The organism is Lentzea roselyniae (genome assembly GCF_039537795.1).
Taxonomy (GTDB): Bacteria; Actinomycetota; Actinomycetes; order Mycobacteriales; family Pseudonocardiaceae; genus Lentzea; species Lentzea atacamensis.
This window is the reverse complement of record NZ_BAABBE010000043.1, coordinates 1-54,070: the sequence shown is the minus strand read 5'-3', so window position 1 is coordinate 54,070 and position 54,070 is coordinate 1. Positions and strand designations below refer to the sequence as shown.

Below are 54,070 nucleotides of genomic sequence, written 5' to 3'. Positions count from 1 at the left end.
TTGATCGCTCCAGACGGAATATGTCTGGCAATCTGGTAAAACTACTCAAAGGAATACTCCTGACGAGGAGTATTCATATTACTGACTGTGTTATCGGCACGCTGTTGAGTTCTCAAAGAACACGCGCACACCGCAGCTCATCTCCGAGGAGAGTCACTTCCGGGGCTGTGTCAGGCTTAGAAGTCTTTCGCCGCGCTCCGTTCCGGTGTTTCCCGGCCCGTTCCGCGCTGGCAGAGAGAAATTTACACGGGCGCCCACCGAGATCCAAATCGGGGGTCACTTACGGCGTAACCGCAGGTCAAGCGCCACGCGGACGGCCCAAACCCGGCAAGATCGACGCACAGTGTGACCGGCGCCACTTCGACAAGTTGTATCTCTTGATCAACGAGGTGCGGCCGGCAGGTGCACGGTGACCGACAGGCCACCCGTCGGCACGGCCACTGCCTGCGCAAACCCGCCGTGCGCTGCCACTGCGGCACGCACGATCGAAAGCCCGAGACCCGTGCCGGACTGACTGGTGCGGTCCTTGACCCCGCGGCGGAACGGCTCGAACAGCTCCTCCACGCGGTCCGGCGCGATCAGCTGACCCGACGACGACACCCGCAGCACCGACCACTGCGGCCCGGTCTCCACCACCGTTTCGATCCACCCGCCGACGTGGTTGTGGCGAACGGCGTTCTCCAGCAGGTTGCCGGCGATGCGCTCCAGCAGCGCCGGGTCCCCGACCGCGAGCGCCGGCGCGCACCGGAACACCGTGCGCAGGTCGCGTGCCTCCGCCTCCGCGCGCACGGCCTTCCACGCGGACTCGACGACAGCGGAGAGATCGACCGGCTCACGCACCGCGAGCCCAATGCCGTCCGTGCGTGCGAGCAGCAGCAGAGCGGACACCAACTGCTCCGCACGCTCCCCCGCCGCGCGCACGACTCCGGCCATGCGCCGCAGTTCTTCCACATCGGCGTCGGGGTCGGAGAGAGTCACGTCCAGCTCAGTGCGCACCACCGAGAGAGGGGTACGCAGTTCGTGCGACGCGTTCGCCACGAACCGACGCTGCGAGTCGAAGGCCGCTTCGAGCCGGTCGAGCATCGCGTCGAACGTGTCCGCGAGCTCGGCGACCTCGTCCCGCGGGCCCTCCAGGCGCAACCGCGACCCGAGCGACTCCGCCGACAACCGGCGCGCGGCACCGGTGACGTCGTGCAGAGGCTTCAGGACACGACCGGTGAACGTCCACGCCAGCACCGCGGCGGCGACCACCATGCACGCGAACGCGATCAGCCCGGCCTGCAGCAGGTCGTGGCGCGCGGCGTCGGTCAGCGCGTCCGTCAGCACCGTCACGTCGACGTTGACGCCGTCGACCGTGACCTGGCTGCCGGCGGGAAACGACGGCGAGGAGTCGAAGACGCGCCCGACCAGCGTCCACCCGAGGAAGAGCAGCACAGCGCTCACCACCGCGACGAGCGCGGTGGTGAGGAGGGTGATCCGGAGACGCAGTCCGGGCCCGCGCCGTCGCATGGCAGTCCCCGAGATCAGGCTTCAGCGGGTCCGATCGAGGCGCTCGGCACCCGGTAACCGGAGCCCACGACGGTGTCGATGATGCCCGGCTCCCCGAGCTTCTTGCGCAACGTCATGACGGTGACGCGCACGGTCGTGGTGAACGGGTCGGCGTTCTCGTCCCACACCCGCTCCAGCAGCTCCTCGCTGCTCACCACCGATCCCTTGGCCGCGAGCAGCACCTCGAGCACACCGAACTCCTTGCGGGTCAGCTCGATCGGCTGCCCGCCGCGCGACACGGTGCGCCGCGCCGGGTCGAGCTCGACGTCCTGCGCCGACAGCACGGGCGGCGTCGCCGGCGTCGCGCGCCGAGCCAACGCCCGTACGCGCGCGACCAGCTCGGGGAACGCGAACGGCTTCGCGAGGTAGTCGTCCGCCCCCAGCGACAGTCCCGCGACACGGTCTTCGATCGTGCCGCTGGCCGTCAGCATCATGACCCTGGTGAGCGCGCCGGAGCTGAGGATCTCCTTGCACAGCTCGTCGCCGGACATCCCAGGCAGGTCCCGGTCGAGCACCACGACGTCGTACCGCGTGACGGTCGACTTCTCGTGCCCGGTCTCGCCGTCGTAGGCGACGTCCACGGCCATGCCTTCACGCCTCAGGCCGCGAGCGATCGCGTCGGCCAGAGGCGCCTCGTCCTCGACTACCAGAATCCGCACGCGTCAAAGGTGCCATACCGACCTGAGAAGGCGCTTAACGACACCTTCACAGGCCGGTTCCGGCTACGACCTGCGGGCCGGCCGGTCCACCACGACCGTCGAGGCGGCCTGCAGCGCGCGGAGCTCCAGCAACGCCGGGTGCTCCTCCGCCAGCCGGGCCGCGTTCAGCAACGACCGCAAAGCAGCCGTCTCGCCGCGCGCCCGCTCCAGCGCCGCGCGTCCCTCGGACGCCGCCACCAGCTCGGCCAGCGCGGCCCTCCGCAGCTCACCGGGCATGACGACATCGCGTACGGCCACGTCGGACACCGTGACACCGAGCTCCCCGGCGCGAGCAGCGACCGCGGCCAGCACCTCGGACGCAATGGCGTCACGCTCAGCGTGAACGGCGGAGTGCGCGCGCGTGAGCACCGCACCGCGCAGTGCCAGCTGCACGGCCGTGTAGAGCTCGTCCTCCGGTGCCGCGGACTCCACCACGAACTTCGTCGCCGACGACACCGCCCACCGCACCACGACGGTCACGCGGACCAGCACACCGTCGGAGGTCGGCACGTCCTGCGCCGCCGGGGTCATCGTGCGAGGACGGATGTCGACGCGATGCAGCCGCGAACGCCGCCAGGACAGCCGGTGCTGTCCCGGCCCGAGCTCACCCACCAGCACGCCACGATCGAATCGGACGCCCCGCTCCCACGGGAACAACGTGTGCTTCATCGTCTCCACCTCCGTCCAGGCAGACCGTCCAGGCAGACCACGACCCCGGCCGGCGAACCGTCGCGGCGGGAGTCCACAAGAGACTCGCAAAGCCGGACAGCCCCGTGTGCGACCGGGGTCGTGGTTTTCAGGGGTCGAACCTGATGCTCCATAGGCAACCAACACCCGCCTCGATCGTGGAACCCGGCGAGGGAGACCTGCCGGGCCACAAAAAAGCGGGCGTGGGGGTGGAGAGTAGCGGCCTACTTGTCCGCGGGCTCGTCAATTTCGACGGGCAGGCACTCCAGCCGGGCGGCCCACTCGGTGACGCGACGAGCGACGTCCTGTGCGGTGATGCCGCACAGCGCCAGCACCTCGGCACGCTCACCGTGGTCGTGGAACCGTTGCGGCAGAGCGATGTCGCGCAACGGCACCTCGACGTCGGCATCGCGCAGGGCAGCCGCGAGAGCCGAGCCGAAGCCACCGTGGCGGCCACCGTCCTCGACAGTCACGACGAGCTTGTGCGACGCGGCCATCTCCACGAGGTCCACCGACAGCGGGTAGATCCAGCGCGGGTCGACGACCGTCACGCCGATGCCCTGGTCCTCGAGCCGTTGCGCGGCCTCGAGACCGAGCTCGCCCAGCGCGCCGACGGTCACCAGCAGCACGTCGTTGCCCGACCGCCGCAGCACGTCGACGGAACCGACACGCTCCAACGCGGGCAGGTCCGCGCCCACGGAAGCCTTCGGGTAGCGGATCACCGACGGCGCGTCCGAGATCGCCACGGCCTCGCGCAGCTCCTCGGCCAGCGTGGCGGCGTCACGCGGCGCGGCGACGTGGATGCCGGGGATGACACCGAGGATGGACATGTCCCACATGCCGTGGTGCGATGCGCCGTCCGGGCCGGTGACGCCCGCGCGGTCCAGCACCACCGTGACGCCCTGCTTGTGCATGGCGACGTCCATCAGCAGCTGGTCGAACGCCCGGTTGAGGAACGTCGCGTAGACGGCCACGACCGGGTGCAGGCCACCGATCGCCAGACCGGCGGCGGAGGTCAGCGCGTGCTGCTCGGCGATGCCGACGTCGAAACAGCGCTCGGGGAACGCCTTGGCGAAGGCGTCCAGGCCGGTCGGGCCCTGCATGGCGGCGGTGATCGCCACGACGTCGGAGCGCTCGCGGCCGATCTCCACCAGCGAGTCGGAGAACACGTGCGTCCAGGTGCGCTTGGACGGCTTCACGTTCTCGCCGGTGATCGGGTCGATGACGCCCGTGGCGTGCATCTGGTCGGCCTCGTGGTTCTCGGCCGGCGCGAACCCGTTGCCCTTGCGGGTGACCGCGTGCACGATCACCGGTCCGCCGAACGACTTGGCGCGCTGCAGAGCGGACTCGAGCGTCACCATGTCGTGGCCGTCGACCGGGCCGATGTACTTCAGGCCGAGGTCCTCGAACATCGCCTGCGGGGCCAGCGCGTCCTTGATGCCGCGCTTGGCGGCGTGCAGCGCGGCGTACAGGGGCTTGCCGAAGAACGGCGTCTGCTGCAGCGCGCTCTTGCCCTTCTCCAGCACACGCTCGTAGCCGGGACGCAGCCGCAGCGTGGACAGGTGGTCGGCCAGACCGCCGATCGTCGGCGAGTACGAGCGGCCGTTGTCGTTGACCACGATCACGACCGGACGCGTCTTGTCCGCCGCGATGTTGTTCAACGCCTCCCAGCACATGCCGCCGGTCAGCGCGCCGTCGCCGACGACCGAGATGACGTGGCCGTTGTCGCCGGTGAGCTGCTTCGCCTTCGCCAGGCCATCCGCGTAGGACAGTGCCGTCGACGCGTGCGAGTTCTCCTGCACGTCGTGCTCGGACTCCGAACGCGACGGGTAACCGGACAGGCCACCCTGCTGACGCAGCTGGTCGAAGCCGTCGCGGCGACCCGTGACGATCTTGTGCACGTACGACTGGTGCCCGGTGTCGAAGACGATCGGGTCCTGCGGCGAGTCGAACACGCGGTGCAGCGCCACGGTCAGCTCGACGACGCCCAGGTTGGGCCCCAGGTGCCCGCCCGTCTTGGACACCTTGTCGACCAGGAAACGCCGGATCTCGTCGCACAGCTGCCTCAGCTGCGCCTCGTCCATCCGTTTCAGATCAGCCGGTCCATGCACGGACTCCAGCAGGGTCACCACGCCCACCTCACTCCTGAAGACTTCGGCTCAGTCTACGGAGACTCGACTGAGACGCTTTGTCACCTCGTCTCAGGTACGAGCAGGGCGATGCACTCCACGTGGTGCGTCATGGGGAACGCGTCGAAGGCCCGCAGGTCTTCGAGCCGGTACCCCTGAACTGTGAATTCAGCCAGGTCGCGGGCGAGTGCGGCGGGGTCGCAGGCCACGTAGACGACCCGCTCCGGGCGGCGTCGTGCGACTTCAGCCACAACGACCTTGCCGGCGCCCTTGCGAGGCGGGTCGAGCACCACGACGTGTGGGTCCTCAACGGGCAGTGCGCGCGTCACGAGACGCTCCACCTTGCCCACCACCCACTCGATCTGCGGCATGCGGCGGAGGTTGCGCCGGCCGTCCTCCACGGCACCCGCGAAAGACTCCACGACCAGCACGGACCCGGTCTCGCCGACCTGCCGCGCCAGCACCGACGCGAAGAGGCCCGCGCCGCCGTAGAGGTCCCACGCGCGCTGGCCGGGCTCGGCCGCGATCCACTCCCCCACGACGGACGCGAACGTGTCCGCGGCCGCCGGGTGGACCTGCCAGAACCCGTCCGCCGAAACTCGCCACTTTCGTTGGGCGGCGGTCTCGACGGCCGTACCGGTTCCGGCGCGGCGCACGGTGTGTCGGCCGCGCACCTCACCCACATGCCGGTTGCCGTCACCGTCCTGGGTGATCGTGATCTCCTGCGCGCGCCACTTCCGGTCAGCGACCGACTCGACCATGCCCGGCCGCGAGATCACACAGTGGTCCACCGGGATCACATCGTGGGAACGGGTGCCTCGGAAACCCGGCCTGCCGTCGCGGTCGACGGCCATCCGGATCCGGGTCCGCCACTCCAGCGGACCGCCGGGCAACGCCTCCACGACGACGTCCCGTTCGATCTTGCCGAGGCGCGCCAGCTGCTCGCGGACGACCTGCGCCTTCAGCTCCCGCTGGGCGTCCCACGACACGTGCTGGAAGTCGCAGCCACCGCACATCCCCGGCCCGCTGAACGGGCACGGCGGCTCGACGCGGTCCGGTGACGGCTCCAGGATCTCCACGGCGTCCGCACGGCAGAACGACCCGCCGTTGTCCTCGTACACCGACACCACGACACGTTCACCGGGCAGTGCGTGCCGCACGAACAGAACGCGTCCCTCGTGCCGTGCAACGAAATGCCCGCCGTGTGCGACGGGTCCTACCTCTACCTCGAACTTCGAGCCAACCCAGCTCATCGGTCGTCCAGTCCCCTTCGGACAGCGCCGGGCGCGATGACGTCCTTGTCCTTGACCTTCACGGACGACGCGAGCTGCCACGGCACGCTCGTCACCATCACACCCGGCTGGAACAGCAGCCTTCCCTTGAGCCGCAACGCGCTCTGGTTGTGCAGCAGCTGCTCCCACCAGTGACCGACCACGTACTCGGGGATGAACACCGTGACGACGTCGCGCGGGTTGTCGGTCTTCACGCGCTTCACGTAGTCGAGCACGGGCTTGGTGATCTCGCGGTACGGCGACTCGATCACCTTCAGCGGGATCTTGAAGTTCTCCTTCTCCCACTCCGCGACGAGCCGGCGGGTGTCGCCGTCGTCGACGTTGACCGTGACGGCCTCCAGCACGTCCGGCCGCGTGGCCTTGGCGTAGGACAACGCCCGCAGCGTCGGCATGTGCAGCTTGGACACCAGCACCATCGCGTGGTTGCGGGCCGGCATCGTGCGCACCCGCTCCTGCTGGCGGAGCTCCTCGGCGACGGTGTCGTAGTGCTTGCGGATCGCCGTCATCAACGCGTAGATGGCGGCCATCGCGGCGATGGCGATCCAGGCGCCCTTGGTGAACTTGGTGATGAGCACGATGATCAGCACGGTCGCGGTCATGGCGAGGCCGAACGTGTTGATCGCCTGCGAGCGGCGCATCCGCTTGCGGGACTCCACGTCCTTCTCGGTCTTCAGCAGCCGCTGCCAGTGCTTGATCATGCCGAGCTGGCTCATCGTGAACGACACGAAGACGCCGACGATGTAGAGCTGGATCAGCCGCGTGACCTCGGCGTCGAACGCGATCACCAGCACGACCGCGAACCCGGCGAGGAAGAGGATGCCGTTGGAGAACGCCAGCCGGTCGCCGCGGGTGTGCAGCTGCCGGGGCAGGTAGCGGTCCTGCGCGAGGATCGAGCCGAGCACCGGGAAGCCGTTGAACGCGGTGTTCGCCGCGAGCACCAGGATCAGCGCGGTGACACCGGCGATGAAGTAGAAGCCGGGCGGGAAGTTGTCGAACACCGCGTGCGCGATCTGCGCGACCATCGTCTTCTGCTCGTAGTCCGCCGGAGCGTTCGCGATCTGCTGCTTCGGGAACTCGGCCATCCGCACGTCGGTCAGCTGGGCGAGGATGATCAGGCCCATCAGCATGATCACCGAGATGCCGCCCATCAGCAGCAACGTGGTCGCGGCGTTGCGGGACTTCGGCTTGCGGAACGCGGGCACGCCGTTGCTGATCGCCTCGACACCGGTGAGCGCCGCACAGCCCGACGAGAACGCACGCATCACCAGGAACACGAACGCGAGGCCCATCAGGTGGTCCTGGTCGGCGTGGATCTCGAGCCCCGAGCTCTCCGCGCGCATCTCCTCGCCCATCACGAGGCCGCGGACGAGCCCGTAGCCGATCAGGCAGAAAATACCGATCATGAACGCGTACACCGGCACGGCGAACGCGGCGCCGGACTCCCGGATGCCGCGGAGGTTGACCGCGGTCAGCAGCACGATCGCGGCGACCGCGAACTCCGCCTTGTGGGTCGCGACGAACGGGATCGCCGACCCGATGTTCGCCGCCGCCGCCGAGATGGACACCGCGACCGTGAGGATGTAGTCCACGAGCAGGGCGCTCGCCACTGTGAGCCCTGCTCTGCGTCCCAGGTTGACCGTCGCGACCTCGTAGTCGCCGCCGCCCGACGGGTAGGCGTGCACGTTCTGGCGGTAGCTGGCGACAACGGTGAGCATGACCACGACGACCGCCACGCCCACCCACGGCGCCAGCGCGTAGGCGCTCAGGCCCGCCACCGACAGCATCAGGAAGATCTCCTCGGGCGCGTAGGCGACCGAGGACATGGCGTCCGAGGCGAAGACGGGGAGGGCTATCCGTTTGGGGAGGAGGGTGTGCGAGAGACGGTCGCTGCGGAACGGCCTGCCTACCAGGAGGCGTTTGGCAGCGGTGGCGAGCTTGGACACGGCCAGAGCGTAAGGGGTCCGCTCACCGGGACGGGCTAATGCTCGGTAGGTTCTGCCCAGAGTTCGCCTGAGGAGGCATGTCGTGCACGTGGTGATCATGGGATGTGGCCGGGTGGGAGCCTCCCTGGCCAGGGCCCTCGAGCGACTCGACCACCAGGTCGCCGTGATCGACAAGGACCCGCAGTCGTTCCGCAGGCTCGGCAGCGACTTCCACGGCCAGCAGGTCGTCGGCAACGGTTTCGACCGGAACGTCCTGATCGAGGCCGGCGTGGAGCGCGCGGGCGCGTTCGCGGCGGTCTCGAGCGGCGACAACTCGAACATCATCTCGGCGCGGGTCGCGCGGGAGACTTTCGGCGTCGAGCACGTAGTCGCCCGCATCTACGACCACAAGCGCGCCGCCGTGTACGAGCGGCTGGGCATCCCGACCGTGGCGACCGTGCCGTGGAGCACAGACCGGTTCCTGCGCATGCTGCTGCCCGAGGGTGCGGCGACCGCTTGGCGCGACCCGTCCGGCACCGTCGCGGTGCTGCCGATCGAGGTCGACGAGATGTGGGTCGGGCGGCCCGTGTTCGAGCTGGAAGGCGCGATCGGCGCGCGGGTGGCGTTCCTGATGCGGTTCGGCACGGGTGTGCTGCCCGACGCCAAGACCGTCGTGCAGGCCGACGACACCATCTACGTGGCGGCGCTGTCCGGCACGATCACCGACGTCGCGGCGGCGGCGCTGCAGGCACCGGAGGAGAGCTGATGCGGGTCGCGATCGCGGGTGCGGGCGCGGTGGGCCGGTCCATCGCGCAGGAGCTCGTCTCGGACGGGCACCAGGTGATGCTGATCGAGCGGGACCGGGCGCACTTCGACCCGAACTCCGTCGAGCAGGCCGAGTGGGTGCAGGCCGACGCGTGCGAGCTGTCCTCTTTGGAGGACGCGGGCATGCACCTGTGCGACGTGGTGATCGCCGCGACCGGTGACGACAAGGTCAACCTCGTGGTGTCGCTGCTGGCGAAGACCGAGTTCGCGGTCCGTCGTGTCGTCGCGCGCGTGAACGACCCGACGAACGAGTGGCTCTTCACCGAGTCGTGGGGTGTCGACGTCGCCGTGTCGACGCCGCGGTTGCTGGCCGCGATGGTCGAGGAGTCCGTGACGATCGGTGACGTCGTGCGGCTGCTCACGCTGCGGCAAGGGCAGGCGAACCTCGTGGAGATCACCCTCGACGAGTCGACGCCTTTCGCCGGCCGCGCCGTCTCGGAGCTGACGCTGCCCCGCGACGCCGCGCTGGTGACGATCCTGCGCGGCGGACGGGTCATCGTGCCGCAGCCGGACGACACGCTCGAGGGCGGCGATGAGCTGTTGTTCGTCACCACCGCCGCCGTCGAGCAGGACATCAAAACCGCACTCGGGTATTAGTGCCTTGACCTCCGGTCGGTGCCCCGTATTTCGACGGTCAGACGGGTGCATCGCGGTGCCGGCCCCCGCCCCTCATATCGGGCATATGGGGGGCGGGGGCCGGTGCCGCGAGGTGCTCTGCTGAGCGCCGGAAGACGCGGCACCGACCGGCGGTCACGGCACTACACCCACCAGTACTGGTTGCCGCCTCCGTGGCAGTCCCAGAGCTGGACTGACGCGCCCTGCCACCAGTTCGCGCCCGCGATCTCGACGCACCGGTAGCCCTGCATCCACACCCGGATCCTGCCGATCTCGGAGGAGTTCGAGGCCGGCCGGTAGAAGGTCTGGTGGCCGGGCCTGTTCGGGTCGCAGTCGTACATCTGCAGGTGGGCCCCGTTGTCACCGTTGCCCCAGGCGGCGGTGAGGCATCTGCCGCCGTCGGCGTTGCGCAGCCGCAGCCCGTCCCAGTACCAGCGCTGGGTCGGGGCGTTCACGCAGTCGACCATGATGACGCCGGCGCCGTTCTGCCCGGTGGAGGCGGTCATGCACCGGCCGTTGAACTTCGACTGGACGTAGGCCCCCGTCTGCGCGCCCGCCGAGGCGGACGTGCCGACGAGCAGGCCGCCCGAGACGAGCGCGAGCGAGGCCAGGAGCGCAATCCTGCGAATCAGAGGTTTCATGCGGACCTGACGCTCGCCGCGCCCGCCCTGATACAGCTCGCGTGAGGGTGCGTTCCAACGCTGGTGGTTACCGCCCGCGCAGTCCCACAGCTGCACGCTCGCGCCCTGCCACCAGTTCGCGCCGGAGATCTCCACGCACCGGTTGGGGCTCATCATCGTCCGCAGCCTGCCGACCTCCTCCGGAGTGGACGCCGGGCGGTAGAACATCTGGCTGCCCCAGTCCCTGTTGCAGTCCCACATGTGCAGAGCGGCACCGTTCTCGCCGTTGCCCCACGCGGCGGTCAGGCACTTGTTGCTGTGCACGTTGCGCAGGTGCAGCGGCTGCTGCGGGTCCCAGTTCCACAGCTGGCTGGTCGCGCCCTGACAGTCGACCATCAGCACCCCCGCGCCGTTGGCCGCGTTGTAGTCCGAGACCGTGAGGCACCTGTTGTTGTGGCGCGACGAGATCTGGAAACCGGACTCGGCGGCGCCCGCCGACGGGACGTGACGCTCGCGGAGCGCCTGTGCCGTGCCGCTGTCGAGGCGAGCGGTCTGGGCCGGATCTGGTCTTCGACACGATCGCGCTCGCGAGCCTCGCGTGCGCCGCGGCGCTCTGTGGCGATGACGACCTCGCCTGGAAAGCCCTTGCCCGTGCCGAGAAGACACATCGCCCGGCCTGGCGGGTGATCGGGACGACGGTGCCGGGGCCCGTCCGTGGGTGCTCGCCGCCGCGGGCGACGTCCGTGGCCCGGCCGACGCGGCGATGGCGGCCGCCGACGAGTGCGCCGAGCTGGGCGTGCACTGCGGCGAAGCCATGGCTCTGCACGACGCCGCCCGTTTCGGCGTCGACACGTCGCTGCGTCTGGCGGCCTCACGACCACCATGGACGACGCGATGACCGCGGCCTACGCGGCACATGCGACCGCACTCGCGCACGCCTCACCGACCGTTCTGGAGGCGGTGGCGACGGATTTCCTGCGGCTGGGCGCTACCCTCTACGCCGAGGAAGCCCTCGCCTCCGCCGCACGGCTGCACCGGACCCGGGGCAACGTCAGGGCCGCCTCCCAGGCCTCGGCCCGCCAGGCGTTGCTGATGCGCGACTTCGACGGCGTCAGCACTCCGGCGCTGCGCGTGGAGGACCTCACCCATCTGACTCGCCGCCAGGTGGAGGTCGCCCGCCTGGCCACGTCCGGCCTGACCAACCAGCAGATCGCCGAGAGGCTCCACACCTCGAAGCGCACGGTCGACAACCACCTGCACGCGATCTACGGCGTGCTCGGAGTGACGGGGCGCGACGAACTGCGCACCGTGCTCGGCCCGGCGTGACCCGCGTCAGCCGGAAAAGGCGCGGCCGACGCCTCCACGAGGAAGCGCCGGCCGCGGAGAACGCACGGGTCAGTCTCTGGACTTGTCGCGGGCCTCGGAGTCGACGCGCTTGAGCTCGTCCATGTCCGGAGTGAGCAGGTCGTCGGCCGTGCGGTCGAGGACCTCCTTCTCGGCGGCCGTCACCGCGGCAGCTTCCTCGGCCGCCTTCAGGCGCTTGTCGGCCCGGCGGACCGCCCACACCGTCGCCAGCAGGGCGATGGCCATCAGCGGGTAGCCCATGGCGAGGCGCGCGACCGCCAGCCAGCCGACCTGGTCCTCGTCGTAGAGCCAGCGCTGCACCACGAAGCGGGCGAAGAAAACGAGGGCCCAGACGAAGGTGGCGATGTCGTAGTCGCGCACCGAGGCCTTGTCGGAGCGCCAGGAGCGGTCGCGGCCGTTGAGGAACGTCCACATCACACCGGCCAGGGGCCAGCGCACGATGATGGACAGCAGGAAGGCGCTGCCGTAGACGATGCTCTGCCAGATGCCGAAGAGGAAGAATCCCTTGGCCTCGCCTGTCTTGTAGGCGATGAACGCGGCGATGCCGACGCCGAAGACGGCGGAGATCGCCGGCTGGACCGTGCCCTTGCGGACGGCCAGGATCACGCCGATCACGACGGCGGCGGCGAGGGCGCTGATGATCGCGGCCATGAGGTTCTTGGCGGCGAAGTTGACGATCACGAAGACGACGACGGGCAGCGACGAGTAGAGCATTCCGCTCACGCCGCCCATCTGCTCGAGGACGGTGGGCTGCTGTTCTTCGGTCTTGGCTGAAGTCATGAAGCGTTCTGCAACTCGTAATAGGGGTTGTAGAGCACCTTGCGCCCGTCGCGCACGGCGATGCGGCCACGAGCCTTGATCGTCCGACCAGGCTCGATTCCCGCGATGCGACGGCGGCCGAGCCAGACGAGGGTCACGCCCTCGGTGCCGTCGTAGAGCTCGGCTTCCAGCGTGGCGGCCGCGTCCCTGGGGCAGAGCTCCACGCTGCGGAGCCTGCCGAGGACGGTGACCTCCTCACCGGACTTGCAGTCGCAGGCCTTCACCGCGCCGACGGCCTCCGCTTTTCGCGAGAGGTCGTCCGCGTCGAGCTCGGTGACGTCGCTGGTCAAGCGACGCACCAAGCGGCGCCAATAGCCGCTCATCCCCGACTCCTGCATTGCTCATGTGGCCCCGTGGTGTGGACCGTCTGTGAGTGAGGGTACGCACGAGGACCGACAATCTCGGGCGTGCCTGTCCACACCGTCGTGCTTCTGCCCGGAACCGCCTCGGACGAGGTGTTTGTCCGTTCTGTCTTCACCGAGCCGTTGTCCCAGGTCGGTGCCGTTCTCAACGCTCCGCGCGTCCGCACACTCAGTGAACGGTTGACGGCCCTCGAAAATGCCGCGGCAAGCCGCCCGATCGTCGTGGGCGGCGTCTCACTTGGCGCGCACGTGGCCGCGAAGTGGGCCGTGGCCAACCCGGACAGGTGCGCGGGCCTGATCCTCGCGCTGCCGGCCTGGACCGGAGCTCCCGATCGGGCACCCGCCGCGCTCGCGGCCAAGGCCAGCGCGGCGATCGTCGCGAGCCGGGGCCTCGAAACGGCGCTCGCCGGCACCACCGGCTGGCTGCACGACGAGCTGAGCAGGGCCTGGCGCGGCTACGGCGACCTGCTGGTCCCGCACCTCGAAGAAGCCGCCGAGTCGCCGGCGCCCACGCTCGACGAGCTGAAGACCCTCGACGTGCCGACGGGAATCGCCGGGTGCACCGACGACCCGGTGCACCCGATCGAGATCGCCGAGGAGTGGGCGAACGCCATCCCGCGCGCCGTGCTCACCACGACGACGCTCGACGCCTACCCGCACGCACTGGGGCGCGCGGTGCAGGCGTGGCGACAGGCGGGCTAGCCCTGCTGCTGGATGTGCCGGGCGATCGCTTCCGGCAGCTCGACCGGCAGCGGGGTGCGGGGCGGCATCGGCTGCTCACCGCGCACGACCACGGTGCCGCGCAGCATCTCCCGCAGCGCCGCGGAGTTCTGCTCGAAGTGCTCCTCCGGGCCGGCCGCGACACCGCGCAGCATCCAGCGCGGGCCGTCGACGCCGACGAAGAGGATCTGCACGCCCTGGTTGCGCGCGGTGATCTCCTCGCCCCACTCGCCGTTCTCGCGGTTGATGCGGGCGCCGTCCTCCTTCAGGCCGGCGATCAGTTCGGCGCCGACCTCCTTCCAGAGGCCACCCGACTTCGGCGCGGCGAACGCGCTGACCGTCAGCTGCCCAACGGGTGTGAGGACGTGCACCGCGCGCACGGCACCGGTCTGCTGGTCCATCTCGACCTGCAGCTGGGCCTCGTCCGGCATCGGCAGGAGCACCGATCCCAGGTCGAGCCGCTGCACATCGTCACGGGGAGCCATCGTCGAGTCCCACGGGCCCTCGACGTCGTCGAAGACCTCGTCGTGTTCCTGACCGGTGTCGACCGCCCCCGCGGAGTGACGACCGCGCTTGCGGCGCCTTCCGAACATCCCTTACCCCTCGGTCTCTGTTAGCGCTGTACGGGCGAGCACCACGTGCCCGCCGGTCGAGCCGTAGCCTCCCGCACCGCGTTCCGTCTCCGGCAACGCGTCGACCTCGCGGAACACCGCGTGCTCGACGCGTTGCACGACGAGCTGGGCGATCCGGTCGCCGCGCGACAGCTCGATCGGCTCACGGAGATCATGGTTCACGAGGCAAACGCGGATCTCACCGCGGTAGCCGGAATCGATCGTGCCGGGCGTGTTGACCACGCTCAACCCGACCCTCGCGGCCAGACCGGAACGGGGGTGCACGAACCCTGCGTACCCCACCGGGAGCGCGATGGCGACACCGGTGCCGACGACCGCGCGCTCGCCTGGTGGAATGACCACGTCCGACGTGGTGACCAGATCGGCGCCCGCGTCGCCGGGACGGGCGTAGGCGGGCACGGGAACCCCCGGATCGAGCCGGGTCAGCAACACCTCGACGCTGGACACGGCGGGCGAGATTACCCTGACGACGTGAGTGAGACTGCCGTGACCGCCACTACGACCTTCCGCGAGCGCCTGTACGTGACGTGGTGGATCTGGCCGCTGCCGCTGCTGGCGGCCGCGCTGCTGGCCGCCGAGGTGCACATGGGCTTCCCCGGTGTCCGCTCCTGGCTGCCGTACGTGATCCTGCTGCCGCTCACGGTCGTGCTGATCGTGCGCATGGGGTCGACGAAGGTCGAGGTGTCCGACGGCGAGCTGCGGGCCGGTGACGCGCACATCCCGCTGGACCTGCTCGGCGACGTCGAGATCATCGCCCCCGAGGACCGGCGCAAGGCCATGGGCCCGCACCTCGACCCGGCGGCGTACGTCGTGCACCGCGGCTGGGTGAAGCCGCTCGTGCGGGTGCGCGTGAACGACCCGGACGACTCGACGCCGTACTGGGTGATCAGCACGCGGCGCCCGGAGGAGCTCGCCGCCGCGATCAAGTCCTGAGAACACAACTGGGCGCCACCCGTGCGGGTGAGCGCCCAGTTTTCTCGGCTTTGGAGATCAAGCACAGTCGCGGCAGATGTACACGCCGTTGTTGTCCTCGGCGAGCCTGCTGCGGTGGTGCACCAGGAAGCACTTCGAGCACGTGAACTCGTCGGCCTGCTTGGGCAGGACCTTGAACGTGAGCTCCTCACCGGACAGATCCGCGCCGGGCAGCTCGAAGTTCTCCGCGCTCGCGTCCTCGTCGACGTCGACGACGCCGGACTGCGTCTCGTTCCGCCGGGCCTTCAACTCCTCGAGGGAGTCCTCAGCGAGTTCGTCCGCCTCGCTGCGACGCGGCGCGTCGTAGTCGGTCGCCATCTTCTTCACCCCTGCGGTCTACGGAGACTGTTCGTGTCGCTGGTTAACGCTCCAGCGCCCTCTTTTGTGCCCCACGTCAAGGTGACGTAGGTCTCTCCCTCCCGGTGGCAAGCCAACCCCCTAGACGTGACCGTCGGCTTGATCCACATGTGGGCGGAGCGCGCAGAGGGTAGCTCATTGTCCGAGTGACTCGACATCGGGTTACCCCTTACCGACCGGATGGGTAACACAACCTTTCTACGCTGGACCGATACCCTGTGCGGGAGCACGTGAACCCCGGCGTGCAACCTGACGCCGGGCCGGTACCGTCCTGACTGTGAGCAATCAGGGAGGTGCGGTCGGTCACGCCCGCCAGGGCGCGCGACAGCCGGGCAGGGCCTAGGCTGATCACAGGGGACGGAACACGGGGAGGGCTTCGGACGTGGGACCCGCATCGGGAAGCTTGACGCCATACAAACGGCGTCGGCCCCTGCCCGCGCTCGTCCTGTTCGCGGTGCTGTTGGTCAGTTCCGTGTTCGTGTGGGTGAAGGTGCTCGGCAACGCCAGCGACGTCGACGCGGCCATCAAGTGCAACCCACCCGGCCACGCGACCACCTCAGCCGACCCGGCCAACCCGTCGACCCCGCCTCCCCCCGCGCTCGGCACGGTGCTGGAGCACGACGCGCTGGACCGCACCGACCCGGTGCCGGTCGGCGACGTCAACTTCAAGGTCATCAACGCCTCGACGCAGCGCAACCACGCCAAGGCCGTCGCGACGATGTTCACCGAGCTCGGCCTGAAGCAGGCGGCCGACCCGGGCAACGACCCGATCTACCCGGCCGGCGACATGAACTGCCGCGGCCAGATCCGCTTCGGAGCCCCCGGCGCCCAGGCGGCCAGGACGTTGTCACTGCTGGAACCGTGCCTCGAGCTCGTGCGCGACGACCGCCAGGACGCCACCGTCGACGTGGCGATCGGCAAGAAGTTCGACGAGGTCAAGCCGAACGCCGACGCCCGCAAGGTGCTCGACCAGCTCAAGGAGTGGGCCGAGCAGCAGCCGGAGCAGCAGGGCGGCCAGGTGGCGGCGGCCACCCCGCCGACGCTGAACGCGGACAACCTCGCCGGCGCCCGCGACGTGACCTGCTGACTTTCCCCTTCACCGTGGACGTCTGATCCCCTGCCAGCGAACACGTCTCGTGGCGAGGCTCGCCCGTGCATCCTTCGGCGTTCTGTGCTGGGACCTGAGATGGGTGTGGTTCAGCCTGAAGTTCGACGCCGTCCTGCCGGTGTGATCACGTGGTCATCTCGACGCCCTAGTGAGCACAGTGCTGGGACCTGCACAACGTCTGGTCGATCATGCTGGCGAGGTTCCTCGCACCTGGTCGTGTTCCCGTCACCCGAACCGTTCATCCGGGGCTGTCGCACGCTGCACCGCACGACACCACCAAATCAACGCACCACGTCACCAACCAACGCGTGACGCCGTACCGAGCGCGCACCTGTAAAGGTGCCGTGCGTGTCACCGGTCCGCGACGCTCCACAAAGTCACAGTTCAGAGCACTAATATATTGGTTATGCAAAAGACGTTTGCGGACGTCCGCAAACGTGTTTTGCATAAGCCCCTCGATGCAGGGCCAATCAGACCTTGCCGAAGCCCGACTCGACGAGCGCGTTGTACATGGCGTCGGCGATACCCGGCGCGGCCGCGAACGTCGCGTCCTCCCCCAGCTCCGGCGACGACCCCGGCAGCCGCACGACGGCACCGGCCTCGGCAGCGATCAGCCCACCGGCGGCCCAGTCCCACCGCCCCAGCGCGTGCTCCGCGTAGGCGTCGAGCCGACCGGCGGCCACCGAGCAGAGATCCAGTGACGCGGCACCGGCCCGCCGCAGGTCACGCACCCGTGTCGCCATGGCCGCCCACGTGTCGGCTTGCCGCTGACGCCGCTCCGGCCGGTACGCGAACCCGTAACCGAGCAACGACAGCGACAGATCGGTAGCCGTGGACACGCGCAACGGAGAGCCGTCCAGGAAAGCGCCGTACCCGCGGGCCGCCGTCCACACCCGGCCGGTCGCCGGCTCCACGACGGCGCCCGCGACCGACTCACCGTCGAGCTGCGCGGCGATCGACACCGAGTACCAGGGGATGCCGTAGAGGTAGTTGACGGTGCCGTCGATGGGGTCGACGACCCACGTGAGCCCCTCCACGACCGTGCCGCCCTCTTCTTCGCCGAGCACAGGCTCGCCGGGACGCAACTCGGACAGACGCGTCCGGACGAGTTGTTCTGAGGCGCGGTCCGCGGCGGTCACGACGTCCGTCGAGGTGCTTTTCGTGTCGAACGACACCACCGCGGAAGCGCGCATCCGCTGAACAAGAGCACCCGCTTCCCGTCCGATGTCCGTCGCGATGTCTACGAGTGGCCGGGGGTCGAACACGACCGGTTCCCTCCTACGTCACTAGCACGGGACTATCGGACAACGTCAGGCTAATGTCTGCGCACCACGGTTACTGAATCGAAGCCAGCAGGATCGAGTAGGAAGGACCACGGGGATGGGCATCACCCGCGGGTTCGGTGTGGACATCGGCGGCTCCGGAGTCAAGGGCGGCCTGGTCGACCTCGAAGCAGGAACACTGGACGGCGAACGCATGCGGATCCCCACGCCTCAGCCCTCGACGCCGGACGCGGTGGCCGACGTCGTCGCCGAGATCGTCGAGAAGTTCCAGTGGGACGGCCCCGTCGGCGTCACGCTCCCCTGCGTGGTCAAGCACGGTGTGGCTCTGAGCGCGGCGAACGTCGACAAGGGCTGGATCAACTGTGACGCCCAGCAGCTCTTCGCCGAGCGCCTCAAGCGCAAGCCCGAGGACATCGTCGTGATGAACGACGCGGACGCGGCCGGCATCGCCGAGATGTCGTTCGGCGCGGGCGTCGGCAAGAACGGCACCGTGGTGCTGCTGACCTTCGGCACGGGCATCGGCAGCGCGGTGTTCCTCGACGGCAAGCTCGTCCCGAACACCGAGTTCGGCCACCTCCAGGTCGACGGGCACGACGCGGAGAAGCGCGCGGCCGCGTCGGTGAAGGAGGACAAGGGCCTGTCCTGGGAGGAGTGGACGCCGCGGGTCACGCGGTACATCAACGTCCTCGAGGACCTCATCTGGCCCGATCTGATCATCGCCGGCGGTGGCGTCAGCAAGAAGGCGCACAAGTGGTTGCCGCTGCTCGAGGTGCGCACCGAGGTTGTCGCGGCCGCGCTGAAGAACGACGCCGGCATCGTCGGTGCCGCATGGGCCGCCGCACACGGCGTCAGGCCGTAGCCGCCGACACCGAAACGTGTCCGACCCGATCTAGCTGCGAGAACGCAGGTGAGCGCGCCCCGAACGACCTCGGGGCGCAACACCGCGTCACCGACGTCGTTACAATGGAACGCACACCCGCCAAGCAAGATCGGCGGGGAGATCCCCTGAACTCTGGCGACCGAGGTTTCGCGCCCTCTGGTTTGCCTTGAACGACCGTCGCGAAAGGGCGTACGTGGCAGCCGCAGAAACCGCAACCCGACGCTCCAGCTCCGCCGCGAGCGCCGCCAAGACGACCAAGGCGACCGCGGCCGGCGAGGCCGAGGAGAAGCCGAAGCGCAAGACGACCGCTGCGGCAGCGAAGAAGCCCGCCGCCAAGGCCGCCGGCGCGAAGACCCCGCGCAAGACGGCCGGCAAGGCCGATCCTGCCGCGAAGGGCGCGACCAAGAAGGCCGACGGCGACGAGCCGGAGGACATGGAAGGCGCTCCCGGCGCCGAAGACCTGGCCGAGGACGTCGAACTGGTCGACGAGCCCCTGGTGGACGAGCCGGAGGAGGCGGAGGACCCCAAGAACGAGGGTGACTTCGTCTGGGACGAGGAGGAGTCCGAGGCCCTGCGCCAGGCGCGCAAGGACGCGGAGCTCACCGCCTCGGCCGACTCCGTCCGCGCCTACCTCAAGCAGATCGGCAAGGTCGCCCTCCTCAACGCCGAGGAGGAGGTCGAGCTCGCCAAGCGCATCGAGGCGGGTCTCTACGCCGCCGAGCGCGTGCGCCGCGCTGAGGAGGAGGCGGAGAAGCTCACCCCGCAGCTGCGCCGCGACCTGCGCTGGATCGTCCGTGACGGCGAGCGCGCCAAGAACCATCTGCTCGAGGCGAACCTGCGTCTCGTCGTGTCGCTGGCCAAGCGCTACACCGGCCGCGGCATGGCGTTCCTGGACCTGATCCAGGAGGGCAACCTGGGCCTGATCCGCGCCGTCGAGAAGTTCGACTACACCAAGGGCTACAAGTTCTCCACGTACGCCACCTGGTGGATCCGGCAGGCGATCACCCGCGCGATGGCCGACCAGGCCCGCACCATCCGCATCCCGGTGCACATGGTCGAGGTCATCAACAAGCTGGGTCGCATCCAGCGCGAGCTGCTGCAGGACCTGGGCCGCGAGCCCACGCCGGAAGAGCTCGCCAAGGAAATGGACATCACGCCCGAGAAGGTGCTGGAGATCCAGCAGTACGCGCGTGAGCCCATTTCGCTGGACCAGACGATCGGCGACGAGGGCGACAGCCAGCTCGGCGACTTCATCGAGGACTCCGAGGCCGTCGTCGCGGTCGACGCCGTCTCGTTCACGCTGCTGCAGGACCAGCTGCAGTCCGTGCTCGCGACGCTGTCCGAGCGCGAGGCGGGCGTCGTCCGCCTGCGGTTCGGCCTCACCGACGGCCAGCCGCGCACGCTGGACGAGATCGGCCAGGTCTACGGCGTCACGCGTGAGCGCATCCGCCAGATCGAGTCCAAGACGATGTCGAAGCTGCGTCACCCGTCGCGCTCGCAGGTCCTGCGCGACTACCTCGACTAGGTCTCACTGAGGCATACGCAGAGATCCCCGCACCGGTTCGGTGCGGGGATCTTCTTTTTCCGGGAGTTCCCCCGGAACCGGATCGCGCGCTGTGACCAGGCGTGATCGGACGTATGCAGAAAGATGAGTACCCATGTACAGGAAACATGGGCAGGTCAGTGCTCGAAGGGGCTTTCTCACTGCTGGACAAGCTGATGGACGAGGGTGAGCTGGGGCTCACGCAACTCGCCGACCGCTGCGAGATGCCGAAGAAGACGGTGCACCGTCTTCCGGACCAGATGGAGGTCCTCGGCGCGGTCGAGAACGTGCGCGGCCGCTACCGCATCGGTGCGCGGATGTTCCGGCTCGGGCAGTCGTGGGAACCGGTTCCGGGGATCATGCGGGTGGCACGCCAGCCGCTGCGCGCGTTGTCCGCGACCATCAGGACGTCGACGATCCTCGCGGTGCCCCGGCGTGACCGGGTGCTCGTCGCCGCGGCGAGCATCGTGCGCGCGGAGGACGTGGCACGGCTGCGTCCCGGCGCCACGGTTCCGGCGGGCATGGAGTTCGTCAGCGCTCCGGTGCGCACGGCGACCAGCAGCGTCGTCGGCACCGTCTCCGCGGTGCTCGACAGCGGCCGCAGCGCCACCGCTCTGAAGGAGGCGGTGGGGCACGCCGCACGGGCGATCAGCGCGGCCCTCGCGAGCTGATCGGACGGTGCGATCCGGGAGTTTGATCACGGTCCCGCGTCCGAATCGTGGGACGTTCGTGACCTGTTCGCTGCGGGCGGACAAGGGCAACCGATATCACACTCACGGTCGCACGCAACCGACCGAACAGCCCGAATCCACTGCTCCACCAGCGGGTTTTCGGTTGCTCTCCGTGCGTGTCAAGACGGTGAACCGGTGGCAAATGCGAGTGTGAACCTGCTGCAGACGGGTAAATCGCATAGTGACGCGAGTCGCCACGCACACGGGAACACTGACTATCGCCAGAACGTCTGTCAGAGTGGAGCCAGCGAGCACCGCGCACCAGCCAGGGGCGCCGTGGTCGCAGCTTGGTAAGAGGGCACCGAAACACTTCGTATCGGTGCTGGGACGGAGGGAGATCCATCATGACTGCAGCACTCACCCGCCCCGAGTTGACCGCTGCCGACCGCTGCGACCGCTGCGGGGCTGCTGCCCAGGTTCGCGCAATTCTCCCGTCCGGGGGCGAGCTGCTGTTCTGCGGGCACCACTCCCGCGCACACAGCGAAAAGTTGCGCGAACTCGCTGCTGAGATTCAGCAGGGCTGACTTCCACCCCACCTAGCCGCTCGGGGCGGAGATCCTCACTGGATCTCCGCCCCCTTCGCTTTTACAGCGCGTCCAGCACGGGTTCGAAGGCCAGTTCGGCCGCACCGATCAGCTTGGCGTCGCGGCCCAGCGGCGACGTCACGATCTGCGTGCCGCCGACCGCTCGGGACACCAGACTCCGTTGCTGCACAACGGTGCCCACCGAGTCCACGAGCGACGCAGGCAGCGCGGTGTAGAGATCGCCCAGCACGACGAGCTCCGGCCCCAGCACGTTGACGATGTTCGCGAGTCCCAGCGCCAGCCAGTCCGCGAACTCACTGAGCACCGACGGGTCGTCCAACGCCCGCAACGCCGCGACGACGGCACCGCGCGGCGCGTCGTCCGGCAGCCCCAGGGCCCGGCACAGCGCCGGTTCGCCGACCTCGGTCTCCCAGCACCCCTCGCAGCCGCAGTAGCAACGACGACCGCCGGGACGCACGACCATGTGCCCCAGCTCACCGACGTAACCGCCGGCGCCGCGCAACGGCTGCCCCGACAGGATCACTCCGCCGCCGACGCCGACGTCCGCGGAGATGTAGACCATGTCCGAGGACGACTGAGCCGCGCCGCGCACGTGCTCCGCCAGCGCTCCGAGCTCCGCGTCGTTGCCGACCTGGACCGGCAGCTTCAGCACCGCCTCGAGGCGTTTGCCGAGCGCGACCCCGGACCAGTGCAGGTTCGGCGCCTCGTGCACCTGGCCGTCCGAGCGCCGGACGACACCAGGCACCGACACGCCGACCCCGACCGCGGTGACGTCGAGGTCGTCGGCCATGAGGCGCGCCGACTCGACGATGTGCGTGATGACCTCTCCCGGATCACGCGTCCGGTGATGCAGGTTCCAGCTGTCCCGTCCGAGGATCTCCCCGCCGAGGCCGACGAACCCCATCGCCACCTGCTCCACCCGCACGTCGATCGCGATCACGACCGCGGCGTGCGGCTGGGGCAGGACGAGCAACGAGGGGCGGCCGGCACCGCTGCGCTGAGCGGGCACGCGTTCGGCCACCACACCGGCTTCGGCGAGGCCGTCCACCAGGGCCTTGATCGTGCTGCGGTTGAGCCCGAGCTCAGCCGCGAGCGACGCCCTGGTGGACGGTCCGTCGACGTGCAGGCGACGCAGCAGCGCCGTCCTGTTGTGCCTGCGGATCTCGTCTGGACGGGTGCCGGACGTAGGTCCTGTCACCGCGTCATCGAGCCGCGTTGGCCGCCCGGCGGCGGGACAACGCGTCGACGCTCGCGGCGAGCAGGAGGACCAGACCGGTCACGATGAACACGACCGCGGCTGGCTGCCTGAGCAGGCCCATGCCGTTCTGGATGATCGCGAGGACCGCGCCACCGATGACCGCGTCACGCAGCCGGCCCTTGCCGCCGAACAGCGACGTGCCACCGATGACGGCCGCACCGACCGACAGCAGCAGCGTGTTGCCGCCACCGGCGTTCGGGTCGACCGAGCCGACCTTGGACGAGTACACGATCGCGCCGATCGCTGCCGCCGAGGAGGCGATCACGAAGACGCTCATCCGGATCCGCTCGACGTTGATACCGGCGCGCCGCGCGGCTTCCTTGTTGCCACCGACGGCGTAGATGTGCCGGCCGTAGCTCGTGCGGTCGAGCACGAACGTGCCGATCACGAGCAGCACCAGCACCAGCGGCACCACGTACGGGACGCCCTGGATCACCACGAGGTTGCTCTGCGCCCGGTTCAGCGAGAGCGCGTAGGTGATGACCGCCGCCAGCACCGCAAGTGCACCGATCTTGGCCAGCACCAGCGTGGTGGGCTGGGCCACGAGTCCCTTGCGCAGCCGGGAGAAGTGCCGGGTGAGCACGACCGCCGCGTAGCCACCGATGGCGATGACGAACAACGCCCAGGAACCCAGGAAGTCCAGGTTGCCGTTGGCGACGTTGAAGATCGTGTCGTCACGCAGGCCGAGCGTGCCGCCCTGGCCGATGAGCTGCAGCACGACACCGCCCCAGACCAGGAACAGCGCCAGGGTCACGACGAACGACGGGATGCCGACCTTCGCGACCAGGAAGCCGGTGACGCAGCCGATGGCCGCGCCGACGCAGACCGCGAGCAGCATCTCCAGCCAGGCGTTCGCGGGAATGCCGATCGCGGCGATGACCAGCGCGACGGCCGACAGCGCGGCGCCCGCCCAGATCTTCATCAGCACCGCGAGCACGATCGCGAGCACCAGCAGGCCGCAGAACACGTAGAACACCGTGTCGCCCATGCCGCCGAGCAGGTTGCCGTTGTGGATCAGGTGCAGTGCCATGACCGACGCGGTCACACCGGACGCGGTACCGGCCGACAGGTCGATCTCGCCGAGCAGCAGCACGAACACCAGGCCCATCGCGATGATCGTGATGCTGGCGCCCTGCTGGAGCAGGTTGGCGAGGTTGCCGAGGGTGAAGAACGTGTCGGACAACGAACTGAACACGATGAGCAGCACGACGAGCCCGAGCAGCGCGGGCAGCGACCCGAGCTCGCCGCCGCGGACCCTGGCCCAGTAGTCGCGCACCGCTTCGCCGGTGGACTGCGACGTCGTGTCGATGCCGAAGTCGGAGATGGCGCCCTGCGGGGTGTCCTGCGCGGGCGTCTCGGTGGTGTTGGTCATGCTCGCCTCTTCGGAACTCATCAGATCGTCGCCGCCTCGGGGCGGGCGATGCCCAGGTCACCGGAACGGCCCGCGGTGATCAGCTCGACCACCTGGCCGTGCGTGACGTCCTTCGACCCGACCACTGCCGCCATCCGGCCCAGGTACAGGCACGCGATGCGGTCGGCGACCTCGAACACGTCGTTCATGTTGTGGCTGATCAGGACGACCCCGAGGCCCTGCTCCGCAAGCCGGCGGACCAGGTCGAGCACCTGGCGCGTCTGTGCGACGCCGAGTGCCGCGGTGGGCTCGTCGAGCAGCACGACCTTGCTGTTCCACAGCACGGCCTTGGCGATCGCGACGGTCTGGCGCTGACCGCCGGACAGCGACGAGACCTGCGTGCGCACCGACTTGACCGTGCGGACCGACAGCGAGGCCAGCGTCTTGCGCGCCGCCTGCTCCATGTCCGTCTCGTCGAGCAGGCCGGCCTTGGTGCGTTCGCGGCCGAGGAACATGTTCTGGACGATGTCGAGGTTGTCGGCCAGCGCGAGGTCCTGGTAGACGACCTCGATCCCGAGCGCCGCGGCGTCGCGCGGGCCCTTGATGTGCACCGGCTGTCCCTCGAACAGGACCTCACCCGAGTCGGTCGGGTGGATGCCCGCGATGCACTTGACCAGCGTCGACTTGCCCGCGCCGTTGTCGCCGACGAGTGCGGTGACCTCGCCGGGGTTGACGGTGAGGTCGATGTCGTGCAGGACGTGCACGGGACCGAAGCTCTTGTTGATGCCGCGCAGCTCGAGAATCGGCTCGCTCACTGGGGATTCCTCCGTGGTTACCACGCGCCGAGGCGGGGTGCGCAGGTGCCGCACCCCGCCTTGACGCAAGCGGTCCTACTTGATGCCGAGCTCGGTGCAGGCGGCCTGGGTGTCGGCCACGCAGATGTCCGAGGCCTTGACGAAGCCCGCGTCCACGACGGACTTGACCTTGTCCTTGGTGATCAGCTGAGCCGTCAGCAGGACGGACTTGACGTCGCGGTTGCCCTTGTCGTCCTTCACCTTGCCGGTCGCGAGAGCGTCAGCGGCGGCGGTGTCGCCCTTGGCGAGCGCGGCGGCCAGCTTGGCGGCGGCCTCGGCCTCGTCCTTGATCGGCTTGAAGACGGTCATGTACTGGTCACCGCGGAGCACGGCCTGCAGGCCGTCCGGCGTGGCGTCCTGGCCCGTGACCGGAACCTTGCCGTTCAGGCCGACCTTCTTGAGGATCGTGATGACAGCGCCGGCGAGGCCGTCGTTCGCGGCGACAACGCCGTCGACCTTGCCGCCGTTGCTGGTCAGGATCTGCTCGAAGACCTGGCCGCCCTTCTGGTTGTCCCAGTTGTCGATCGGCTGGGACTGGACCAGCTTGAGCTTGCCCGAGTCGTACAGCGGCTTGAGGATGTTCTGCTGGCCCTGGTGGAACAGGGTCGCGTTGTTGTCCGTCGGCGCGCCCTCGATCTCGATGATGTTCGCGCCCTGCGGGGCGTTCTTCATCGCGTCGGCCATGCCCTGGCCCTGCAGCTCGCCGACCTTCACGTTGTCGAACGACACGTAGTAGGACGAGGAGCCGCCGGTGTTCAGGCGGTCGTAGTCGATGACCTGGATGCCCTGCGCCTGCGCCTTCTTGGCGACGGAAGCGCCGACCTCGCTGTTGGGCGTCGCGATGATCAGGACCTTGACACCGGCGTTGATCATGCCGTCGGCCAGGGTGCTGAACTTCTGGACGTCGCCCTGCGCGTTCTGGATGTCCGGGCTGAGGCCTTCCTTCTCCAGCGCTGCCTTGAGCAGCGGCTTGTCGAAGCCCTCCCAACGAGCGGAGGAGGCGGTCTCAGGAAGGATCACGCCGACCTTTGCGCCCCCGCCGCTGCCAGAATTCGTGTTCGTGCTTCCTCCACCGGAGGACGTGTTGGCGCCACACGCCGAGACCGCCAGGGCGAGGCCCGCGGCAACGGCGATGGAAGCGAGGCTCTTGCTGCGCATCCGCCATCCCTTTCACTGCGCTGTGTCACAGAGAATGTTGTGGCGCACAACGTATGCCCGACATATGCGTGACCGGAACCACACTGAACCGATTAAGTCGCAACGATGCGGTAACCGCGGCGAAATTTAGTCACCCAGAGTTGTGAGAGCGTAACCACGGCGCTACTGCATCCAGCAGCGATATATTGGATATCAGTCGTTTTTGTCCAAATCGGGGGCGACGACGGACGCGACCATCCGGCGCACGGCGTCCGCCGACGGCGGCACCTCACGGTCGGCGAAGAGGAGATGCCCGGTGCCGATGAGCATCGGTGCGGCGCCGTCGGGGTCGACGCCACCCACGCGCCCCAGCTCGCGCTCACGCTCCAGGTAGTTCCTGATCATGATCGCGGCGTCGGTCAGCACGGGAACCCCGGCCGGCCAGGTCTCACGCAGGCGCCGGCGCAGGTCGTCCCGGAAGGTCACGAGGGCGACGATCGCGACGGCCACCGAGCCGAAGACGGCGGTGATCGCCTCGGCGAGGTTGTCGACGACGGATCCACTGCCCGCGGCGTTCAGCAGCGCCTCCGCCCGCGCGTCCATCTTGTTCACGCGGTCGAGGACGAACTCCGCGAGGAAGGCGTCGAAGTCGTCGAAGTGCCGGTGCAGCACCCCCTTGGCAACACCCGCCTCGGCCGTCACCGCGCGACTGGTCAACGCACTCGGCCCGCCTTCGGCCAGCAGCCGCTCCGCCGCACCGAACAGCTGTTCTCGCACGTCGCGCAGGTGCACACCGGTGGGCACGCGGAAATCTCCTAGCTGAGTGGGCGCTTGCCCACTATGGTGGGCACATGCCCAACTTAGACGACGAGGCCTACAAGAAGCTCGGTGAACAGCTAGCCGGCTCGTTCGGCGCGGAAGCCGCCCGCTACGACCGCACCCGCCCGCCCTATCCCGCGGAACTGGTCGAACGAATCGTCTCGACGAGCCCAGGACCTCGCGTCGTCGACGTCGGCTGCGGCACCGGCAAGCTGTCCCGCCAGCTGCGCGCGGCGGGCTGCGAGGTGCTCGGCGTGGAACACGACGACCTGATGGCCGGGTTCGCCCGCGAGACGGGCGTGACGGTGGAGGTCTCGAAGTTCGAGACCTGGGACCCCGCGGGCCGCGAGTTCGACGCCGTCGTCGCCGGCCAGTCGTGGCACTGGGTCGACGCCGAGGCGGGAGCACGCCAGGTCGCCAGAGTGCTGCGGCCCGGCGGGATCTTCGTGGCTCTCTGGCACGTGTTCGCCGCCCCGGACCCGATCTCCCAGGCCGTCGCCGACGTCTACGAGAAGGTCGCACCGGAAGCCCCGCTCCGCGTCGCGCACACCCTCGAGAAGGCAGTGGCGTCCTACTCGGCGGGGTGCAAGCGCACCGCCGAGGGATTCATCGCCACCGGCGAGTTCGGCGACCCGACCGAGTGGAGCGTCCAGTGGGACCGCACCTACACGACTGCCGAGTACCTCGACCTGATCCTCACCATGAGCCCGATGGCACTGCTCACCGAGGAGCAGCTCACCAAGCTGCTGGACGGCGTCGGCGCCGCCATCGACGCCTACGGCGGCAACTTCACGTCGACCTACGAAACGCTGGCCGTCGCCGTCACCCGCAACTGATATATCGCATATCACCGCATGCAAAAAACGTTTGCGGACGAAGTCAAAAGACTCATTGCAAAGGAGCCCGCGCGTCCTACCAGGAACGAAGCGTCGCGATCCGTTCCTCGAGCTGCTCGATGCTGGCCATCGCCGTGGGCGGCCCACCGCAGTACTCGCGCAGCTGGTTGTGAATCTTGCCGTGCGGCTTCTTGGTGCGGTGGTGGTGCATCGCGACGAGGGTGTTGAGCTCCTTGCGCAGTGAGGCGAGGCGTTCCTGCACGCTGGCGGGCCTCGCCTCACGCACCACCGCCTCGACCTTGGGACGCTTGGCGGCGGAAGCGAGCTGCTCCTCCTGACGCTGCAGCAGCAGCGTGCGCACCTGGTCGGGCTCCAGGAGTCCCGGCAGACCCAGGTAGTCCTGCTCCTCCTCGGAGCCCGCGAGGGTCGGCGTGCCGAACGAGGCACCGTCGAAGATCACCTGGTCGAGCTCGGCCGTGGTGCCGAGCGCGGTGAAGGCGCGTTCGTCCTCGCCCGGCTCGTCCTTGGTCTGGTTCGCGGCGGCCAGCAGCTCGTCGTCCCAGCCGTCCTTCTCGCGGTGCGGCTTGCCCAGGACGTGGTCGCGCTCGGCCTCCAGCTCGGACGCGAGCTGCAACAGCACCGGCACCGACGGCAGGAACACAGAGGCGGTCTCGCCGGGCTTGCGGGCACGCACGAAGCGGCCGATGGCCTGGGCGAAGAACAGCGGGGTCGACGACGACGTCGCGTACACGCCGACCGCGAGGCGCGGCACGTCGACGCCCTCGGACACCATCCGGACGGCGATCATCCAGCGTTCGTTCGTCGCGGCGAACTCGGCGATCTTGCCCGACGCCTTCGGATCGTCCGAGAGGACGACGGTGGCGGTCTGCCCTGTCACGCGGTACAGAACCTGCGCGTAGGCCTTGGCGGTCTCCTGGTCGGTCGCGATCACCAGGCCACCGGCGTCCGGCAGGCCGTTCTCACGCTTCTGGGTGAGTCGCTGGTCGGCGGCGCGCAGGACGGACGCCATCCAGTCGCCGGCCGGGTCGAGCGCCGTGCGCCACGCCCGTGCGGTCTGCTCCTGCGTCAGCGGCTCGCCGAGCCGTGCGGTGAACTCCTCGCCCGCGCTGGTCCGCCATGACGCCTCGCCCGAGTACGCCAGGAACAGCACGGGCCGGACGACGCCGTCGCGCAACGCGTCGGAGTACCCGTACGTGTGATCGGCCTTGGACGTCTTGAAGCCGCCGGCGCCCTCCTCGTAGGTGACGAACGGGATCGGCGAGTCGTCAGAGCGGAACGGTGTACCGGTGAGGCACAGCCGGCGGACCGCGGGCGTGAACGCCTCGCGGATCGCCTCACCCCACGACTTGGCGTCACCACCGTGGTGGACCTCGTCGAGCAGCACGAGGGTCTTGCGGTTCTCCGTGCGCACCCGGTGCAACGTCGGATGGGCGGCCACCTGCGCGTACGTCACGGCCACGCCGTGGTAGTCGCGGGAGGTCATCGCGTTGGTGTTGCGGAAGTTCGAGTCGATGTGGATGCCCTGCTCGGCAGCGGCCTTCGCCCACTGGTGCTTGAGGTGCTCGGTGGGCGTGACGATCGTGACGGCCTCGATCGTCCGGTCGGCCAGCAGCTCGGCGGCGACGCGCAGTCCGAAGGTCGTCTTACCCGCGCCAGGTGTAGCGACGGCGAGGAAGTCCTGCGGCTTGGCGGCGAGGTACTTGGTCAGCGCGCGGCGCTGCCATGCCCGCAGCGGTCGCATTGCTGCTGTCGCTGTCACAGACGTGTTTCTCCTCATTTGTGCAGGTCAGACATGGCAGTGCCCTCAGGCAGACCGTTGCCGAGGGCACCGTGACTCTACCTGTTCACGGCGTCGATGCCGCGAAACGTGGCGGCATGCACCATGCTTGTCTCTGCGATGGGTTCGCCTACCGACAACGACGCACGCAGGTCCGGCCGCAAGGGGCCGCTGCGTCTACTCGCGCGCACGCTGTCGAAGGCGTGGCAGGGCAACATCTTCTCAGAAGCCGCCGAGGCGGCGTTCTGGCAGACGCTGTCGTTCCCGCCACTGCTGCTCGGTGTGCTGGGCGCGATGGGCTATCTCGGCGACTGGTTCGGCAACGAGGTGGTCTCCGCCGTCCAGGACAAGATCATCGGGTTCACCCGCACGATCTTCAGCGCGGACGTCGTCAACGACGTGATCCAGCCCACGGTCGCGGAGATCCTCAGCACCGGCAAGGGCGAGATCGTCTCCATCGGCTTCCTGATCTCACTGTGGGCGGGCTCGTCGGCCATGTCGTCGTTCGTCGACGCGATCACGGTCGCGCACGGCCAGTACGGCGTCCGCAACGAGCTGTGGCAGCGCATCTTCGCCCTGCTGCTCTACCTGGTGTCCCTGGTGGCGCTGGTGGTCGGCCTGCCGGTACTGGCGCTGGGCCCGGACATCCTGCCGCAGTTCTTCCCCCAGTCCTGGCGGCCCTACATCGAGACGTGGGTGGGCCGCTTCTACTACCCCGGCGTCGCCCTGCTGCTCGTGCTGTCGCTGTCGATGCTCTACAAGCTCGCTCTGCCGCGAAAGCTCCCGTGGCACCGCGTCCTGCCGGGCGCGGTCCTCGCCATGGCCGTGTTCATCCTGTCGTCCATCGGCCTGCGCCTGTACATCCAGTGGATCACCACGACCGGCTACACCTACGGCGCCCTCGCGACCCCGATCGCGTTCCTGCTCTTCGTGTTCTTCATCGGCCTGGCGATCACCATCGGCGCGTACTTCAACAGCGCCATCCAGGACATGTGGCCCGCGCGCATGACCCGGCGCCAGCGCCGCCGCTGGCGCCGCCTGGAGATGGAGCGCGCCGCCTCCCGCATCCGCGAGGAGAACGCGAAGCCCAAGCAGGAGTCCAACAACGACAGCTACTCGGCGCCTTCCCCGGCTGACACGCAGCTGACCGCCCCACTGCAGATCCAGGAGCAGCGCTCGCACTCCGAGGAAGAAAAACAGCGGGGATAGCAGAACAGCCGTGTTCGGTGCCTCGACGACTCGAGGCACCGAACACGGCTGTCAGCAGGTTCTGCGGGCTACTCGCCGCCGGCGGGCAGGTTGTCGTAGATCTTCTTGCACTCCGGGCACACCGGCGAACCGGGCTTCGGCGACCGCGTCACCGGGAAGACCTCGCCGCACAAGGCGACCACATGCGTTCCCATCACGGCGCTTTCGGCGATCTTCGCCTTGCGCACGTAATGGAACATCTTCGGGGTGTCGTCCCCGGTGTGGTCGGTGCCTTCCGGCCGTACGTCGACCTCGGGGAGAGTCTGGGTGCTCACGCGCCCAGGGTACCTGGGATGATGTCCCCTCGTGACCACGCTGCAGATCGCCGAAGAAGTAGCCGCCGCACTGGCCGAGAACCGGCCCGTCGTCGCTCTTGAGAGCACCCTCCTGTCCCACGGCCTGCCCGCGCCGCGCAACCTGGCCGTCGCCGCGCGCCTGGAGAAGGTCGTCCGGGAGGTCGGCGCGGTCCCCGCCACGATCGCCGTGCTCGACGGCGTGCCCCGCATCGGCCTCACCTCCGCCGAGCTGGACCGCGTGTGTTCCGATGACATGCTCAAACTGTCGTTGCGCGACCTCGGCGCCGCCTACGCCCTGGGCCGCAGCGGCGCTACGACCGTCGCCTCCACCACCGCTCTGGCTCACCAGGCCGGCATCCGCGTCTTCGCGACCGGCGGCCTCGGCGGCGTGCACCGGGGCGCGCGCGAGACGTGGGACGTGTCCGCCGACCTCGACGTGGTCGCCACCACGCCGGTGCTGATCGTCTGCTCCGGCGTGAAGTCGATCCTGGACATGGGAGCGACCCTCGAGGTCCTGGAGACCCGCTCGGTGCCGGTCGTCGGCTACCAGACCTCGCGCTTCCCCGCCTTCTACCGCCGCGAGTCGGAGTTCTCCGTGCCGTGGAGCGTCGACAACGCCTCCCAGGCTGCCGCTGTGTTCGCCGCGGGCGAGCGCGGCATGCTCCTGGTGAACCCGATCCCGGCCGCCTTCGAGATGGACTCCGCCCTGCACGACCGCCTGCTGGCCGAGGGCCTGCAGAAGCTCGTCGACCAGGACGTGCGCGGCAAGGACGTCAGCCCCGTCCTCCTGGAGCACTTCCACACCGCGAGCGCCGGCGTGAGCCTCGACGCCAACGAGGAGCTCGTCGTCAACAACGCGTCCGTGGCCGCGGCCGTCGCGGTGGAGCTCTTCCAGTGAGGCCAGTCGTGGTGGTGGGCGATGCCGGCTTGGACGTCGTCGCCCGCCACGCCGGCCCCATCGCCCACGGCGGCGATGTCCGCGCCAAGGTGACCATCGAGCCGGGCGGCGCCGGCGCCAACACCGCCGTCTGGCTCGCCGCGTGCGGCGCCTCTCCGATCCTCGTGGCCCGCGTGGGTCGCGACTCGGCCGGCCGCCAGATCCACGCCGAACTCACCTCCGCGGGCGTCCAATGCGCCTTCGCGGTCGATCAGGACCTCGCGACCTGCTGCGTGGTCGTCCTCGTCGACGAGGACGGCCAGCGCTCGATGCTCCCCGACCGGGGCGCCAACGCCCGCTTCTCCCCCGCCGACCTCGACCCGGGCCTGCTCGCCGCCCCCAACGGCCACCTGCACCTGTCCGGCTACGTGCTGCTAGACGCCAGCTCACGCCCCGCAGGCCTGGCAGCGCTGGAAACCGCGCGCAACGCCGGTTGGACCACGTCGGTCGACCCCCAAGCCGCAGTGCTGATCCACTCGGCCGAGGCGTTCCTGGAAGACGTCCGCGGAGTCGACATCCTCATGCCGAACGCCGACGAACTGATGGCGTTGACCGGATCCACCGACCCCACCACCGCCAAGAACCTGCTGACCCACGTCGGCGCCGTCGTGGTGACCACGGGCCCGGACGGCGCGTCGTGGATCGACGCCGACGAGATCATCTCGGTCCCCGCTGAAACCACCGAGTGCGTCGATTCGACCGGCGCCGGTGACGCCTTCGACGCCGGCTTCCTGGCGGCCTGGCTGGGCGGCTCCTCAAAACGCGAGGCCCTCCTCGGCGGCGTCCGCGCGGGCTCTCGCGCGGTCAGCGTCGTAGGTGCCCAGCCACCCCGCTGAACCGCGGCCGTGCGGTTCCGGTCCACGCCCCGCCCGGCACCGCACCCACCACCGAAGCCGCCCCGCCACCACGGCAGCCAAGGGGTTCGAGCCCCCTCCGGGATGCAAAAAACGTTTGCGGACGACGTCAAAAGACTCGTTGCAAAGGTGGCACGCGTGCTGGCCTTAGCAATGACTCTTTTGACGTCGTCCGCAAAAGAGTCATTGCTAAGGGACGGGCGGCCGACGACCACTGATATATCGCGGGTTCGGCGGCGAACCGGCTGTACTAGCCGTCGATGATCGTGGTGCTCTTGGGCGCGATGGCGCGGCGCTCAGCCTCGTACCGGTTGGCCTTCTCGGCCTTGCGCGGCGGGCGGTCGTTGGCGATCAGCACGGCCATCCACGGCAGCGGCACGGACAGCACGATGAAGAACAGGGCGAGCCACCAGGTCTGCGCGAACAGTGCCGCGAGGATGAGGCACGGGAAGCGCAGGCTCATCATGATCGCGTACTTGCGACGCCGGGCAGCGTGCTGTTCCTCGTAGGACGGGGCCGCCTCGGTGATCAACACCGGGGTGTCGTTCCGGTCGGGACTGCTCACGACACCACCCTCTTAATCCTTCTGGCTACGCCTGCCATCGTCCCACGTCCGAGTGACGGCCGGATACCTGGTCGGCGGTTAACATCCGCGAGTGGTCGCCCTTGATCGCCTCGTGGACGTGCTCGGCAGTCTGGGCACGCATCTGGCGTGCGCGCCGAGGGGCCGAGACGTCGAACTCCGTGGGGTTGCCCTGCATGATCCGGCGGAAAACACGCCGGCCGCCGCGGGTGACGTTCTGCTCGGGCTGGGCACGCCGTCGGTGGCCGCGGCGGCACGGCTCGTGTCCTCGACCGCGGCGTCGGCGGTCGTGTTGCACGGCAAGCCGCCGCTCGACGAGCGTGTTGTCGCCGCCGCCAAGAAGTCCGGCGCGGCCGTGCTGCTCGTGGATCCGTCTGTGCCGTGGAGCCAGCTCGCGAACGTCACGCAGACGCTGGTCAACGGTGGCACGCGCACAGGTGACCTGTTCGGGCTGGCGGACGTCATCGCGGGTGTGGTCGGCGGGCCGGTGACGATCGAGGACCAGCAGTCCCGCGTCCTCGCGTACTCCTACCGTCAGGAGGACGTCGACCCGGTCCGCGTCCAGACGATCCTCGGCCGTCGCGTTCCGGAGGAGGCCCGGCGCGCGCTCGACGAGTTCGGCGTGTTCTCGCACCTCGCTTCGTCCGACGAACCGATCTTCGTGCCCAAGCTGACACCGCAGCTGGGTAACCGGCTCGTCGCCGCTGTGCGCGCCGGCCGTGAGCTGCTCGGCTCGGTCTGGGTCGAGGTGACAGGTCCGGTTGATGCCGCGCGGTCGGCTGCGTTGGTCGACGGCGCGCGCACGGCGGCGTTGCACCTGCTGCGGTCGCGGGCGTCGACGGACCTGGAACGTCAGGCCGAGGCCGACCTGGTGATCCGGCTGCTCGAACACCCGGAGTCCGCCGACGTCGCGCGGCTCGGGTTGCCCTCGGCCGATCTGCGGGTGATCGCGGTGCAGGCCCACGCGGGCGAGGGCGAGCACGGGGCGGCGGTGCTCGCGTTCCAGCGGGCCACCGCGGGGTTCGGCTGGTCGCGGCCTGGGCGCAGCGCGTTGTTCGGAAATGTTCTGTACACGGTCATCCCCGCCGCCGATGACGCCGTCGACTGGGTGCGGTCGCTGGTCCGCGAACTGCCTGCCGAGGCCACGGTGCTGGCGGGGATCGGCGGGCCGGCCGAGGCCACGCAGCTGCCCACGTCGCGGCAGGAAGCCGATGAGTGCCTCGCGCTTTCCACCGGTGCGCCGGTTGTGTACGACGACGCCTGGGCTCAGGTTCTGCTGCACCGGCTCGCCGCCGTCGCCGAGGCGGGACGGCTCCCGACGCGCGGCCCGATATCCAATATATTGCGGTACGACGCTGAATACGGGACGCAGTACGCGGCGACGTTGAAGGCGTGGCTGGCGGCGCAGGGCGATGTGCGGGCGGCGGCGCGGGAGCTCAAGGTGCACCCGAACACGTTGCGGTACCGGATGCAGAAGATGGCCGAAGTGACGCCGCTCCCCCTCGACGATCCCGATCAACGACTCGCGATGGCCATCGCGCTCTCCATCACGCGCACGTGAAAACATGTGCTCTCGTGCACCCCGATCTCTCCGTTGACCTGTGCGCCCGCCTGCGCGAGGCCTTCCAGAACGCCGGCTACACCGCGGACGGCGTCGTCGACGCCCTCGGCCCCCAGGCTCACGCCGCGCTCGGCAGGGGCGAGCCGGAACCCGCCCGCCGCGCCAGCAGGGACGCCGGGACGCTCGGCACGCTGATCCGCCTGTTCCTGCTGGGCGACCAGGAGCCGGAGCAGGAGGTCCGCAGGGCGCTCGGCGGGGTCGACATCGACGACGCCGTCACCAACGAGATCCTCACGAAAGACCTCAGGGCCGGGCTCGACGTGCGCCCGTACGAGGACAACTGGTGGGTCATCGCCGACCTCGACTCCGACCTGCGCGGCGGAGCGGTCCCCGAGGACCACGTCCTCGGCGTCGGCCACGCCTCCATCAGCCTCGCCCGCGCCACCAAGCGCACCCCGGTCGGCACGCTCCTCGACCTCGGCACCGGATGCGGCGTCCAGGCACTGCACGCCAGCACGCACGCCGAACGCATCACCGCCACCGACCTGTCCGAGCGCGCGCTGAGGCTCGCGCAGGGCACGTTCCGCATCAACGGCCTCGACGTCGAGACGCTGCAGGGCGAGTGGTTCGGCCCGGTCCGCAACCGCCGGTTCGACCAGGTCGTGTGCAATCCGCCCTTCGTCGTCGGCCCTCCGCGCGTCGACTACGTCTACCGCGACTCCGGACTCGGCGGCGACGACGCGTCGGCGCTGGTCATCCGCCAGCTGCCCGCCTTCCTCAACGAGGGCGGCGTCGGCCAGCTGCTCGCGTCTTGGCTGCACCGCAAGGGCGAGGACTGGGCCGAGCGCGTCTCCGGCTGGCTGCCGCGCGGTGGCATCGACGCGTGGTTCGTGCAGCGCGACATCGCCGAGCCCGCCCTGTACGTCGGCACGTGGCTCAAGGACGCGGGCGTCGACCCGCGCAGCCCCGAAGGCCGGCAGAAGGCCGCAGCGTGGCTCGACTGGTTCGAGGAGAACCAGGTCGAGGGCGTCGGCTTCGGGTACGTGACGCTGCGGCGCACCGACGAGATGCACTCCCAGGTCGTGTGTGAGGACCTGCGCCACGCCTACGACGACCCGCTGGGTCCGGAGGCGGCGCGGTGGCTCGACAACGTCGCGTGGCTGCGTGCGAACCCCGACCTGCTCGGTCAGCGTTTCCGGGTCGCCGACACCGTGCTGCTCGAAGAGGTGTCCGAGCCGAGCGAGGACGGCTGGCGCAAGGTCGTCGCCCGGCTGCACCGAACCGACGGGCCTGGCTGGCAGCACGAGGTCGACGAGGCGACCGCCAAGCTCGTGGCCGGCTGCACGGGTGCGCTGCCGCTGGAAGACCTGCTCTCGCTGCTCGAGTTCGCTTACGGAGAAATCGATGCAGAAGCGGCCTTGCCGATCGTTCGTGATCTCATCCGGCACGGAATGTTGATTCCCGCGTGAAAGCGGTTGTGGCGCGCGTCACAGAAGCGAGCGTCGAAGTCGAAGGCAAGATCGTCGGCGCGATCGACGAACCCGGATTGCTGGTGCTGCTCGGCGTCCATCACGAGGACACGGCCGAGCACGCCCGCAAAATGGCGCAGAAGCTGCACGGTCTGCGCATCCTCGATGATGAGCAGTCATGCGAGTCGACCGGCGCTCCGTTGCTGGTCGTCAGCCAGTTCACGCTCTACGGGGACACGCGGAAGGGCCGCCGTCCGTCCTGGACGGCGGCCGCGCGGCCCGAGCACGCGGAACCCTTGGTGAACGCCGTCGTACAGGAACTCCGCCAAAAGGGCGCGCGGGTCGAAACAGGACGATTCAGGGCCGAGATGAAGGTGCGGAGCGTGAACGACGGCCCGTTCACCGTGCTCGTCGACGTCTGAGTAAAGGGTTCTCAGCCAATCCTCAGATTAGTCGCGCAACCGCTGTGACAGCGGTGACGTCTTCAGGTCAGGAAGTCGGGAACGAATTCGGAATCGTCTTCGTTACCCAGGTATCAGCCAGCTAGCGATGGGATCCCGAGCGGGCCCGCCGCAACCGGCAACCAGGGCGCAGCGCCGCGCCGCCTTGACCGCCACGCGCGACTGTCCTGACCGGCAGCAGCGTCGCCCGCAGCAGGGGGAGGGAGATCCATGACCGTCACGAGGATCTCCGACCGTGAAGTCGGAGAGAACACGCCCGTCGTCGACCACGACCTCGACGCCCAGGGTCCAGCAGCCGACCTGGTTCGAGTCTACCTGAACGGAATCGGCAAGACCGCGCTCCTCACGGCAGAGGAGGAGGTGGAGCTCGCCAAGCGCATCGAGGCCGGTGTGTTCGCGCAGCACGTCATGGAGACGGCCAAGCGCCTCACGCCCACCCGCCGCGAAGAGCTGGGAGAGCTCGTCCGCGACGGCCGCCGGGCCAAGGACCACCTGCTCAAGGCCAACCTGCGCCTAGTCGTGTCGCTCGCCAAGCGCTACACGGGCCGCGGCATGCCGCTGCTGGACCTGATCCAGGAGGGCAACCTGGGCCTGATCCGCGCGGTCGAGAAGTTCGACTACACCAAGGGCTTCAAGTTCTCGACCTACGCGACGTGGTGGATCCGCCAGGCCATCACCCGCGGTATGGCCGACCAGGGCCGCACCATTCGCCTCCCCGTCCACCTCGTCGAGCAGGTGAACAAGCTCGCGCGGATCAAGCGCGACCTGCACCAGACGCTCGGCCGCGAGGCGACGCACGAGGAGCTCGCGAAGGAGTCGGGCCTGTCCGTCGACAAGGTCGCCGACCTGCTCGACCACGCTCGTGACCCGGTATCGCTGGACATGCCGGTCGGCACGGAGGAGGACGCTCCCCTCGGTGACTTCATCGAGGACTCGGACGCGACCGACGCCGAGAGCGCCGTCATCTCCGGCCTGCTGCAGGACGACCTGCGCCGCGTGCTGGCGACCCTCGAACCGCGCGAGCAGGCCGTGATCCGGCTGCGCTACGGCCTCGAGGACGGTCAGCCCCGCACGCTGGACCAGATCGGCAAGCGGTTCGGGTTGTCGCGGGAGCGGGTGCGGCAGATCGAGCGCGAGGTCATGTCGAAGCTGCGCCAGGGTGAGCGCGCCGCGAAGCTGCGCGCGTACGCCTCGTAGTCACGGTCGGATCTCACCCGTCCGGCAGTATTGACTTGTGACTCAACTCACGGCACGGTCGGGCGTTACCAAGCCAAGCGACGCCCGTCGAAAGTCGGAAGTCGCACACGAAGGAAGGTCGGGGCAGCCGGGGGCTGCCCCGGCCTTCCGTCTTTCGGCAGCCCTGCTCGCAGAACGCGCTCGCCGGAGCGCCGGAAGGTGTGTCTTCCGGGGGACGACCCCCAGACCCCGAGGCTCCGTGCTTTTGACCACGGTGGTCGGGGATCACATCAGCACGTCCCTTTGATGGCGGTACGGTTTTCTGATCCGAACTGCACACCGTTGGAGCTGTGTACCCCGTGCCCACCACTTTCGAGTACACCGACGTCCTGCCGCTCGCGAAGGACACCGAGACCGAGTACCGCCTCGTCACCTCCGACGGGGTGAAGCTCGTCGAGGCCGGTGACCGCAAGTTCCTCGAGATCGCCCCCGAGACGCTGACGCTCCTCGCGAAGGAAGCGATCCGCGACATCCAGCACCTGCTGCGCCCGTCGCACCTCGCCCAGCTGCGCAAGATCATCGACGACCCCGAGGCGTCGGGCAACGACCGCTTCGTCGCGATGGACCTGCTGCGCAACGCGGCCATCTCGTCGGGCGGTGTGCTGCCGATGTGCCAGGACACCGGCACGGCGATCATCATGGGCAAGCGCTCCGAGACCGTCCTGACCGGCGGCGACGACGAGCAGGCGCTGGCCCGCGGCGTCTTCGAGGCCTACCAGGAACTCAACCTGCGCTACTCGCAGATGGCTCCGCTGACGTTCTGGGACGAGAAGAACACCGGCACGAACCTGCCCGCGCAGATCGAGGTCTTCCACAAGCCCGGCCAGGAGCCCGTGTACGAGTTCCTGTTCATGGCCAAGGGCGGCGGCAGCGCGAACAAGACGTTCCTCTACCAGGAGACCAAGGCGGTTCTGAACCCGAAGCGCCTCGCGTCGTTCCTCGACGAGAAGCTGCGTTCGCTCGGAACCGCCGCGTGCCCGCCGTACCACCTCGCAGTCGTCGTCGGTGGCCTCTCCGCCGAGCAGAACCTCAAGGTCGCGAAGCTCGCCTCGGCCCGCTACCTCGACAACCTGCCGACCGAGGGCTCGCCGTCGGGCCACGCGTTCCGCGACCGGGACCTCGAGCAGCAGGTCCTGGAGCTGACCCGCAACTTCGGCATCGGCGCCCAGTTCGGCGGCAAGTACTTCTGCCACGACGTGCGCGTCATCCGACTGCCCCGCCACGGCGCGTCCCTCCCGGTCGGCGTCGCGGTCTCGTGCTCGGCGGACCGCCAGGCCAAGGCCCGCATCACGCCGGAGGGCGTGTTCCTCGAGCAGCTGGAGCGCGACCCGGCCCAGTTCCTTCCCGAGGTGGAGGGCGAGGACCTGTCCGACGAGGTCGTCCGCATCGACCTGACCCGGCCGATGTCGGAGATCCGCGAGGTCCTCACGAAGCTCCCGGTGAAGACTCGCGTCTCACTTACCGGCCCGCTGGTCGTGGCACGCGACATCGCGCACGCCAAGATCAAGGAACGCCTCGACGCCGGCGAGGAGATGCCGCAGTACCTCAAGGACCACCCGGTCTACTACGCCGGCCCGGCCAAGACGCCCGAGGGCTACGCGTCCGGTTCGTTCGGCCCGACCACGGCCGGCCGCATGGACTCCTACGTCGAGCAGTTCCAGGCCGCCGGCGGCTCACTGGTGATGCTCGCGAAGGGCAACCGGTCCAAGCAGGTCACCAGCGCGTGCAACACGCACGGCGGCTTCTACCTGGGCTCGATCGGCGGCCCGGCGGCGCGCCTTGCCCAGGACTGCATCCGCAAGGTCGAGGTCCTCGAGTACCCCGAGCTCGGCATGGAAGCGGTGTGGAAGATCGAGGTCGAGGACTTCCCGGCCTTCGTCGTCGTCGACGACAAGGGCAACGACTTCTTCGCCGAGACGTCCGCGCCAACCCTGCAGATCAGCTTCCGCCGCTAGCTGGAGAGACTTCCCGGCCGGCCCGCGCGGCCGGCCGGGAAACTCTGACGACGGTCCCGCACGCGCGCCGCTACGGTCGGCCGCGTGCAGAAGCTCACCTGGCGGCCGCTGACCAGCGAGGACGCCCAGTCGTCCGCCGACCTCCTCAACGTCATCGAAACCGTTGACAAGATCGGCGAGAACTACACGGCGGAAGACACCCTCACCGAACTGATCGATCCCTACGCGGATCTGGAGCGCGCGAGTCTCGCCGCGTTCGACGGGGACGTGATGGTCGGCTTCATGAAGGTCCGCCACAAGCCGTCCGCGTACGAGGTCCACCGGGTCTTCCTGGACGGCGGGGTTCATCCCGGCTACCGGCGCCGCGGTGTCGGCACGGCGCTCGTGGAGGCCGGGATCAAGGCGGCGAAGGTCGTGCACGAGCTGCATCACCCGGCATCGAAGCTCGTCGTCGACGTCCTCAAGGCCGAGCACATCGCCGGTGTGCCCGAAGTCCTCCGCTCTCAAGGCTTCGCACCGGTCCGCCACTACGAGCGCATGGAGCACCCGCTCAGCGACCTGCAACCCGTCGCGATCCCCGACGGGCTGCTGATCGAGCCGTGGTCACCCGACGACGACGATGACTTCCGGCTGGCCCGCAACGCCTCGTACCAGGACTACTGGGGTGCGGCGCCGATGCCCGCCGACCACTGGCAGAACAAGATCACCAACCAGACGTTCCGGCCAGAGGTCAGCTTCCTGGTCCGCGACGCGGCGAACGGCGCTCCCGCGGGCGTCCTGGTCACCGTGCACTGGGAGGCCGACACCGCGGCCACGGGCATCCGCAACGCCCACTTCATGGTCATCGGAACGGTCCCGGAGTACCGGAAGCGGGGTGTCGCGAGCGCGTTGCTCGGGCACGCGCTGCAGGCCGCCGCCGAGCAGGGCTACGACGACGCCAGCCTGAGCGTGGAGAGCGCCGGCCGGACACCGTCGATCTTCGCGAAGGCCGGCTTCACACCGAAGATGCGGTACGTGCGCTGGGCACTCAACGTCTGACGGCCCAGTCGAGGGCAGCGGCGGCGTGGTTCAGCACTGAGATGTGCCCGTCGTCCGGCGTCAGCCGGAGTTCGGCGCCGGGGATCCGGGACGCGAGCCAGCGGCTGTGCGAGGCGGGAACGATGCCGTCGCGTTCCCCGTGCAGCAGCAGGACCGGCACCCGGATCGACGCCGGGTCGAAGCCCCACGGCGTGACGTAGGCGAGGTCGTCGTCGATCAACGGTCCGGGGCCGTCCTCCAGCGCGGGCCCGACGACCTTGCCGAACCACGACCACGGGCCGTCCAGCGCCGCGAGGTCCGCGGGTGTGAACTCCGGGTCGTAGGGAACGCCCGAAGCCTCGTGCGCTTCCTTCGCCGCACGGCCCGCGGCAGCCGCCCGCAGGGACGCCTCGCCCGAGGCGATCATCCCGGCGAACCAGTCGAGGCCCTCCGCGTCGAACGGCGCCAGGGAGGCACCGGCGACCACGGCGGTCACGCGGTCCGGCAACAAGGCGGCGCACGCGAGGGCGTGTGGTGCGCCGCCTGAGTGGCCGAAGACCGCGAACTTCTCGATACCGAGCGCGTGGGCGATATGCGATATATCAGCCGCCGCCGACGCCACCGTTCTGCCTGGCACCGCTGTCGACCGTCGACCGTAGCCAGGACGGTCGTAGGACACCCAGCGCACGCCTGGACGGTACAACGGCTCCGGAGGCAGTCCCAGATTCGGCGTGCCGTGATGCCAGAACACCGGCACGCCGTCGCCGAAGTCGTACACGTGGAGCCGCCGCTCCCCCAGTTGAAGATCCATATATCAGTGTCTCGTCCTCATCCGGTCTCCTCGCGTGCTTCCAGCACCAGACGCCGGTCACCGAGCGGCGCGTCGAGCCGGACGGTCAGCGGCACCTGGCGGATCTCCTGGGTGCACACCGTCCCCGGAGGCTGCTTGGTGATCGTGACCAGCGTGATCTGCACGAGGTCGGCGGACTGGCCGGACACCTCGGCACGCGCCTCCTTGCAGCCGCCGCCCACACCGAAGACTTCGATGTCACGGCCGTCGCCGAAGACGTAGGCCTCGTCCCGGTAGGTGTCTGACAACGATGTCGTGTCGACCTTCTCCTTGGGCACCGGCGTGACGTTGGGCGGGACGACCGGCTTCTCCTCCGAGATCGAGACCGGAGGCTGGGCCGGGGCCGTCGGGTTCACGCCGGAGGAACCGGGCGTCGACGGCGTGGACGTGCCCGACGTGGGCGCGCCGCTGGACGAGCCGGATCCGGGCGCGCCGGACTGCGTGCCGGACGAGCAGCCGGCCAGCACGGCGGCGAGAGCAACGGCAGCGACGACGTGTCTCATGCGCACCATCCTTGCAAACCGGGCCAAGGGGCCAGGTGAGGAAGAGAGATGCCCGGCCGGCGGGGCAGAAGCCGACCGGGCACTGTGGGGAGGAGGTCTACTTCTGTTCCTGCCGCGACGTCAACGCGACCGTGCGCTCACCGAGTGGCTCCGCGAGCTGCACCGTCAGCGGAGGGAAGCGGATGTCCATGGTGCACGCCTGCTTGGTCAGCGGAAGCGTCTCGACGAGCTCGATCTTCACCACGGAAGCCGACTGCTCCAGCACGGACGCGCTGGCCTTCCCGCAGCCGCCCTCCTGGCCGATGACACCGACGGTCTTCCCATCGCCCTGTGTCCACACAGTGCGCGGATACTCCGAGGGCAAAGCGTTGGTGTCCAGCTTTGTCACCGGTTTGCCGTCCGGCGGAATCTCTCCGGGCGCGATGCCCGGCGGCACCTCGGAGGACGAGGTGGCGGTCGGCAACGTCGGACCGCCACCTGCCCCAGTGCCCGCGTTCTGCGCACTGCCGCAAGCGGAAACCACCAGCAGCAGGACGCCAGTGCCAACTACGGTTCCAATGTGCCTCATGGTCAGAGGACGGAACCGCGCTCACAACGGGTTGCAGTGAGTTCGCTTCACAGTTACCGGGATACGGCGGCAACCGCCTCACGCAGCGCTTCCAGGCGAGCCGCCGAGGCCAGGCCACCGTGGTAGAGGTGGAACTCCTCCACCCCTGCATCCAGGTAAGCGAGCCACTCCTTCGACAACGCGGCACCGTCCGCGGGCTTCGGTGGAAGTCCCAGCACGTACGCGGCGATCCGCGTGTCCGGAGCAACGGCGCGCAGAGCCTCGATGCCCGGCACCGCGGCCTCGGGACCGGGCCAGCACATCGTCGTGAGCACGTCGACGTCCGCACCCACACCACGGGCGACGGTCGCGAACGGCCCGGTACCCCAAGGGTCCGCCGTCACGTGCATACCGACCCGGACCGAAGGCGCGGCAGCACGGATCTCCCCGACCAGCTTCTGCCGCAACGATCGCACCACCCCGGTGCGCACGGCCTGAACGTCCTCCGCGAGCGCACCCAGCGCGTCCTCCACGCTGGGAGCGCCGCGATCAACCCCGGTCCGAACCGCTTCACGCAGGGCATCCGGGTCGGCGTACAGGGCGGTGCACGCAGAGCAGAAGCACAGCGACAACAGCTTCTGCTGCACCGGATTCCAGTCCGTGCCGTCGGTCTTCTCGTGGTGACCGCCGTGGAAGAACCCCAGCGGCCCGCAGGCCTCCAGGATGATCCCGTCCGGAGCACCGAGTTCCAGCACCTCGGAGACCAGCACCGACGTGTACTCGACGACGTCGGGCTGCGCGGTGCACAACGCGTACGGGTAGCGATCGCCGAACGCGTTCACCACCGTCACGTCCGGGTGCAGGTCGCCCAGGCGCGAGTTGTGCGTCAGCACGGTCCACGCGTACACCGGAAGCCCGGCCGCGCGAACCAGGGCGGCCGCCTCGCCGAACGAGTCCGAACCGTCCATCCAGGACGGTTCGGCGGGCACGAGCCGGCCGAAGTTCGCTTCCCGGACCGGCAGGTAGAACGCCGCGTGCCGTGCGTCGACCAAACGGTGCCGAGGGTGCAACGGGGTCGCCGCCCGCACGGTGTGGTACGAGGCGGCGAGAGCGATCGCGTCCACCCCGAGACCTTGATACCGCGCAACGGCGTCAGGGTCTCCGATCAGGTCCCACGGGTAGGCGTGGACAACCGACTTCACCACCGGGGACGCTTCCTCTCGTAACTGGGGTCGAACTTCTGCATGTAGCCCGTGTCGTCACGCGAGGTGATGCCACAGCGAACGTAGTTCTCGGCCAGCCGCGCCAACGCGTCCCGGTCCAGCGACACACCGAGGCCCGGCGTCGTGGGCACGGGCACCGAACCATCCACAAAGGACAGCACACCCGGCTCCACGACCTCGTCCGCCGCGTTCCACGGGTAGTGCGTGTCGCAGGCGTAGCTCAGGTTCGGCGTGGCCGCGGCCAGATGCGTCATCGCTGCGAGCGAGATGCCCAGGTGCGAGTTCGAGTGCATCGACAGGCCGATGCCGAACGTCTGGCAGATCATGCCCAGCTGACGAGACCGCTGCAGACCGCCCCAGTAGTGGTGGTCGGACAGGAGCACCTGCACGGCGTCCTGCTCCACCGACGGCTTGAGGTGCTCGAACGCGACCACGCACATGTTGGTGGCCAACGGCATCGGCGCCTTCGCGGCCACCTCCGCCATCCCGGAGATCTCCGGCGTCGGGTCCTCCAGGTACTCCAGCACGCCGTCCAGCTCGGCCGCGACCTTCAGCGACGTCGCGGGCGACCAGGCCGCGTTCGGGTCCAGCCGCAGCGGGTGGTCCGGAAACGCCTCGCGCAGCGCCCGGATCGCCTCGATCTCCTGCTCCGGCGGGAACACACCGCCCTTGAGCTTGATCGACCCGAAGCCGTACTCGGAGATCATCTTCTGGGCCTGCGCCACGATGCCGGCGGGGTCGATCGCCTCGCCCCACTCGTCCGGCTCGGCGCCGGGATGCCCGTCCCACTTGTAGAACAGGTAGGCGGAGTACGGCACCGCGGAACGAACCGCGCCACCCAGCAGGTCGTGCACCGGACGACCGAGCGCCTTGCCCTGGATGTCCAGGCACGCGACCTCGAACGGCGAGTACACGCGGTCGACAGTGCTCTCCGCCGTGATGTTCCCGGTCAGCCCGTGCTTGTCCAGCCCCGTTTTGCCACCGAGGACAGCGGAAACGCGCGCGTGCATCTCGTTCAACGCGAAGACGTCAAGGCCGATCAGAGAGTCCACAACGGACCGTGAGCGCTCCAGGTGCCCGAGGTCGCCGTAGGTCTCCCCCAGCCCGGAGATGCCCTCGTCGGTGTGCACCTCGACGATCGTGCGCAGCGCCCACGGCTCGTGCACGCCGGCCGCGTTCAGCAGCGGCGGGTCGCGGAACGCGATCGGCGTCAGAACGATCTCGGTGATCTTCATGCCAGCAGAGCCTTACCCGCGGCGATGATCTTGTCCAGGGCGGCGAGGTGCTCGTCGGCCGGGTCGATCAGCGGCGGCCGCACGCCACCGACGTCGAGGCCGTTCGCGCGCACCGCGGCCTTCACCAGGGCGACGGCGTAGCCGGGAACCTTGTCGCGCAGCTCGACCAGCGGCTTGTAGAACTCGAGCAGGAAGCGGTTCACGAGCTCGGTGTCGCCCGCCTGCACGGCGTTGTAGAAGCCGATCGAGATCTCCGGTGCGAAGCAGAACACGGCCGACGAGTACAGCTCGACGCCGATGCCCCGATACGCGAGCTGCGTCATCTCCGCGGTCGGCAGGCCGTTGAAGAACTGGAACGGCTTGTCCACGCCCGCCCGGACCGAGAGGACGATGCGCTGCATCTGGTCGAGGTCGCCGATGCCGTCCTTGAAGCCCACGACGTTCGGGATCCGCGCGACCTCGACGACGGTCTCCGGCGTGAACCGCGCGTTGTTGCGCTGGTAGACGATGATCGGCAGCTCGGTGGCGCCCGCGACCTCGGCCACGTACCGCACGAGGCCGGCCGCCGGGTTGGTCACGAGGTACGGCGGCAGCAGCAGGATGCCGTTGGCACCAGCGCGTTCGGCCGCACGCACGAACTCCTTGGTCGCCACGACCGAGCCGCCCGCGCCGGCGAACACCGGGACCTTTCCCGCGGTCGCCTCGACCGCGACGGCCACCGCACGCTCGAACTCCTCCAGCCCCAACGCGTGGAACTCGCCGGTGCCGCAGGCGACGAACACCGCGCCTGGCCCGGCGGAGACACCGTGCTTGACGTGCTCAGCCAGCACGTCGAACGCGATGTTCCCCTCGGTGTCGAACGGGGTCACCGGAAAGAACAGCACACCATCGAGTTGCATACCAGACACTCATCCCTTGATCGCTCCGGTGGTGATCCCACGCAGGAAGGACTTCTGCAGCGACAGGTACACGATCAGGCTCGGCACCAGCGCAAGCAACGCTCCGGCCAGCACGATGCCCGTCCCGACCATGTCGTCGGACCTGAGGGCGAGAAGTGCGACCGTGAGCGTGTAATCGGAGGGGTCAGCGGCGACGATCAGGGGGAGCAGGTACTGCTCCCAGATCATGTTGAAGCCGAACACGGCGATGACGCCGAGCGCGGGCTTGCACAGGGGGAGGATGATCTGCGCGAAGAGGCGCAGCTCCCCGGCACCGTCCACTTTGGCCGCTTCCTCCAGTTCGGCGGGGATCTCCTTCATGAACTCGGTCATGACGAAGATGGAGAAACCCCACGCTCCCAAGGGGAGGATGACGCCGAGCAGGGTGCCCTTGAGACTCACGTGAACCAGCGGTAGGTCTCCGATCACCAGCGACAGCGGGATCGCGATGACCTCCTCCGGCAACATCATCGTGGCAAGGATGACCAACAGCGCGATGGCCTGACCGCGAAACTTCTTGCGCGCCAACGCGTAGGCGGCGAACACGCTCACCGCCAGCTGCAACAGCAGGGCACCACCGGCGATGATCAGAGAGTTCGCCAGGTAGTCCCAGATCTTGTTCTCGCCCGCCACCTTGAAGTTGATCAGCGACGGGTTGTCGGGGAACACCGACAGCTGGGTCGGGTCCGGGTTGTGGTCGAACGCGCCGGAGAAGATGACCAGCAGCGGACCGCAGAAAAGGATTACAGCGAGGGCGCTCAGAAGCACCCGGATACCCCTGCCGACCCACGCGTCCGGGCGGGTGGACCAGCCGATGGCGCTGTCGAAGCGGCTCGAGTTGACGCTCATCGCGCCTCCTTCCTCCGGCGGTACCACTGCACGCTGACCGTGAGAACCAAGGTAACCAGGAACAACAGGACCGATCCAGCCGATGCGAGGCCGGCTTCGGACTGCTCGAACGCCGTTGTGTAGACGCGCGTCATCCAGACGTCGGTCGATCCGGCGGGACCGCCGCCGGTCAGGACGTAGACCTCGGTGAACACGCGCAGGCCGCGGATCGCCGCCAGCGTCAGGAGAATCGTGATCACTGGACGCAACGCGGGCAGCGTGACGTTCCAGATGCGTTGCAGCGTCGATGCTCCGTCGATCGCGGCGGCCTCGTACTGCTGGCGGTCGATGCCGGCGAGCCCGGCGAGGATCAGCACCATGTCGTACGGCGCGTGCTTCCAGATGCCGACGAACATTACCGACACCAGCGAGGTGTCCGTGTTGTGGATGTACTCCCAGGGACCGAGGCCCACCCACGAGATGACCTCGTTGAGGAAACCTTCCGGTGCCGGGTAGAAGAACAACCGCCAGATCTCACCGATGACCGCGGTCGCGGCGACCACGGGCAGGAACACCGCGGACCGCACGAACCACAGCGACTTGGCGTGGCCTTCCAGCAACAGTGCCAGGAAGAAGCCGATGAGCATCGCTCCGAGCGTCTGCCCACCGGCCAGGACCAGGGTGTGCCAGCTCGCCGTCAGGAACTTCTCGTCCTGCAGGATCGTGGCGTAGTTCTTGAAACCGACGAAGATGTCACCGAGGAAGGGCCGGACCTCGAACAGCGAGAGCCGGATTCCCTCCGCCATCGGGATGAACTTGAAGACGAGGAAGATCAGCGCGGCGGGGAAGAGAAACAGCCACGGGATGAAGGTGGCTCCCGTGAGGCGGCGCCGGCGGCGCCGCCTCACGGGGTGGGTTTCGACGGCACCGCCGCCACTAGCCGTCGAGCCCACGTCTTGGGTGTCCCAGTGACTCTTTTCGGCGGGATGAACTGCCGTCACTGCGACGCCTTCTGGTTCTCAAGCTCCTTCTTCAGCGCATCCGCCAGTGTCTTGAGCTCGGCCGAGGAGTCGGCGGGGCACTTGGCGAAGATCGAGTTCAGGGTCTCCGAGGTCTTCTGCCGGAAGGGCGTGAAGTTCGGGACGCTCGGGAACGGCCGCGCCTCGCTCTTGTACACGCCCGCCACGGTCGCCCAGCGCGGGTCGTTGTACGTCGCGTTGACGTCGACGTTCTTGTTGACGGGCAGGCGGACCACCGGCTGCGGGTCGCCCTTCATGCCGGCCTGCTGCGCCTCGGGCGTGATCAGGTACTCGGCGAGCTTCTTCTGGTCGGCGGTCTTCGCGGAGCCGGCCATCAGGTAGATGTCCTCGCCCTCACCGAGCACGGTGGCACCGGCCGGGCCGCGCGGCGACGCGATGACCTCGTACTTGTCCTTGCCGATCGACTTGTCGAAGCGGCCGATCATGTACGGGCCGGTCAGGTAGATGCCGCTCTTGCCCGACTCGAACAGCGGGTGCGCGTCGTTCGTGCTGAGCGTCAGCGAGCCCGGCTGCATGACCTTCTCTTCGCAGAAGAGCTTGCGGAGCCGTTCGATCGCCTTGGTCGACTCCGGCGAGTCGATCCCGACGGAGAACTTGCCGTTGCCTTCCTCATCGAGGATGTCGCCGCCGCCCTGCCAGATGTAGCTGGCCGCCCACCAGGCGAGGTAGCCGCGGTCGACCGTGCCCGGCACGAGCATGCCGTAGGTGTCGTTCTGCCCGTTGCCGTCGGGATCGTTGCGGGTGAACGCCTTCGCGAGGTCGTCGAGCTCTTCCCACGTCGTCGGGATCGGCTTGCCGAGCTTCTCGCGCCAGTCCTTGCGGACCAGCGTGACCATCGCCTGCGTGGAGTACGGAATGGCGTAGAACTTGCCGTCCGCGCCCTTGCCGTTGTTCCAGGCCCTGTCGACGATGTCGTTGCCGCCCGCGATGTCCTCGCGCTTGATCTCGGTCGTCCAGCCCTGCTTGACGAAGTTGCCCAGCGAGCCGGTGTCGGTGATGACGACGTCCGGGAGGTCCTTCGACGCGGCGCGCTGCTGCACCTGCTTGTCGAAGTCGTTGAAGATCGGCTTGTAGTCGACCTGCACACCGGTCTTCTCGGTGAAGGACTTGAAGATCCTCTCGTAGACCTTCGCGGTCGCCTCCGTCGAGCGGGTCCACACCTCGAGGGGCTTGTTCGGGTCCTTGTTCGACGCGGCCGGAGTGGAACTTCCACAGCCCGCGAGCAGGGCGGCCACGCCGAGCGTGGCGATTGTTGTGGCAGTTCTACGGCGCATCGTCGGAGCCCTTCGTTTTCACGTATGTGAACCGGGGTCGTACTTGTGAACCTGATGCAGGACTGTAAGAATCAGCACAGCAACGTGTCAAGGGCGTGTTGTTCAGAAGGTTTCCCAAAGGAGAGCCGAGGAGGCCAGGTGGCGTCGCCGATCGACAAGGGCACGGCTCGTCCGGGCGCAGTGAAGTCCGCCGATCGGACGGTGGAGCTGCTCGAAGTGCTCTCCGCGTCGGACCGCAGGCTGACGCTGACCGAGCTGCACCGCGAACTCAGCTACCCCAAATCCAGCCTGTACATGCTGCTGCAGACGCTGGTCGCGCGCGGCTGGGTGGAGGTCGACTCGGACCGTGGCACCTACGGCATCGGTGTGCGCGCACTGCTCGTCGGTACGTCTTACCTGGACCACGACCCCGTGGTGCGCGCGGCGATCCGCGTGATGGAGCAGGTGCGGCAGGAGATCAACGAAACCGTGCACCTTGCCCGTTTGGACGGCGCGGACGTCGTCTACCTGGCGAGCCGCGAGTCCGAGCACCACCTGCGCGTCGTGTCGCGCGTCGGCCGCCGGTTGCCCGCGCACTCCACGTCGCTGGGGAAGGCAGTGCTCTCGACGCGCACGCCGGAGGAGGTCGACCTGATCCTCCCCGACGTGCTGGCCCCGCTGACCCCCAACACCGTGACCGATCGGGCCGCGCTGCACGAGCAGCTCGCCGGGTTCCGGAATGTCGGATATGCCCACGAACGCGAGGAGAACACGCCGGGGCTGGGCTGCTTCGCGGTGGCGTTGCCGTATCGGAACCCCGTTCTGGACGCTATGAGTTGCTCGGTCCCCCTGGGCAGACTGGACCCCGAGCACGAGCGGCAGGTCGTCGCCGCTCTGCTGGACGCCGCCCGGACGATCACCGAACTTCTCCGCCAGTTCGGGCGCTGACCCGAGTTTTGCCGAGTACCTGCACATGACGGAGGGGTCCAACCCGTGACCGCACGCATCCTGATCACCGGCGCCGGCGGTGGGGTGGGGACGCTCATGCGTTCCCGCCTCGCGGCGGAGGGCCGCGTCCTGCGGCTGCTGGACATCGCGGAGCTACCCGCGGCCGCCGACGGCGAGAACGTCGAGCTCGTCCAGGCGTCGGTGACCGACATGGCCGCGATGGAGGCGGCGATGAAGGACGTCGACGCCGTGATCCATCTCGGCGGCCACAGCCTCGAGGAGGCGTGGGAGAAGATCCTCCGCGTCAACATCGACGGCACGCACACCGTGCTGGAGGCCGCGCGGCGCCAGGGAGTTCGCCGCGTAGTCCTGGCGAGCTCGAACCACGCAGTGGGCTACGTCGAGCGCGCCAACGGTGACGCCGGTGATTACCTCTTCCCGCGTCCGGACACCTACTACGGCGTGTCCAAGGTGGCGCTGGAGGCGTTGGGGTCGCTGTACGCCGACCGCTACGGCCTCGACGTGATCGCCATCCGCATCGGCTCGTGCTTCGAGAAGCCGCGCGACGTGCGGATGCTGTCGACGTGGATGTCGCCGGACGACTGCGCGCGCCTGTTCGAGGCGTGTCTTTCCGTCGCGTCGCCGGGGTTCCGGATCGTGTGGGGTGTCTCGGCCAACACGCGCGGCTGGTTCTCGCTGGACGAGGCCCGCGCGCTGGGTTACGAGCCGCAGGACGACTCCGAGGTGCACGCCGCCGAGGTGCTGGAGAAGCACGGCGGTGAGCTCGATCCCTCGTCGTACGCGGCGAAGTACGTGGGCGGGGCCTGGTGCGGCCCCGATTTCGACACGGCAGTCAAGGAGGCAGGGCGTTGAGCCACGTCGTTCAGGGATACAACCCGCGCACCGGTGAGCCGTTCGGCGACCCGGTTGCGAAGACCCCCGACAGCGAGGTGGACAGGATCGCCTCCGCCGCGGCAGTGGCGTTCTCCGCTTGGTCGGTCGTGCCGGCGGCGGATCGTGCCGTGGTGCTGGAGAAGGTCGCGGACGCGCTGGACGCGGAGTCCTCGTTGCTGGTGGAGACCGCGGACGGCGAGACGGCGCTGGGCGTGCCGCGCCTGACGACGGAGTTGAAGCGCACCACGAACCAGCTGCGGCTGTTCGCGGAGGTGCTGCGCGAGGGCAGCTACGTCGAGGCCACTTTGGACTCGGCGAACCCGGACATCATTCCGCCGCGCCCCGTGCTGCGGCGGGTTCTCCGTCCACTCGGGACGGTCGCGGTGTTCTCCGCGTCGAACTTCCCGTTCGCCTTCTCGGTGGCAGGCGGTGACACGGCTTCCGCGCTGGCGTCCGGCTGTCCCGTTGTGGTGAAGGCACATTCGGCGCACCCGTCGACCTCGCGCGAGACCGCGCGGGTTGTGGTGGACGCGTTGCGCGATGCCGGTGCGCCCGAAGGAGTGTTCGGCATCGTGTACGGCACCGAGGCCGGTGTCGCGCTGGTGAAGCACCCGGCGGTGCGTGCCGTCGGCTTCACCGGGTCGACCGGTGGTGGCCGCGCGCTGTTCGACCTGGCGCAGGGCCGGCCGGACCCGATCCCGTTCTACGGCGAGCTGGGCAGCGTGAACCCGACGGTGATCCTGCCGGGTGCGGCGCAACGTGAGGACATCGCGGCCGGGTTCGCGCAGTCGCTGACGATGGGTGTCGGCCAGTTCTGCACGAACCCCGGCCTGGTGTTCGCGCCCGCGGAGCTGGTGCCCGCGCTCGGTGAGGCCGTCGCGGCGTCCTCCGGTGGCGCGATGCTGAACGAGCGGATGTGCGACTCCTACAAGGCGGGCACGGACGCGCTCGCCGCGTCGGACCTCGTGACCGTGGTGTCCACGGGTGTCCGCCCGGACGAGGCGTGGGCGGTGGCGCCGCTGCTGTTCAGCACGCCGGTGAAGACGTTCGAGGAGAACCTCGAGAAGCTGACCGAGGAGCACTTCGGTCCGGCGGCGCTGATCGTGACGTACTCCTCGCCGTCCGAGCTGCACTCGGTGCTGGCGAAGCTGCCCGGCACGCTGACCGGCACCGTGCACGCGGCCGACTCGGACCACACCGAAGCCGGTGCGATCGCGGAGATCCTGCGGCACGTCGCAGGCCGGTTGATCTTCAACGCCTGGCCGACCGGTGTCGCGGTGGCGTGGGGCCAGCACCACGGTGGTCCGTGGCCGGCGACGACGAACCCGCTGCACACGTCGGTGGGCGCGACGTCGATCCGCCGGTGGATCGCGCCGGTGACGTACCAGTCGTGGCCGGACGCGTTGCTGCCAGCGGAACTGCAGGACGCGAACCCGCTGGGCATCCCGCGCCGGGTGGACGGTGTGCTGGGCGTGCACTGAAGTTCTTCGGTGAGCGGGGCTGCCGGCGTAACGTCGGTGGCCCCGCTTTTCGTTGGGAGGCCTGCAATGGTCGGACGTCGCGCCTACGACTTGATGTACCGGACCTGGGCGCCGTGGGAGGGCGGGCCGCGGTCCGAGCTGGTGCGGCTGGTGACGTCGGGCCGGATTCCACCGGGTCGCGCGATCGACCTCGGGTGCGGCAGCGGAGCGAACTCGATCTTCCTCGCCGCACACGGGTTCGACGTGACGGGCGTGGACTACTCCCCCGTCGGCCTGGAGAAGGCCCGCCGCGCGACGCCGCCGTCGTTGTCCGTGTCGTGGTTGGTCGGGGATCTGACCGCCGCCTCCATCCCGGCTGTCTCCGGGACGTTCGACCTGCTCGTCGACTACAGCGTGCTGGACGACCTGCGCGGCCCCGCCCGGGACGCGATGGCGGCGACGGTGCTGCGCCTGTCACACCCCGGTTCGGTGTTCGTGCTGTGGTGCTTCTACGACGAGATCCCTTGGTGGAAGCGGCGCGGCGGCCGGTTTCCCGGTCTCGCCGTGGGTGAGGAACAGCGGTTGTTCGGTTCGTCGTTCGACATCGAGCGTTTGCCGGAGCCCGCTGCCGGGAGCGGGTTCGCCTGCTTCGTGATGACGCGCGCTTGACCTCGGAGTGCGCTCATCGGATTCGTGTCGGAAACATGTCATCTGTCCAACATCAGCCCGATGTCTGAATGAATTCGACAGCTCCTTTCGCGACTCACCGGGGCAGAATGGCTATCGCACCGCCACGTCCAGGGGAGCGGGACATGACCGATCTGCGTTTCGCATGGCTCGAGATCACGGGCGTGTCATGCGAACCGTGTAAGTCAGAGGTGTACCAAGATCGACGCGCCGGATTGGCGGTCGGAGGGGGCACCGAGTGACACAGGACACATCGTCTCGTCAGGGAGATGAGGCGGCAGCGCGGCGGCTCGCGGGGGCGTTCGCGCCCGAGGCGATCGACGCGTTGCTGAAAGACGCCA

55 protein-coding genes are annotated in these 54,070 nt (G+C 68.8%); 25 read left to right on the top strand and 30 right to left on the bottom strand.

Annotated elements, in window-relative coordinates; all coding sequences use genetic code 11:
- Positions 1-381: 381 nt before the first annotated feature.
- The 6 genes from ABFX45_RS41760 to ABFX45_RS41735 form a co-directional block, all read right to left on the bottom strand.
- The gene (locus tag ABFX45_RS41760; protein ID WP_346136481.1) at positions 382-1,509 is read right to left on the bottom strand and encodes a sensor histidine kinase; all 1,128 of its coding nucleotides are present in this window, start codon (positions 1,507-1,509) and stop codon (positions 382-384) included.
- 14 nt (positions 1,510-1,523) lie between these two features.
- On the bottom strand, positions 1,524-2,207 hold the full coding sequence (locus ABFX45_RS41755; RefSeq protein WP_109640397.1) for a response regulator transcription factor: 684 nt from the start codon (positions 2,205-2,207) through the stop codon (positions 1,524-1,526).
- 63 nt (positions 2,208-2,270) lie between these two features.
- The gene (locus tag ABFX45_RS41750; protein ID WP_346136479.1) at positions 2,271-2,915 is read right to left on the bottom strand and encodes a slipin family protein; all 645 of its coding nucleotides are present in this window, start codon (positions 2,913-2,915) and stop codon (positions 2,271-2,273) included.
- Positions 2,916-3,157: 242 nt separating this feature from the next.
- A complete protein-coding gene (gene dxs, locus ABFX45_RS41745; protein WP_346136478.1) occupies positions 3,158-5,062 on the bottom strand; it encodes a 1-deoxy-D-xylulose-5-phosphate synthase in 1,905 nt (634 codons plus the stop codon).
- Positions 5,063-5,124: 62 nt separating this feature from the next.
- Positions 5,125-6,315: a class I SAM-dependent RNA methyltransferase gene (locus tag ABFX45_RS41740; protein ID WP_346136476.1), complete on the bottom strand. Its 1,191-nt coding sequence runs from the start codon at positions 6,313-6,315 to the stop codon at positions 5,125-5,127.
- The gene (locus tag ABFX45_RS41735; RefSeq protein ID WP_109640399.1) at positions 6,312-8,297 is read right to left on the bottom strand and encodes an APC family permease; all 1,986 of its coding nucleotides are present in this window, start codon (positions 8,295-8,297) and stop codon (positions 6,312-6,314) included. Before ABFX45_RS41735 ends, ABFX45_RS41740 begins: the two co-directional genes overlap by 4 nt.
- An 82-nt stretch (positions 8,298-8,379) precedes the next feature.
- Here ABFX45_RS41735 and ABFX45_RS41730 point away from each other — a divergent pair, with 82 nt between their 5' ends.
- Positions 8,380-9,042 carry a potassium channel family protein gene (locus ABFX45_RS41730; RefSeq protein WP_109640400.1) on the top strand — a complete coding sequence of 221 codons (663 nt, stop codon included), beginning with the start codon at positions 8,380-8,382 and terminating at the stop codon, positions 9,040-9,042.
- Positions 9,042-9,698, top strand: coding sequence for a potassium channel family protein (locus tag ABFX45_RS41725; RefSeq protein WP_109640401.1), 657 nt, complete (start codon positions 9,042-9,044; stop codon positions 9,696-9,698). Before ABFX45_RS41730 ends, ABFX45_RS41725 begins: the two co-directional genes overlap by 1 nt.
- A gap of 161 nt (positions 9,699-9,859) precedes the next feature.
- Here ABFX45_RS41725 and ABFX45_RS41720 read toward each other — a convergent pair whose 3' ends face one another.
- The gene (locus tag ABFX45_RS41720) at positions 9,860-11,002 is read right to left on the bottom strand and encodes an RICIN domain-containing protein (RefSeq protein ID WP_346136473.1); all 1,143 of its coding nucleotides are present in this window, start codon (positions 11,000-11,002) and stop codon (positions 9,860-9,862) included.
- 52 nt (positions 11,003-11,054) lie between these two features.
- Here ABFX45_RS41720 and ABFX45_RS41715 point away from each other — a divergent pair, with 52 nt between their 5' ends.
- Positions 11,055-11,234: a hypothetical protein gene (locus ABFX45_RS41715; RefSeq protein ID WP_346136472.1), complete on the top strand. Its 180-nt coding sequence runs from the start codon at positions 11,055-11,057 to the stop codon at positions 11,232-11,234.
- Complete coding sequence (locus ABFX45_RS41710; protein ID WP_346136470.1) at positions 11,231-11,662, top strand: helix-turn-helix transcriptional regulator; 432 nt, start codon at positions 11,231-11,233, stop codon at positions 11,660-11,662. The genes ABFX45_RS41715 and ABFX45_RS41710 overlap by 4 nt, the downstream gene beginning before the upstream one ends.
- Before the next feature lie 69 nt (positions 11,663-11,731).
- On the opposite strand, the gene ABFX45_RS41705 is transcribed toward ABFX45_RS41710, so the two are convergent.
- Together ABFX45_RS41705 and ABFX45_RS41700 are read right to left on the bottom strand one after the other, a co-directional pair.
- Positions 11,732-12,481, bottom strand: a complete 750-nt coding sequence (locus tag ABFX45_RS41705; protein ID WP_346136468.1) for a DUF3159 domain-containing protein — start codon at positions 12,479-12,481, stop codon at positions 11,732-11,734.
- The gene (locus ABFX45_RS41700) at positions 12,478-12,843 is read right to left on the bottom strand and encodes an OB-fold nucleic acid binding domain-containing protein (RefSeq protein WP_036013248.1); all 366 of its coding nucleotides are present in this window, start codon (positions 12,841-12,843) and stop codon (positions 12,478-12,480) included. Before ABFX45_RS41700 ends, ABFX45_RS41705 begins: the two co-directional genes overlap by 4 nt.
- 84 nt (positions 12,844-12,927) lie before the next feature.
- Here ABFX45_RS41700 and ABFX45_RS41695 point away from each other — a divergent pair, with 84 nt between their 5' ends.
- The gene (locus ABFX45_RS41695; RefSeq protein WP_346136466.1) at positions 12,928-13,584 is read left to right on the top strand and encodes an alpha/beta fold hydrolase; all 657 of its coding nucleotides are present in this window, start codon (positions 12,928-12,930) and stop codon (positions 13,582-13,584) included.
- Here the strand turns inward: ABFX45_RS41695 and ABFX45_RS41690 are convergent.
- Positions 13,581-14,195, bottom strand: coding sequence for a DUF3710 domain-containing protein (locus tag ABFX45_RS41690; RefSeq protein ID WP_112229312.1), 615 nt, complete (start codon positions 14,193-14,195; stop codon positions 13,581-13,583). The genes ABFX45_RS41695 and ABFX45_RS41690 overlap by 4 nt on opposite strands.
- Positions 14,196-14,198: 3 nt before the next feature.
- Positions 14,199-14,681 carry a dUTP diphosphatase gene (dut, locus tag ABFX45_RS41685; protein WP_109640407.1) on the bottom strand — a complete coding sequence of 161 codons (483 nt, stop codon included), beginning with the start codon at positions 14,679-14,681 and terminating at the stop codon, positions 14,199-14,201.
- 24 nt (positions 14,682-14,705) lie between these two features.
- Between dut and ABFX45_RS41680 the strand changes: the two genes are divergently transcribed.
- Positions 14,706-15,167 (top strand): DUF3093 domain-containing protein, encoded by a 462-nt coding sequence (locus tag ABFX45_RS41680; RefSeq protein ID WP_346136463.1) that lies wholly within the window; start codon positions 14,706-14,708, stop codon positions 15,165-15,167.
- A gap of 57 nt (positions 15,168-15,224) precedes the next feature.
- On the opposite strand, the gene ABFX45_RS41675 is transcribed toward ABFX45_RS41680, so the two are convergent.
- Complete coding sequence (locus tag ABFX45_RS41675; RefSeq protein WP_030464829.1) at positions 15,225-15,524, bottom strand: DUF4193 domain-containing protein; 300 nt, start codon at positions 15,522-15,524, stop codon at positions 15,225-15,227.
- 421 nt (positions 15,525-15,945) lie between these two features.
- Here ABFX45_RS41675 and cei point away from each other — a divergent pair, with 421 nt between their 5' ends.
- Positions 15,946-16,650: an envelope integrity protein Cei gene (gene cei / locus ABFX45_RS41670; RefSeq protein ID WP_109640409.1), complete on the top strand. Its 705-nt coding sequence runs from the start codon at positions 15,946-15,948 to the stop codon at positions 16,648-16,650.
- 491 nt (positions 16,651-17,141) lie between these two features.
- Here cei and ABFX45_RS41665 read toward each other — a convergent pair whose 3' ends face one another.
- On the bottom strand, positions 17,142-17,936 hold the full coding sequence (locus tag ABFX45_RS41665) for an inositol monophosphatase family protein (protein ID WP_109640411.1): 795 nt from the start codon (positions 17,934-17,936) through the stop codon (positions 17,142-17,144).
- A gap of 115 nt (positions 17,937-18,051) precedes the next feature.
- Between ABFX45_RS41665 and ppgK the strand changes: the two genes are divergently transcribed.
- The 4 genes from ppgK to ABFX45_RS41645 all read left to right on the top strand — a co-directional run bounded on the left by ppgK (position 18,052) and on the right by ABFX45_RS41645 (position 21,632).
- A complete protein-coding gene (gene ppgK / locus ABFX45_RS41660; RefSeq protein ID WP_109640412.1) occupies positions 18,052-18,813 on the top strand; it encodes a polyphosphate--glucose phosphotransferase in 762 nt (253 codons plus the stop codon).
- Positions 18,814-19,000: 187 nt separating this feature from the next.
- Positions 19,001-20,359: an RNA polymerase sigma factor gene (locus ABFX45_RS41655; protein ID WP_211337631.1), complete on the top strand. Its 1,359-nt coding sequence runs from the start codon at positions 19,001-19,003 to the stop codon at positions 20,357-20,359.
- A 146-nt stretch (positions 20,360-20,505) separates the two neighbouring features.
- On the top strand, positions 20,506-21,048 hold the full coding sequence (locus ABFX45_RS41650; protein ID WP_346136460.1) for a helix-turn-helix domain-containing protein: 543 nt from the start codon (positions 20,506-20,508) through the stop codon (positions 21,046-21,048).
- 404 nt (positions 21,049-21,452) lie between these two features.
- Positions 21,453-21,632, top strand: coding sequence for a DUF7455 domain-containing protein (locus ABFX45_RS41645; RefSeq protein ID WP_407657002.1), 180 nt, complete (start codon positions 21,453-21,455; stop codon positions 21,630-21,632).
- A 61-nt stretch (positions 21,633-21,693) separates the two neighbouring features.
- Here the strand turns inward: ABFX45_RS41645 and ABFX45_RS41640 are convergent, their stop codons facing one another.
- The 5 genes from ABFX45_RS41640 to ABFX45_RS41620 all read right to left on the bottom strand — a co-directional run bounded on the left by ABFX45_RS41640 (position 21,694) and on the right by ABFX45_RS41620 (position 27,057).
- Positions 21,694-22,851, bottom strand: coding sequence for an ROK family protein (locus ABFX45_RS41640; protein WP_346136458.1), 1,158 nt, complete (start codon positions 22,849-22,851; stop codon positions 21,694-21,696).
- A gap of 4 nt (positions 22,852-22,855) precedes the next feature.
- Positions 22,856-24,283, bottom strand: coding sequence for a sugar ABC transporter permease (locus tag ABFX45_RS41635; RefSeq protein WP_109640641.1), 1,428 nt, complete (start codon positions 24,281-24,283; stop codon positions 22,856-22,858).
- A gap of 20 nt (positions 24,284-24,303) precedes the next feature.
- Positions 24,304-25,077, bottom strand: a complete 774-nt coding sequence (locus ABFX45_RS41630) for an ATP-binding cassette domain-containing protein (protein ID WP_109640415.1) — start codon at positions 25,075-25,077, stop codon at positions 24,304-24,306.
- Between the two features lie 75 nt (positions 25,078-25,152).
- Entirely contained in the window at positions 25,153-26,274 is a 1,122-nt protein-coding gene (locus ABFX45_RS41625; RefSeq protein WP_109640416.1) for a sugar ABC transporter substrate-binding protein, read from the bottom strand.
- 192 nt (positions 26,275-26,466) lie between these two features.
- The gene (locus ABFX45_RS41620) at positions 26,467-27,057 is read right to left on the bottom strand and encodes a TetR/AcrR family transcriptional regulator (RefSeq protein ID WP_346136455.1); all 591 of its coding nucleotides are present in this window, start codon (positions 27,055-27,057) and stop codon (positions 26,467-26,469) included.
- Between the two features lie 47 nt (positions 27,058-27,104).
- On the opposite strand from ABFX45_RS41620, the gene ABFX45_RS41615 reads away from it, so the two are divergent.
- Positions 27,105-27,908, top strand: a complete 804-nt coding sequence (locus ABFX45_RS41615) for a class I SAM-dependent methyltransferase (RefSeq protein WP_346136453.1) — start codon at positions 27,105-27,107, stop codon at positions 27,906-27,908.
- Positions 27,909-27,984: 76 nt separating this feature from the next.
- On the opposite strand, the gene ABFX45_RS41610 is transcribed toward ABFX45_RS41615, so the two are convergent.
- Positions 27,985-29,670 carry a DEAD/DEAH box helicase gene (locus tag ABFX45_RS41610; RefSeq protein WP_233440117.1) on the bottom strand — a complete coding sequence of 562 codons (1,686 nt, stop codon included), beginning with the start codon at positions 29,668-29,670 and terminating at the stop codon, positions 27,985-27,987.
- A 141-nt stretch (positions 29,671-29,811) separates the two neighbouring features.
- Here ABFX45_RS41610 and ABFX45_RS41605 point away from each other — a divergent pair, with 141 nt between their 5' ends.
- On the top strand, positions 29,812-30,915 hold the full coding sequence (locus tag ABFX45_RS41605; RefSeq protein WP_428834288.1) for a YihY/virulence factor BrkB family protein: 1,104 nt from the start codon (positions 29,812-29,814) through the stop codon (positions 30,913-30,915).
- Positions 30,916-30,983: 68 nt separating this feature from the next.
- Here the strand turns inward: ABFX45_RS41605 and ABFX45_RS41600 are convergent, their stop codons facing one another.
- Positions 30,984-31,229 carry a DUF3039 domain-containing protein gene (locus tag ABFX45_RS41600; RefSeq protein ID WP_109640421.1) on the bottom strand — a complete coding sequence of 82 codons (246 nt, stop codon included), beginning with the start codon at positions 31,227-31,229 and terminating at the stop codon, positions 30,984-30,986.
- Between the two features lie 31 nt (positions 31,230-31,260).
- Here ABFX45_RS41600 and ABFX45_RS41595 point away from each other — a divergent pair, with 31 nt between their 5' ends.
- Together ABFX45_RS41595 and ABFX45_RS41590 are read left to right on the top strand one after the other, a co-directional pair.
- Positions 31,261-32,148 carry a pseudouridine-5'-phosphate glycosidase gene (locus ABFX45_RS41595; RefSeq protein WP_346136448.1) on the top strand — a complete coding sequence of 296 codons (888 nt, stop codon included), beginning with the start codon at positions 31,261-31,263 and terminating at the stop codon, positions 32,146-32,148.
- Complete coding sequence (locus ABFX45_RS41590; RefSeq protein WP_109640423.1) at positions 32,145-33,023, top strand: carbohydrate kinase family protein; 879 nt, start codon at positions 32,145-32,147, stop codon at positions 33,021-33,023. The genes ABFX45_RS41595 and ABFX45_RS41590 overlap by 4 nt, the downstream gene beginning before the upstream one ends.
- 268 nt (positions 33,024-33,291) lie before the next feature.
- Here ABFX45_RS41590 and ABFX45_RS41585 read toward each other — a convergent pair whose 3' ends face one another.
- Positions 33,292-33,606 carry a DUF3099 domain-containing protein gene (locus ABFX45_RS41585; RefSeq protein ID WP_346136446.1) on the bottom strand — a complete coding sequence of 105 codons (315 nt, stop codon included), beginning with the start codon at positions 33,604-33,606 and terminating at the stop codon, positions 33,292-33,294.
- A 91-nt stretch (positions 33,607-33,697) separates the two neighbouring features.
- Between ABFX45_RS41585 and ABFX45_RS41580 the strand changes: the two genes are divergently transcribed.
- From ABFX45_RS41580 to ABFX45_RS41555, 6 genes are all read left to right on the top strand, one after another.
- A complete protein-coding gene (locus ABFX45_RS41580) occupies positions 33,698-35,185 on the top strand; it encodes a PucR family transcriptional regulator (RefSeq protein WP_346136444.1) in 1,488 nt (495 codons plus the stop codon).
- Between the two features lie 14 nt (positions 35,186-35,199).
- Positions 35,200-36,654 (top strand): DUF7782 domain-containing protein, encoded by a 1,455-nt coding sequence (locus tag ABFX45_RS41575; RefSeq protein WP_233440096.1) that lies wholly within the window; start codon positions 35,200-35,202, stop codon positions 36,652-36,654.
- Entirely contained in the window at positions 36,651-37,076 is a 426-nt protein-coding gene (gene dtd / locus ABFX45_RS41570) for a D-aminoacyl-tRNA deacylase (RefSeq protein ID WP_346136442.1), read from the top strand. The genes ABFX45_RS41575 and dtd overlap by 4 nt, the downstream gene beginning before the upstream one ends.
- A gap of 249 nt (positions 37,077-37,325) precedes the next feature.
- A complete protein-coding gene (locus ABFX45_RS41565) occupies positions 37,326-38,312 on the top strand; it encodes a sigma-70 family RNA polymerase sigma factor (RefSeq protein ID WP_109640428.1) in 987 nt (328 codons plus the stop codon).
- Positions 38,313-38,641: 329 nt separating this feature from the next.
- The gene (locus ABFX45_RS41560; protein WP_407657003.1) at positions 38,642-40,306 is read left to right on the top strand and encodes a fumarate hydratase; all 1,665 of its coding nucleotides are present in this window, start codon (positions 38,642-38,644) and stop codon (positions 40,304-40,306) included.
- An 84-nt stretch (positions 40,307-40,390) separates the two neighbouring features.
- Positions 40,391-41,344 (top strand): GNAT family N-acetyltransferase, encoded by a 954-nt coding sequence (locus tag ABFX45_RS41555; protein WP_109640429.1) that lies wholly within the window; start codon positions 40,391-40,393, stop codon positions 41,342-41,344.
- On the opposite strand, the gene ABFX45_RS41550 is transcribed toward ABFX45_RS41555, so the two are convergent.
- The 9 genes from ABFX45_RS41550 to ABFX45_RS41510 all read right to left on the bottom strand — a co-directional run bounded on the left by ABFX45_RS41550 (position 41,334) and on the right by ABFX45_RS41510 (position 49,761).
- The gene (locus ABFX45_RS41550) at positions 41,334-42,134 is read right to left on the bottom strand and encodes an alpha/beta fold hydrolase (RefSeq protein WP_346136439.1); all 801 of its coding nucleotides are present in this window, start codon (positions 42,132-42,134) and stop codon (positions 41,334-41,336) included. The genes ABFX45_RS41555 and ABFX45_RS41550 overlap by 11 nt on opposite strands.
- Positions 42,135-42,151: 17 nt before the next feature.
- Positions 42,152-42,676: a hypothetical protein gene (locus ABFX45_RS41545; protein ID WP_109640431.1), complete on the bottom strand. Its 525-nt coding sequence runs from the start codon at positions 42,674-42,676 to the stop codon at positions 42,152-42,154.
- 97 nt (positions 42,677-42,773) lie between these two features.
- Positions 42,774-43,244 carry a hypothetical protein gene (locus tag ABFX45_RS41540; protein WP_109640432.1) on the bottom strand — a complete coding sequence of 157 codons (471 nt, stop codon included), beginning with the start codon at positions 43,242-43,244 and terminating at the stop codon, positions 42,774-42,776.
- Positions 43,245-43,297: 53 nt separating this feature from the next.
- The gene (locus tag ABFX45_RS41535) at positions 43,298-44,428 is read right to left on the bottom strand and encodes a hypothetical protein (protein ID WP_346136436.1); all 1,131 of its coding nucleotides are present in this window, start codon (positions 44,426-44,428) and stop codon (positions 43,298-43,300) included.
- Positions 44,422-45,681, bottom strand: coding sequence for a glucarate dehydratase family protein (locus ABFX45_RS41530; RefSeq protein WP_109640434.1), 1,260 nt, complete (start codon positions 45,679-45,681; stop codon positions 44,422-44,424). Before ABFX45_RS41530 ends, ABFX45_RS41535 begins: the two co-directional genes overlap by 7 nt.
- Positions 45,678-46,580 carry a 5-dehydro-4-deoxyglucarate dehydratase gene (locus ABFX45_RS41525; protein WP_109640435.1) on the bottom strand — a complete coding sequence of 301 codons (903 nt, stop codon included), beginning with the start codon at positions 46,578-46,580 and terminating at the stop codon, positions 45,678-45,680. The genes ABFX45_RS41530 and ABFX45_RS41525 overlap by 4 nt, the downstream gene beginning before the upstream one ends.
- Positions 46,581-46,589: 9 nt before the next feature.
- Positions 46,590-47,468 (bottom strand): carbohydrate ABC transporter permease, encoded by an 879-nt coding sequence (locus ABFX45_RS41520; RefSeq protein ID WP_109640436.1) that lies wholly within the window; start codon positions 47,466-47,468, stop codon positions 46,590-46,592.
- The gene (locus ABFX45_RS41515; protein WP_211337632.1) at positions 47,465-48,355 is read right to left on the bottom strand and encodes a carbohydrate ABC transporter permease; all 891 of its coding nucleotides are present in this window, start codon (positions 48,353-48,355) and stop codon (positions 47,465-47,467) included. Before ABFX45_RS41515 ends, ABFX45_RS41520 begins: the two co-directional genes overlap by 4 nt.
- Positions 48,356-48,444: 89 nt before the next feature.
- Entirely contained in the window at positions 48,445-49,761 is a 1,317-nt protein-coding gene (locus ABFX45_RS41510) for an ABC transporter substrate-binding protein (protein ID WP_346136433.1), read from the bottom strand.
- Positions 49,762-49,899: 138 nt separating this feature from the next.
- Here ABFX45_RS41510 and ABFX45_RS41505 point away from each other — a divergent pair, with 138 nt between their 5' ends.
- The 4 genes from ABFX45_RS41505 (at position 49,900) to ABFX45_RS41490 (ending at position 53,711) form a co-directional block, all read left to right on the top strand.
- Positions 49,900-50,688, top strand: coding sequence for an IclR family transcriptional regulator (locus tag ABFX45_RS41505; RefSeq protein WP_233440097.1), 789 nt, complete (start codon positions 49,900-49,902; stop codon positions 50,686-50,688).
- 45 nt (positions 50,689-50,733) lie between these two features.
- Positions 50,734-51,561 (top strand): NAD-dependent epimerase/dehydratase family protein, encoded by an 828-nt coding sequence (locus ABFX45_RS41500; protein WP_109640438.1) that lies wholly within the window; start codon positions 50,734-50,736, stop codon positions 51,559-51,561.
- Positions 51,558-53,063: an aldehyde dehydrogenase (NADP(+)) gene (locus tag ABFX45_RS41495; protein WP_346136430.1), complete on the top strand. Its 1,506-nt coding sequence runs from the start codon at positions 51,558-51,560 to the stop codon at positions 53,061-53,063. The genes ABFX45_RS41500 and ABFX45_RS41495 overlap by 4 nt, the downstream gene beginning before the upstream one ends.
- Positions 53,064-53,129: 66 nt before the next feature.
- Positions 53,130-53,711, top strand: a complete 582-nt coding sequence (locus ABFX45_RS41490) for a class I SAM-dependent methyltransferase (RefSeq protein WP_346136428.1) — start codon at positions 53,130-53,132, stop codon at positions 53,709-53,711.
- Positions 53,712-54,070: the final 359 nt, after the last annotated feature.

What these genes read in the sequence shown, in the direction of transcription:
- ABFX45_RS41530 (WP_109640434.1), bottom strand. Translation starts at nt 45,681, where the DNA reads ATGAAGATCACCGAGATCGTTCTGACGCCGATCGCGTTCCGCGACCCG.
- ABFX45_RS41705 (WP_346136468.1), bottom strand. Translation starts at nt 12,481, where the DNA reads ATGACTTCAGCCAAGACCGAAGAACAGCAGCCCACCGTCCTCGAGCAG.
- ABFX45_RS41740 (WP_346136476.1), bottom strand. Translation starts at nt 6,315, where the DNA reads ATGAGCTGGGTTGGCTCGAAGTTCGAGGTAGAGGTAGGACCCGTCGCA.
- ABFX45_RS41710 (WP_346136470.1), top strand. Translation starts at nt 11,231, where the DNA reads ATGACCGCGGCCTACGCGGCACATGCGACCGCACTCGCGCACGCCTCA.
- ABFX45_RS41645 (WP_407657002.1), top strand. Translation starts at nt 21,453, where the DNA reads ATGACTGCAGCACTCACCCGCCCCGAGTTGACCGCTGCCGACCGCTGC.
- ABFX45_RS41615 (WP_346136453.1), top strand. Translation starts at nt 27,105, where the DNA reads ATGCCCAACTTAGACGACGAGGCCTACAAGAAGCTCGGTGAACAGCTA.
- ABFX45_RS41610 (WP_233440117.1), bottom strand. Translation starts at nt 29,670, where the DNA reads ATGCGACCGCTGCGGGCATGGCAGCGCCGCGCGCTGACCAAGTACCTC.
- ABFX45_RS41750 (WP_346136479.1), bottom strand. Translation starts at nt 2,915, where the DNA reads ATGAAGCACACGTTGTTCCCGTGGGAGCGGGGCGTCCGATTCGATCGT.
- ABFX45_RS41625 (WP_109640416.1), bottom strand. Translation starts at nt 26,274, where the DNA reads ATGCGCAGCAAGAGCCTCGCTTCCATCGCCGTTGCCGCGGGCCTCGCC.
- ABFX45_RS41725 (WP_109640401.1), top strand. Translation starts at nt 9,042, where the DNA reads ATGCGGGTCGCGATCGCGGGTGCGGGCGCGGTGGGCCGGTCCATCGCG.
- ppgK (WP_109640412.1), top strand. Translation starts at nt 18,052, where the DNA reads ATGGGCATCACCCGCGGGTTCGGTGTGGACATCGGCGGCTCCGGAGTC.
- ABFX45_RS41525 (WP_109640435.1), bottom strand. Translation starts at nt 46,580, where the DNA reads ATGCAACTCGATGGTGTGCTGTTCTTTCCGGTGACCCCGTTCGACACC.
- ABFX45_RS41490 (WP_346136428.1), top strand. Translation starts at nt 53,130, where the DNA reads ATGGTCGGACGTCGCGCCTACGACTTGATGTACCGGACCTGGGCGCCG.
- ABFX45_RS41540 (WP_109640432.1), bottom strand. Translation starts at nt 43,244, where the DNA reads ATGAGGCACATTGGAACCGTAGTTGGCACTGGCGTCCTGCTGCTGGTG.
- ABFX45_RS41550 (WP_346136439.1), bottom strand. Translation starts at nt 42,134, where the DNA reads ATGGATCTTCAACTGGGGGAGCGGCGGCTCCACGTGTACGACTTCGGC.
- ABFX45_RS41675 (WP_030464829.1), bottom strand. Translation starts at nt 15,524, where the DNA reads ATGGCGACCGACTACGACGCGCCGCGTCGCAGCGAGGCGGACGAACTC.
- ABFX45_RS41565 (WP_109640428.1), top strand. Translation starts at nt 37,326, where the DNA reads ATGACCGTCACGAGGATCTCCGACCGTGAAGTCGGAGAGAACACGCCC.
- ABFX45_RS41545 (WP_109640431.1), bottom strand. Translation starts at nt 42,676, where the DNA reads ATGAGACACGTCGTCGCTGCCGTTGCTCTCGCCGCCGTGCTGGCCGGC.
- ABFX45_RS41635 (WP_109640641.1), bottom strand. Translation starts at nt 24,283, where the DNA reads ATGACCAACACCACCGAGACGCCCGCGCAGGACACCCCGCAGGGCGCC.
- ABFX45_RS41510 (WP_346136433.1), bottom strand. Translation starts at nt 49,761, where the DNA reads ATGCGCCGTAGAACTGCCACAACAATCGCCACGCTCGGCGTGGCCGCC.
- ABFX45_RS41605 (WP_428834288.1), top strand. Translation starts at nt 29,812, where the DNA reads ATGCTTGTCTCTGCGATGGGTTCGCCTACCGACAACGACGCACGCAGG.
- ABFX45_RS41760 (WP_346136481.1), bottom strand. Translation starts at nt 1,509, where the DNA reads ATGCGACGGCGCGGGCCCGGACTGCGTCTCCGGATCACCCTCCTCACC.
- ABFX45_RS41690 (WP_112229312.1), bottom strand. Translation starts at nt 14,195, where the DNA reads ATGTTCGGAAGGCGCCGCAAGCGCGGTCGTCACTCCGCGGGGGCGGTC.
- ABFX45_RS41650 (WP_346136460.1), top strand. Translation starts at nt 20,506, where the DNA reads ATGGGCAGGTCAGTGCTCGAAGGGGCTTTCTCACTGCTGGACAAGCTG.
- ABFX45_RS41700 (WP_036013248.1), bottom strand. Translation starts at nt 12,843, where the DNA reads ATGAGCGGCTATTGGCGCCGCTTGGTGCGTCGCTTGACCAGCGACGTC.
- ABFX45_RS41520 (WP_109640436.1), bottom strand. Translation starts at nt 47,468, where the DNA reads ATGAGCGTCAACTCGAGCCGCTTCGACAGCGCCATCGGCTGGTCCACC.